The following is a 51,287-nucleotide window of genomic DNA, read 5'->3' as shown; positions in this document are numbered from 1 at the left end:
CTCATGATGAACCCTGTTCCATGGCTCCAGATGACAAACATGATCTCATATCAGGGACTTGTTCGCACCTTCCCTAGCTCATTGGGTAGTATCTCATGAACGGTACGCCCCAAAATCGCTTGTTGAGGTTTAAGTAAGTCAGGATGCTCTTTGCAAACCAAAAAACGAAAGTTTCGGTCAATAACAAATACCATATCAGGCAGTGTTGCCAGTATTGAGGTTTTTCTTGCCATGCCTTTTAAAAACCGCTCTTGAAGTCGAGCGTGATATTCTTTGGCAATTTCATACTCAACCATGTCTGCAAATTCGCGCAGTTCTTGCTGCTCTTTTACTGAAAAGTCTCTGGCCACGGAGTCAATGAGACATAGACTGCCGATGGGTTGCCCACTTGTCTCTCGCAGCGGTGCACCCGCATAAAAACGAATATGCGGCGCGTGGGTTACTAAAGGATTTGACGAAAAGCGCTCATCTTTTGTTGCATCTGAAACAATTAAAATATCCTCATGCAATATCGCATGGCCACAAAATGAGATATCACGGCCTGTTTCACAAGCGTCAAGACCCACTTTAGATTTAAACCATTGCCGGTCACTATCCACCAAAGAGATAAGGCATATTGGCACTTTAAATACAGACGCTGCTAATCTTGTAATGCGGTCAAAGCGCTTCTCTGCTGGCGTATCCAGCAAATTAGTTCGCTGTAATGCAAGTAAACGAGCAGTTTCATCAACAGGGAGTTCAGGTGCTTTCAAAACGTTACTCCAATAATTTGCTGCTTAATCGATTATTATCAATTGTACTGCAAGAATACACTGTACCACTACATGAGCCTTCTTCTCGCTGATTTTCTCCAGTGTCTCACGCTGACAATGCAACGCATCGAGTGTGACAACGGCTCCTTTTAGCTCAAGAATGTCCAGCATATCTTTGACGGTTTCGATTTCCCCCTTCTTGTTAGGGGTTGCTTTCTGGCTTAACACCAGCCCATTTTCGGTATCGTAAGCCGTGACCAACTGAAGCGCATCCTTGGCATTTCCCCGAAAGGAGCCGCGTAACACCTTGCCATCAAAGGCAATGATGGGTTTGCCCTGATGAGTGCGCTGTTCATTGACCCAGCACAGCAACGCTTCAAGCAAGGTATCGATGACAATGCAGCGCAGAATGCGGGCAACCGTGTGACGCCGCGGGATGCCGTTGGCAAAGGGGCGATGCTGACGGAGCCAATCGATCTTTGAATCGCCATAGGTTTCGATGTCATTCCAGCCCTCGGCACCACTCATGATGGCACTGATGACAAGGAACATGACATCAACCAGGTTATGTTTACGATTGATCTCAGAGCGAGTTTCTTCGACAAGGGTAAGGTGTTCAATCAACGTCATAGCGCGTGCCTCCTGCATGGAGACGCGATTAGATCACAGACGATCTGCCTGTTCAAATTTCATTAACAAAGTGCGATCCCGCCCTGGGATGCGCTAGGGGAAGCCGTTTGCATCTGTTTAGGAAAAAACGGGCCCCGCTATCGGCGGGGCCCGGTTTTGATTTAGGCCATCAGCTTTTGCATGGCGCGGTTGAGGTCGACCGCGGTTTGATGCAACTGGTCGCTGGCACCCTGGGTGCGGTGGGCGTTCTCTTCGTTCTCGGTGGCGATGGTTTTGATATCCACCAGGTTGCGGGCGATATCTTCCACCACCAGCGTCTGCTCCTCGGCGGCGGTGGCGATCTGCTGGTTCATGCCGTGGATCTGGCTGATGGAGCTCGTGATGCTCTGCAACTTGCGACCCGCGACCGTCACCTGTTCGATACTCTGCTGGCTGAGTTGCTGGCTACTACCAATCGCCTGTACCGCATCCTGGGTGCCACGCTGTACCTTGGCGATGATCTGGTTGATCTCCGCCGTAGAGTCCGCCGTGCGCTTGGCCAGGGTACGAACCTCGTCCGCGACCACGGCGAAGCCGCGTCCCTGCTCACCGGCCCGCGCCGCTTCAATCGCCGCATTCAAGGCCAGCAGGTTGGTCTGCTCGGCAATGGAACGGATCACCTCCAGCACGGTACTGATGCGGCGGCTATCTTCATCCAGTTGTTTTATAACGCCAGCCGTGTTGTCAATTTCTTTACCCATCTGGGCAATGCCGCCTATGGTGTCCTGCATCACTTGCTCTCCTTCGTGAGCCGTATGGTCCGCCTGATCCGTCGCCTGGGCGGCCGATGCGGCATTCTCGGCGACATTCTGCGCCGTCGCCGACATCTCGTGCATCGCGGTAGCCACCATATCGGTGCGGGAGAATTGATCCCGGGTGCCCTTGGTCATCAACCCGGAGATTTCCTTGAGTTCATGGCTGGCACTATCCAGCTGCTCGCCACTCAACTTGAGCTGGGAAAAGGTCGCCCCCAAGAAATCGCGCAGGGTATTGGCGGCCTTGGCCAGGGCACCCAGTTCATCCTGCCGTTGCAGCGCAAAGGGTCGATCAAACTTGCCATGGCTCAACTGGATAATGAAGTCGGTGAGCGCCTTGATCGGCACCAGCAGTTGGCGATTCACCAACCAGAGACTGAGCCCCCCCACCAGTAATGACGCCACAATCAGGAATACCACGCCGAGAATGGCTTGGCTGTGGGTCTCCTCACTAATGGCTTGGGCCTGACGATTGCCTTCTTCATGCAGATGCTTGACCAGAGCCTCCATCTGCTCGCTGGTTGCCCGATCGATACCCTTCACCGCCTGATCCCCCACAGTCGGGTCGCCCTGAGCGGCAACAAACTTCTCTTTGCCCTGACGATAGGCCTGCCCGAGTTTCTGATGTTCATCACTCAGGCTCCGCACCTGGGCAACCAACTCCTGACCCTGCCACTGCCCGGCCAACTGGCTCAGTTGCGCCAGTGTCTGGTTGACCGCACGCTCCTGCTCTTCAAACTGGGTCCAATACTTGGTCAGAGCCTCCGGATCCTTGCCGCGCAGCAGGACATTTTTCCACTCCTGAACCTGGCTCTTGAACTCCAGATTGGCCCGATCAACCAGCGTCGACTCTTGCAGCGTGCTGTTAACCAGGGATTGATAATCTTCGACCCCTTGCGCCAGCAGACGGAAACAGAACAACGAGATGATGACGAGGAGAAGAATACTTCCGCCCAACAACGCCAGTAACTGTGCTCTCAACGAACCTTGTATGGACATACTTTCCCCTTCATGACCTGAATCTGTACCTATATAGCGACCCATGGAGCCTGACACCGTAATGGTGTCGTCACATGAGCGGCGTTTTTCAAGATAGTTGTCGCGCAAAGCTGTTTTAAGCAGCCTCTTTTTGCTCCGGCTCGGGTTTCTCGGGCCGCTCCGGATTTAGCATCACGGCACCGATAGGTGTCCAGTCTCGCGTCTTGCCACTCCACCTCGCTGGGTGTTGTGCTCGGGCGGCCTGGTACACAGCATCCCGTTTCGCCAGCAGGGCTTTATCGTCACCCCGATGCCGCTCGTTGGGTGTGACGAAGCGGATACGGCTATGCCGGTGCTCTTCGTTATACCAGGCCATAAAGTCGCGCACCCACTCCCTGGCCGCTTCCAGACTGGCAAAGCCGTCTGATGGCCACTGCGGACAGTACTTCAGCGTCCTGAACAATGACTCCGAGTACGGATTATCGTTGCTGACCCGAGGCCGTCCCCGCGAGGGCGTGACACCCAGGTCATGCATCTTGGTCAGCAGCGTGACTGACTTCATTGGCGCGCCGTTGTCCGAGTGCAAGACCAGCGGCTGCTTCCAGCACTGCTCGCGGATGATGCTCCGTTGCAGCAACGCCGCCGCCCGTTCACCGCACTCTTGCTCATGCACTTCCCAGCTCACCCCTTTGCGGCTGTAGATGTCCTCTATCAGATAGAGGTAGTAATACTGGCCGCGCACGAGTGACGGCAAGTAGGTGATATCCCAGGACCACACTTGATTGGGCCCAGTCGCGGTATGGCTGGTTGGTACCGGCACATGACGCGGTGGCTGGCTCCGGCCACGCCTGTGCTGCTGGTCAGCCGCCCGCAAGATGCGATAGAAGCTCGACTCACTGGCCAAGTAGCGCCTCTGGTCGGCCAGCCGTGGCACAATTTGACTCGGCGGCAACGAGGTGATACGTTTCGCCCCTTTTACCTGGGCCGGGGTCAGCTTTTCGGCTGAGTAAAGTGCCGTCTTGTTGATCTCCGACACCAGCACTGCGTATTCGGAGTTACGCAGTTCGAAGAAATTACCGGCCAGCGGGGCTATCAGCATGGGTTCACGCTTGGCCAGGTACATATCGGGGCATTCGGTGGCCTGGGCACTAAGGGATGCCAGCAGCAACAGCGGGGGCACGATGCGGTATACCTTGAGCAACCGTTTTGTTTTGCTCGCACCGCAGACGCTACACAACACCCCATCGACGCTTTCCACATAGCCATGACAATGCATCACTGCACACCAGACCTGCACCATCACGCGTTGGCCTCGCGCAGTCTCGCTAGAGACTCATCTGCACTATTAGTCATACCATTGTCGATGCTCTGCATCGCCATCACTAACTGCCTCATCAGGGCTTTTTGCTCGCTAGCATGCTGATGTAGTGCCCGCTCATGTGCGTGATACTCCGCAGTCATGATGAACAGCTTCGAAACTCCATTTTTCGTGACATATACATCTCCGCTGAATATCTCCTGTGTACCCATAAATTACTTTAACGATTTCGTTCATGGCTGTCTGACGCTGGGTGTCGGGCGGGGAAGGAGTGCCAGATATCATCTAAAGAGGGAGTGATATCGAAAGTGGCTTGGCCATTTCGTATACGCGACGGCTTTGATGATTGCAGCTTACGCTGCATGGGGCCACATCCAAGAAAATGACATTAGTGTATCTCTATTGTTGTCCATAACTACCTGTCGTTACCACATTTCCGTTCAACTCATAGTCCGCAAAAAACAAAAATGACCCAGCCCATGAGGCCAATAGTGTCTGTTGATCTCGCATCAGCTAGTTCCCTTCTAGCAAGCTCCGGATGAGTTCGACACAAGTCATATGTTGCGACCTACCGCTCTGCTAGCACGGATGCATCCGAAATCAACTCAGCCAAGCTGTGTGCGTGGCTGGCAGCTGGGTTTGGTGGTAAAATATTAGGGTGTTGGGAGATCCCAACTATACACGACTATACACACCAAAAAAATCAATGTAAGTCATTGATTATTCGGCACTATTAGGTAGTGTCTTCCTGATTTGCAATCAGATACGAAGAGTCCGCCATGTTTAAACCAGAATTGCTCTCCCCCGCAGGTTCCCTCAAGAACATGCGTTACGCCTACGCCTATGGCGCCGATGCCGTCTATGCTGGCCAACCCCGTTACAGCCTGCGGGTGCGTAACAACGAATTCGATCACGAGAACCTGCAACTGGGTATCAACGAAGCTCATGCCCTCGGCAAGCAGTTCTACGTGGTGGCCAACATCCAGCCCCACAACTCCAAACTCAAGACCTTCATCCGCGACATGCGTCCGGTGGTGGAGATGAAGCCAGATGCGCTGATCATGTCCGACCCCGGTCTCATCATGATGATGCGCGAAGCTTTCCCTGATATGCCTATTCACCTGTCGGTGCAGGCCAACGCGGTCAACTGGGCCACGGTGAAGTTCTGGCATCAGATGGGCCTGACCCGGGTCATTCTCTCCCGCGAACTGTCGCTGGACGAGATCGAGGAGATCCGCATGCAGGTGCCGGAGATGGAGCTGGAAGTGTTCGTCCACGGGGCGCTGTGCATGGCCTACTCCGGCCGCTGCCTGCTCTCCGGCTACATCAACAAGCGTGACCCCAACCAGGGCACCTGCACCAACTCCTGCCGCTGGGAGTACAAGGTGCACGAAGGCAAGGAAGATGACGTGGGCCAGATCGTCCACCGTCAGGAGCCCATCGCCATCCGCCCGGACAACACCCTGGGCCTGGGCAAACCGACCGATGCGCTGGTGCTGCTGGAAGAGTCCAACCGCCCGGGCGAGTACATGAGCGCGTTCGAAGACGAACACGGCACCTACATCATGAACTCCAAGGATCTGCGCGCGGTCGAGCACGTCGAGCGACTGACCAGGATGGGCGTGCACTCGCTGAAAATCGAAGGCCGCACCAAGTCCTTCTACTACTGCGCCCGCACCGCCCAGGTCTATCGCAAGGCGATCGACGATGCGGTAGCCGGCCGGCCGTTTGACCGCAGCCTGATGGGCACCCTCGAAAATCTGGCCCACCGCGGCTATACCGAGGGCTTCCTGCGCCGTCACAACCACAGCGAATACCAGAACTACGACTACGGTTACTCGGTCTCCGACACCCAGCAGTTCGTTGGCGAGATCACCGGTCGCAACGGCGACATGGTGGAAGTCGAGGTGAAGAACAAGTTCCTGGTGGGCAACAGCCTCGAACTGATGACCCCGCAGGGCAACCTCAGCTTCAATCTGGAGCAGATGCAAAACCGCAAGGGCGAGCTCATCGACACCGCGCCGGGCAACGGCCACGTGGTCTATGTGCCGGTACCGAAGGAAGTGGACGTTGACTACGGCATCCTGCTGCGCAACCTCGGTGAGCGCCAGGATACCCGTCAGCCGCACTCGGCCGCCTGAGATGGCACTGCTCATCACCGACAAGTGCATCAACTGTGACATGTGCGATCCCGAGTGTCCGAACCAGGCCATTAGCCTGGGCGAGGAGATCTACGAGATCGACCCCAGTCGCTGTACCGAGTGCGTCGGTCACTACGAGAAGCCGACCTGCATCAGCGTCTGCCCCATCGACTGCATCATCTGGGATCCCGCTCACGTGGAGACCGAAGATCAACTGATGGAGAAATTTGTGCGGATGCACCGACAGTAACCTCGGCATCAGCATCAGCATCTGCTCTACATGGACGGCATCCTCCGGGATCCCGTCCATATAGTGGAGACCGAAGACCAGCTGATGGAAAAGTTTGTGCGGATGCACAGGTAATCAGCAGATCGCGATGACATCATAAAAAAAGCCCCGCTATGCGGGGCTTTTTGACGTTTGGCGCTCACGTCACCTAGACATACTCCATAAAGACCCGGGAGGTGAGCTTGGTGATGAGCTCGTAGGGGATGGTGCCGATCTGGTCGGCCACCCGCTCTACCGGCAGCCCTTCACCCCACAGCACCGCCTCGTCGCCGGCCTTGTCGGTGGCGCCGGGGCCGAGATCCACCGTGGTCATGTCCATGGAGACCCTACCCACCAGTGGCACGATGCGGCCGTTGACCAGCACAGGCGTGCCGTTGGGGGCCATGCGTGGATAGCCGTCCCCATAGCCGATGGCAATCACCCCAAGTCGGGTATCGCGATCCGACACCCAGTTGGCGCCATAGCCCACCGGCTCGCCCGCCTTGTGATCCCGCACCGCGATCAGTTGTGTCTTGAGGGTCATCACCGGCTGCAGGTCGTAATCGGCCGCCACCGTATTGGGGAAGGGGGAGACGCCGTAGAGGATGACGCCGGGGCGGATCCAGTCGCAGTGGGAATCCGGCCAGGCCAGGATGCCCGCCGAGTTGGCTATGGCCCGCTCGCCCAAAAGCGGCGCGGTCAGCTGGCTGAACAAGTCGATCTGTTCACGGGTGGTGGGCTGCTCCAGCTCATCGGAGCGGCTGAAGTGGGTCATGATGTTGAACGGTTGAACCACGTTCTTGCACCTGGCAAGGCGCTCGATAAAGGCGGGCATCTCGTCGGCCCGCACGCCGAGGCGGTGCATGCCAGTGTCGAGCTTGAGCCAGGCCACCACGGGGGCAGGCAGATCCGCCTGCTCCAGCGCTTCGAGCTGCTCCCAGGTGTGCACCGCAGTCTGCAGGTTGTTGGCCGCCAGCACCGGCAGGTCGGCCGCGCTGAAGAAACCCTCCAGCAGCACGATGGGCTTGACCACGGCGCAGGAGCGCAGCATCAGCGCCTCTTCGATGCGGGCCACCGCATAGGCATCCGCATCCACCAGGGTGCGGGCGACCGGCAGCAGCCCATGGCCATAGGCGTTGGCCTTGACCACGGCAATGATCTTGCATTGGGGGGCGTGGCGTTTCACCACGGCGAGGTTGTGGCGCAGGGCCGCGGTATTGATTTGGGCGATAGCCGCTTTCATCTGTTTTCCCTTACGAGGGCATGATAACGCGCGAACGCGCCAGGCACCGGGGGGTGTCAGCCCTTAATTGTCATCGTCTAAGGCCGGACCGGCAGAATTGTCGAACCGGGAAAACTGTTTCTGGAACTCTCTTTGCCATCATCAGGGTGCCGCACGCAAAGCGTGCACACCCGATGATCAGTAGTCATCATCAAACGCCGGACCCGCGTAGTTGTCAAAGCGCGAGAACTGCCCCTGGAAGGTGAGGCGCACTCTTCCTATAGGGCCGTTACGCTGCTTGCCGATGATGATCTCGGCGATCCCCTTGTCGGGACTGTCGTCGTGATAGACCTCGTCGCGGTAGATAAACATGATCAAGTCCGCATCCTGCTCGATGGAGCCGGATTCACGAAGGTCGGAGTTGACCGGCCGCTTGTCGGCCCGCTGCTCCAGGCTTCGGTTCAGCTGGGAGAGTGCCACCACCGGGCACTGCAACTCTTTCGCCAAGGCCTTGAGGGAGCGGGATATCTCGCCGATCTCCAGGGTCCGGTTGTCAGACAGCGCCGGCACCCGCATCAGTTGCAGGTAGTCGATCATGATCATCGAGAGACCGCCGTGCTCACGGGCGATACGACGGGCACGAGAACGCACGTCGGTCGGGGTGAGGCCGGAGGCGTCATCGATGTACATCTTGCCCTTCTCGAGCAGCAATCCCATGGTGGAGGAGAGCCGCGCCCAATCCTCGTCGTCGAGCTGACCGGTCCGCACCTTGGTCTGGTCGATGCGCCCCACCGAGGCGAGCATACGCATGATGATCTGCTCGGAGGGCATCTCGAGGGAGAAGATCAGTACCGGCTTGTCGGCGGTGAGCGCCGCATGCTCACACAGGTTCATGGCAAACGTCGTCTTGCCCATGGAGGGACGGGCCGCGACGATCACCAGATCCGAGCGCTGCAGGCCGGCGGTCATCTTGTCGAGATCACCGTAACCGCTCGATACCCCGGTCACGCCGTTGTGGGGCGTCTTGAACAGCTCTTCAATCTTGTCGACGGTCTGCTCGAGAATAAGCTTGAGCGGCTGGGGCCCCTCGTTGGCGCTGCTGCGCTGCTCGGCAATCTTGAATACCTTGCTCTCGGCCAGGTCCAGCAGATCGCCGGAGGTGCGCCCCTGCGGCTCATAGCCTGCTTCGACTATCTCGTTGGCGACCGAGATCATCTCCCGCACGACCGCCCGCTCACGCACGATCTCGGCGTAGGCACTGATGTTGGCGGCACTCGGGGTGTTCTTGGCGATCTCCACCAGATAGGCGAAGCCACCGGCCTCTTCCAGCTGTTCGGAGCGCTCCAGCTCCTCCTGCAAGGTGATGAGATCGATGGGGTTGCCCGCGTTGGAGAGGCGGGTCATGGCCTGGAAGATCAGGCGGTGCGGGCGGCTGTAGAAGTCCTTGTCGATCACCCGTTCGGCAACCCGATCCCAGGCCTCGTTGTCCAGCATAAGGCCGCCCAGTACGGACTGTTCGGCCTCAAAAGAGTGGGGAGGTACTTTCAGCTGTTGTGTCTTGGCGTCTTTTTTCGCCGTCACTTGCTCTGCCATACACATAAAAACCGCAGCGGGAAGGGGACGGGAATTTTACAAAAGAAACCCCGTCATCGCGAGTGCAAATGCACGCTATTCACTTCTGTCAGCCACAACCGCCCTCCTGATGGTTGCTGGCGCCGCCTGTCGATGAAATCCGTCTCGCATTCATACCATCATGAAGGGCCAGACCAGGGTCTGATCCTGCGGTTTGGCTCTCGCCTTGTTGCGCAGTTTGCGCTCCTTGCGGCTCGGTCGTCGACTTTTCATGGCCTGTCTCCTCGCAACGCCCCCGATCGGGGGCAATCTGTTCATGAATAATTCATGCCAATCATGTTAATCATAGTCGCAAGCTGCAATACAACGAGGGACAGGCAGCCTGCCATGCGCCTCGCTGAGCTTGCCAAAGCAGAGCATGCCCCACCCACTGATGAGAGTGAAAAGAGTCAAAATGAAAAAGATGCTGACCCTGTTTGCCGTGATCCTGGCCATTGGCCTGGGGGCACCCATTGCCGAGGCCAAGAAATTTGGCGGCGGCAAATCCTTTGGCAAGAGCTATAAAACGGCTCCGGCCCAACCGGCCGCCAAACCCGTCGACACCAAGAACCCCACCGTGGGCGCCCAGGCACCCAAGAAGGGCGGCATGATGGGCGGCCTGCTCGGCGGCCTGCTGGCCGGTGGTCTGTTCGCCTACCTGCTGGGCAGCGGCGCCTTCGAAGGTCTGCAAGGGATGGACTTCCTGCTGATCGCCCTGCTGGCACTTGGGGCCGTGTTCCTGATCCGCACCCTGCGCAAGGGCAAGATGGCGGCGCCACAGCAGCAGACGGCCTATGCCGGCTATCAACCGCCCCAGAGCGCGGCGCCCCAGCAGTTCGAGCAGAACCACAGCGCCCCGCAGGCCACCGGTTTTGCCGACAGCGACGTGCCGTTCCGCCTGCCGCCAGGTTTTGACATGAACGGTTTCCTGGCCGGGGCTCGCGATCACTACCGCACCCTGCAGGAAGCCTGGAACAAAAACGATCTGGAAAAGGTACGCGAGTACGTGAGTCCTGAGCTGTTCGAACAGCTCAAGGCCGAGCGGGCCGAGCTCACCGGTGAGCAGCATACCGAAGTGATGTATGTGGACACCCAGCTGGTGCGCGCCGACTACGGCAGCGACTGGGCCCAGGTCAGCGTGCGCTTCAGCGGCCGCTACATGGATCGCCAGGAGCAGGTCGAGGAGGACATCAAGGAGGTGTGGCACCTCGAGCGCAACCTCGCCAAGGACAATGCTCCCTGGCATATCGTCGGCATCGAGCAGCTGTAAACGCGCTTTCTCTGCGATGATAATCAAAGGCGGCCTGCGGGCCGTCTTTGCTTTTTGGCATTTCCAGCCCCCTCCACCCGCCCATGCTGCCCCTTGTACCGGCTATGAGATTGAGGTGTGATTGTGTAGTATGACCGACCTTTTTTTGTTCAATTGACTCTTCATCGAGGCGTGGCCCATGGCTCTTCCCTTTCTGCGTCGCAGCAACATGCCTCGTCTCCTGGCCAGCCTGCTGTGCTGCGCCACCCTGATCCTCATCTCCCTCGTCACCCTCTACTGGCAGACCTGGTCGATGACGCGCCAGCAGGCCCAGACCGCCGCCGAACGCGCCATGACCCAGATCGACAGCGCGCTGCACCACTCGACCCTGGCGGCCAAGGCGGCGCTGCCACTGGCCAGCCGTCCCTGCCGCGAGGTAGCCCGCGAGCTGCGGGTGCTGGTCGCCACCTCCCCCTATGTGCGCTCGGTCAACCTCTCCCGCAACGGTCGCCTCTACTGCTCCTCCATCTTCGACGAGATCGATCTCAAAGACCGGCTGCAGAACAGCCAGCACGAGCTGCTCAGGCTGGAGGCGGTCACCCAGCTCGGACGTAAACCGTCGCTGCTGTTCTACCACCTGAGCGAAGGGGATCATGCGGTGGTGGTCGCCATCAACCCCTATCATCTGAGCAAGCCGTTGCAGTGGCACCTCGCCGGCCCCCACAGCTGGGTGCAAATCGGTGAGCAGTGGCTCGACCTGCAGGGCAAGGTCCACGATGGCCAGCCGCCCAGGCTGCAGGGCTTCAACTACCGGCTCGACTCGACCACGTTCGGCTACAGCCTCAACCAGGGGTTCCCGCTGAGTGCCGTGCTGGCCATGACCCTGCAAAAGCAGGGCAGCATGGTGCTGCTGATCCTGGCCCTCGGGGGGCTGGCCGGCCTCGCCACCTACCGCTGGTGGAGCCATATCTCGACCCCGACCCAGGAGCTCAGGCGCGCCATCATCAAGCAGGAGTTCGTGCCCTATCTGCAACCCATCGTCGTCAGCCAGAGTGGCCAGTTGCACGGCTGCGAGGTGTTGATGCGCTGGCAGCACCACCGCCAGGGGCTGATCCGGCCGGATCTCTTCATTCCGCTGGCGGAGGAGAGCGGCCTCATCATCCTGATGACCCAGACCCTGATGCAGCAGGTGCGGCTGCAGTTTGCCCCCTATGCGGCGGCGCTGCCGCCCCGCTTCCACTTCAGCTTCAACATCTGTGCCCGCCACTGCCAGCAGCTGAGTCTGCTGGATGACTGCCGCAGCTTTATCGCCGCCTTCACCGCCAACCCGATCACCCTGGTGCTGGAGCTGACCGAGCGCGAGCTCATCACCCCCAACCACCTCACCGAGCGGCTGTTTGAGGAGTTGCGGCAGATGGGGGTCAGGATCGGGCTGGACGACTTTGGTACCGGCCACTCCAGCCTCACCTATCTGCAACAGTTTCACGTGGACTATCTGAAGATCGATCAGAGCTTCGTCGCCATGATCGGCACCAACGCCCTCTCCCGTCATATTCTTGACAGCACCATCAGCCTGGCGACCCGACTGGGGCTGCAAACCATCGCCGAAGGGGTCGAGACCCAGGAGCAGGCCGACTTTCTGGTCGAGCGGCAGGTCGATTACCTGCAGGGCTACCTGTATGGCCGCCCGCTCACCCCACAGCAATTTCTGCAGCAACTGAGCCCCACGCCTGCGCCTTGAAGCGCCCCTGACCTCAATGGGGTTGCATTGACACCCATGCTGGCGGAAAATCCCCGCCGCGCCTTCCCCTGCTCTGCCAAATAGAGCAAACGTTTATTTGCTTTATTAATGTGCAGTAGCTCAAAGGAATCAGCTCTGTTTATTTCCAATTATTACTTTTTGCCTAGAATCGCCACACTCCTGTCATGCAGGAACGATATACAGGACTATAACAACAAGAGGAATATTACCGATGAAGAAGACGCTACTGGCCGTCACCGTCTCTATTACCCTGTTCGGGCTGACCGCCTGCAATTCAGAAAACAGCAGCAAGGAACATATTCCGCTGGATCTGACCATTGCCCACATCAATGATACCCACGCCCACCTCGACCCGACCGAAAATGCGCTGGCGATCCAGCCCACCGGCCAGGAGCTGTTCAAGTTCAACGCCAAGCTGGGCGGCTATCCGCGCCTGAAGTTCAAGCTGGACGAGCTGCGCAGCCAGGCTGCCAACGAGGGCCGCAACTTCATGGTGCTCAACGGTGGTGACGCCTTCCAGGGCACCCTCTATTTCACCCAGTTCAAGGGTGAAGAGGAGTCCCGGCTGCTCTCCGACATGGGTATCGATGCCATGGTGCTCGGCAACCACGAATTCGATCTGGGCAACCAGGCTATTAAAGACTTTGTCTCACGGGTGAATTTCCCGGTATTGGCTTCCAATATGGTGAAATCCAGTAGCGCCACCCTGAAGGACAGTGAAAATATTCACGAATATGTCATTAAGGAAGTCAATGGCGAGAGCGTGGGTATTTTCGGGCTGGTGCTGGAAAATATGCATGACATCTCCTCACCGGATACCGACACCAAATTCCTGCCGATGATTGAGACCGCCCAGAAAATGGTTGATACCCTCAAATCCAAGGGCGCCAACAAGATCATCATGGTCACCCATATCGGCCTGCAAAATGACCAGGCGGTCGCCAAGGCCGTCAACGGCATCGACCTGATCGTCGGCGGTCACTCCCAGACTTTCCTCGGCGACATCACCGAGCTCAACAGCATCGGCTACACCGCCCACAACCAGAACCCGGCCGACGACAATACCTACGCCCAGATCGTCAGCAACCCGGACGGCGGCAAGACCTGTATCGTGCAGGCCGGTGAATGGGCCAAGGGCTACGGCCTGGTCAACGTCTCCCTCAGCAAGGAAGGCCAGCTCACCAAGTGTGAGGGCCGCAACACCCTGATGACCGGCGACGACTTCACCAAGGAAGTGGCCAAGAAGAAAGTGCCGCTCAGCGGCACCGAGCAGACCAACGTGGTCGACTTCATCAACAAGTCCCCGGTCATCGAGATCGTGCCGGAAAACACCGCCATGCGCGATGTGATCGACACCGAGTACAAGCCGGCCGTGGCCGAGCTCGAAGCCAAGATCATCGCCGACGTGCCGACCAAGCTGACCCACGTGCGCGTGCCGACCACCCCGGACGGCGCCGGCCTCATCGATCCCCTGGTGGCCGAGTCGCTCTACTGGAAGCTCAACAAGCTCAACACCAAGGTCGACTTCACCATCCAGAACGCCGGTGGCGTGCGTGCCGACGTGAACGCGGGCCCGCTCTCGGTCGGTTACGTGATGGGTACCCTGCTGCCGTTTGGCAACAAGATCGCCGCCTTCAACCTCAAGGGCAAGGACGTTCGGGCTACCCTGGAGTACGCCGTTGACTACTCCATCGGTCTGGAGACCGGGATCGCCGCCTCCAGCGGTGCCTTCCCCTACGTCGGCCATCTGAGCTACACCTACGACGGCAAGCTGGCCAAGGGCTCCCGCATCACCAAGCTGGAACTGCTGGACGCCAACGGCCAGTGGCAGCCGCTGGATGACGAGAAGGTGTACCGGGTCGGTGCCAACACCTACATCGCTTCCGGCAAGGATGGCTACAACGGCCTGCTCAAGCGTGAAGAGCTGCCCAACAAGGGTGACTACGTCGACTCCGGCGTCGGTGAGAACGAGATGTTCATGGAGTACGCCGAGTCCCAGGGCACCCTCAACCCGCTGCCCTACGCGACCGTGACCTACTACAAGCCCTGATCCGGCTCACAAGCTGTTGCAACGGCGCCTGAGGGCGCCGTTTTTATGGCATACTCCCCGCCAATCGATGCCGAGGAGACCCTTTGATGGCGAAGTACGACAAGATTTCCCCCGAGACCCAGCAGGAGGCGATGAAAATTGCCCGTGCCAACCAGAAGCCGGGGCAGACCAAGGAGCAGACCCAGCTGATCGCGCAGGGGATCCAGAAAGGCATAGACGAATACAAGAAACAGATGAAGGTGCGGGCCCGCGAGGCCAGCCGTCAGAAAAAACTGCAGGCCAAGGCCAAACAGTCCCACGCAGCGCCGCAGGATGAGGAACCGGACGACATCGTCGAGCTGGTCGAGGTTTCCCGCCAGCATCCGCTGCCCTGGCTGCTGCTGGCCGTCAGCTGGCTGGGCTTTGCCGCCTGGTTCTGGCTGCGCTGAAGCCCCGGCCGACAAACCTTTGCCCGGGATCTGCTTCACAGCCCGGGCCCTTGTGGCTGGTCATCCCCGCCCCGGGCTGATTAAATCCCGCCACTGCTGCTCACGCCTTTTTTCAGGATACCCGTTATGAATCCGGCTCCACTCTACCTGCTGGCACCCCTGGTGCTGTTTATCGTGACCCTGCTGCTCTATCGCATCTCGCCGCTGCGCGCCGTTGCGGCCGGCAGCGCCCGCTGGTTTATTCTGCCGGCCTTCACCCTCTTCATTCTGCTCATCATCATCAATGGTGCGGCAGACCCCAGCCTGCGTAACCCGGCCTTTCACTGGCTGATGCCGGGGCTCGGCTTCGCCCTCAGCCTGTTCCCGGCCCTGCCCAAGGCGCTGGTGCCGCGCCTCGCCATCAAGGAGGGAGCCTTCGCCGCCCTCGGCCTGATGTTGATGAGCCTGGCCATGGTCTACTGACCGGCTCGCCACTGATGCGAACATGACTCAAGGGGCACTCTGTGACGGGGGCCCCTTGTACAAACAATGGCCTGCAGGCATCTTGGGAGGAGGATAGCCAGCAAGGAGGCCAGATGGACAATCCGCCCGATTTCATGGCGCAGTGGGATTATCGGGATCCCGCCGCCAGCGCCCTGCGTTTTCATGCCCTGTTGCCCGAGGCGCGCGCCGCCGCCGATCTGCAGTACGAACTGGAACTGCTCACCCAGATAGCCCGCACCCATTCGCTACAACGCCAGTTTGCACAGGCGCACCAGCTGCTCGACGAGATAGAACCCCGCCTCACCGACGCCACCCCGCGAGCCCGCCTGCGCGCCCTGCTGGAGCGTGGCCGCACCTTCAACTCCGCCGGCGACAAGGCCAGCGCCAAGACGCTGTTTGAGCAGGCCTGGCAGCTGGGGCTCAAGCACAAGGAGCTTTATCTCGCCATCGACGCCGCCCACATGATCGCCATCGCCGCCCCGCTGGAAGAGCAGAGCCGCTGGCATCAGCTGGCGATGGAGCTGGCCGAGCGCAGTACCGATCAAAAGGTGCGCGGCTGGCTCGCCACCCTCTACAACAACCAGGGCTGGACCCTGTTCGAGCTGGGTCGTTTCGATGAGGCCAGGGGCTTCCAGCAAAAATGTCTGGCCTGGCATGAGCAGCACAACAACCAAGCCAAGGCGTTTATCGCCCGCTGGAGTCTGGCCCGCCTGCTGCGGGCCCAGGGTCAGCACGAACAGGCGCTGGCCGACCTGATGCAGCTAAAGGCCGATATGGCGGCCGCCGGGGTGGCGGAGGATGGCTATCTGTTCGAGGAGCTGGGGGAGAATGCGCTGGTACTGGATGAGCCGGCGGCGGCCGAATACTTCTCCCGCGCCTGGTTCCTGCTCTCGCAGGATCGCTGGCTCAAGGCCAACGAGGCCGAGCGGCTGGCCCGCCTCAAGCTCCTCGCCAAGCTCTAGCGAGCGACCGCCACAAACGCAGCGGGGCGGCCAATCGGCCGCCCCGCACATTTTATTCCCCGGGAGGGTGAACCCCCTCCCGACACCGACCTCACGCCAGACTCGCCTCTTCCCAGCCCTGTTTCTTGCGATAGATGGTGGAAGGGCTTATCTCCAGCAACGCCGCCGCCTTGGGGATGTTGCCGTCACAGCTGGCGATGGCCTGCTCTATGGTCTCTTTCTCCACCAGCCAGAGCGGGCGGATCGGGGCATTGGTCGCCACCACGGCACCGCTGCCGGTCGCTGCCGCAGCGGGGATCGCCGCCAGCAGACTGGCACGGCTGCCGTTGAGCGGGGGCGGCAAGATGTCGGGGCTCACCAGCTCGCGATCGTTGAGCACCACTATGTTGCGCACCACGTTCTGCAGCTCGCGCACGTTGCCGGGCCAGGGGTAATCGAGCAGCACCCGCGCCGCCTCGGCATCGAAATCCTTGAAGCGCTTGTTCTCTTCCTTGGCATAGCTCTGCAGCAGGGTTCGCGCCAGCAGCAGTATATCCTCGCCCCGCTCGCGCAGCGGCGGCAGGCTGAGGGGGATGACGTGCAACCGGTAGTAGAGATCCTCGCGAAAACGCCCCGCCTTCACCTCCAGCAGGGGATCCCGGTTGGTGGCGCAGACGAAGCGCACGTCCACCGTCTCCAGCTTGCCGCTGCCGACCCGCTGCAGGGTGCCAGTCTGGATGAAGCGCAGCAGCTTGCTCTGCAGGTCCAGATCCATCTCGCAGATCTCGTCCAGAAACAGGGTGCCGCCATCCGCCAGGCTGGCCGCCCCCTTGCGATCCCCCTGCGCACCGGTGAACGACCCCTTCACGTGGCCAAAGATCTCGCTCTCCATCAGGTCGTGGGGAATGGCGGCGCAGTTGAGGGCGATGAAGGGCTGCTCGCGACGTGGGCTGCACTGGTGGATGGCCTCGGCGCACACCTCCTTGCCGGTGCCGCTCTCGCCGGTGATGAACACGGTCGCCTTGCTCGGCGCCGCGCTCTCGATGATGCGATAGACCGCCTGCATCGGCATGGAGGCACCGATGAAGCCGGCAAACGAGCTGCGCTCGAAGTTCTCCCGGTACTGGGCCACCAGCGAGCTGAGCTGCTGGTGCTTGAGGGCATTGCGCGCGGTGGCGCACAGCCGCTTGCCGTCGAACGGTTTGGTCAGAAAGTCGAAGGCGCCGAGCCGCATCGCCTCCACCGCCACGTCCACCGAGCCGTGGGCGGTGATCACCACCACCGAGCAGGGCAGCTGCTGTTCGGTGATCTGCTGCAGGATGTCCATGCCGGACATGTCGGGCAGCTCGAGATCCAGCAGCACCACCGGCGGCGGGCTGCTCAGCAGCTGCGCCAATGCCTGCTGGCCGCAATCGGCCCGCAGCACCTCGTAGCCATCCTGGGCCAGATACTGTTCATAGACCACCGCCAGACTGCGGGTATCTTCCACCAACAGGACTCGAGGTTTGCTTTCCGCCACGGGAGCCATCCTTGCAATTGATTTTGTTGTCTATTTCGGGTGTCGTTCGCCATGTTAGCACAGTTGGCGATACTCTCTTTTATCCCGCCATTCGGGCGGAGTTACAAGTAAAAACGGCTCCCTAAGGAGCCGTTTTTTCAACGTTTTCCGCTTACTTCTTGGCGTTGTCGCCATCGGCAGCCGGCTTCTCGATAGCCAGCAGCTCAACGTCGAATACCAGCACGGCATTGGCCGGGATGGAACCCGCACCGTGTTCGCCATAGGCCAGCTTGGACGGCAGGAAGAACTTGAACTTGGAACCGACCGGCATCAGCTGCACGCCTTCGGTCCAGCCCGGGATCACCTGGTTGAGCGGGAAGGTGGCCGGCTCGCCGCGATCGACGGAGCTGTCGAACTTGGTACCGTCAGTCAGGGTACCGGTGTAGTGGACCTTGACGATGTCGGTGGCCTTCGGCTTGGCGCCGGTACCCATCTTCTCGACCTGGTATTGCAGGCCGGATTCGGTGCTCTTCACGCCCTCTTTCTTGGCGTTGGCAGCCAGGTACTCTTCACCCTTCTTCTGGTTTTCCACGGCATCCTTGTCAGCCTTGGCCTTGGTCAACTCGTTGATCTTGGCGTCGTACTGCTGCAGAACCTTCTGGATCTCCTCGTCGGTCATCTTGGCTTCTTTGCCCAGACCGTCGGTCACACCCTTGAGGATGACGCTGTTGTCCAGCTTGATGCCGAGTTCCTGCTGACGTTCCAGGGTATTGGCGATATAACGACCCATGGAGAGGCCAATTGCATAGCCGGATTGCTCTTCAAAGCTCTTGGCTTCAGCCTTGGGGGCCTCTGCCGGCTTGCTGGCTTCTGCCTTGACCTCTGCGGTATTCGCAGCAGTCTTCTCGTCTTTTTGGCAAGCAGTCAGACTCACGGCAACTGCCGCGGCCAACAGGGACACCTTCAGAAAATTGTTCATCAGTTTCTCCAAAACTCTAAATACCGCTCTCGGTTCCTTCGTGAAATGAGAGGTTTATCGTGATAAGCGCCTTATACTAACGCCGTGATCGCAGGTAACGAAAGCATGAGACAGGAAAAATGATAAAAAGTGCCATTTATCTCGTCGCGATTTGCCTGATGCTGACAGGCTGCGAACAGAGCTCATCGCCGGACCGACAACTGACCCTCGCCAACCAGGGGCTGCTGAGCGCCGATCTGGCCAGCGACGGCAAGCAGGCCATCGTCTCCAGCCTGAGCCAGGGCACTGTGGTGTGGGACCTGGAACAGGGCAAGGAGCGCTGGCGCTGGCGCCAGTCCGACAATCCGGACAACTTCATCATCATCACCCGTTTCTCGGCGGACGACAGCCACGCCGTGACGGCCACCCCCGACAGTTTCGGGATCTGGCGCCTGCAGGATGGCCAGTCGCAAGGCTACTATTCGCTTCCTGAATCCAGGCTGAGGGACATCGCCCTGTCGGCCGACGGTCGCCAGGTGCTGATCGGCCGAGAAGACGGCAAGGCGGAAGTGGTGGATACCCGCACCGGCCGCCGGCTGCAGTTTCTCGGCCACACCGAGCAGGTCAACACGGTGGATCTCTCCCCCAACGGCCGCTACGCCCTCACCGGCGGCAACGACTACAGTGCCTACCTGTGGGACACCCGCTCAGGCCAGGTGGTGTGGCGCTTCAACCATGCCGGCCGGGTGGTGCTGGCCCGGCTCGACCCGAGCGGACGGCTCGCCTTCACCGCCGACAGCCGCCAGGCCAGCATCTGGGATCTGACAACCGGCAAGGAGCTGAGCCGGCTGCAGTTCGATCACCGCTTCGAGGTCTACACCGCGGCGCGTTTTGCCAACGACGGCAAGTGGCTCATCACCGGCGCCCCCTCCCGCCAGCTCTCCCTGTGGCAGGTGAGCGACGGCAGCCTGCTGCAGAGCTGGCGCGTCTCGCCCCATCCCAGGGTGAAACCGCCGAGCGCAGTGGTCTACGGCGTGGCTTTGCGCGACAATAGCCACCTTGTCAGCGCCAGCTCCAGCGGCCTGGCCGAAATCTGGACTATCAAGTAAGGACCAAAAGGCCCATGAGTCAGCAATTAAACGATCGCCTCGAAACCCTGGAAAGCCGCCTCGCCTTCGCCGAATACACGGTGGAGCAGCTCAACGACGAGGTCACCACCCAGGGCCGCGAGCTGGATCGACTCAAGCATCAGATCCAGCTGCTGGTGGACAAGCTGCAGAGCGTGCAGCCAAGCCAGATCGCCAGCATGGCCGAAGAGACCCCGCCACCGCACTACTGATGAGTGCCAGCCATAAAAAAACCCGCGTAAGCGCGGGTTTTTTTATCATCGGCAATGCCGTGATCAGTGCTGATGGCCCTTGCCACCGCAACCGCCGCCACCGCAGCAGCCACCGTGGCCGTGGTCGTCGCCGTGGTCATGACCGTGATCGTGGCCATGATGACCACCACCGCAGCAACCGCCGTGCTCATGACCGTGGTCGTGATCATGGTCGTGGCCATGATCGTGACCGCAACCACCGGCACCGTGAACGTGGCCGTGGGCCAGCTCTTCGGCAGTGGCGGCGCGCACGTCCTTGATCTCGACCTTGAAGCCCAGGGTCACGCCAGCCAGCGGATGGTTGCCATCCACCTTGACGAACTCTTCGGACACTTCGATCACGGTCACCGGGCGGTGGCCATCGTCGGTCTCGGCCACAAAAGTATCCCCTTCAGACACTTCCATGCCGTCGAACAGCTCGCCGGGCACTTCCTGCACCAGGTTCTCGTCGTACTGGCCATAAGCCTGCTCCGGCGTCAGGGTGACGTCGAACGCCTCGCCCACGCTGCGGCCTTCCAGCTCGGCTTCGAGGCCGGAGACCAGATAACGGGTACCGTGCAGATACACCAGAGGCTCTTTACCGACAGTGGTGTCGATGACTTCACCGTGTTCGTCGGTGACCGTGTATTCCAGCGTAACCACGCTCAGGGGAGCTACTTTCATGTCAGGGATCCTGCGGATAGAAAAAAACGGGCCCAGAATACCTCAAAAAGGCAGACAAGCATATGGTCGGTCCGGCTTCAGCATGATGAAAAAGTCATCAACAGCCACCAGCCCGACCGGCGTGCCATCACCTTGAGGCCGGCACTCACTCGGGACGAAACACGCCGATTACCTGTTCCGTCTCCCGGGTCACCTTGTCCACCTCGGCCTGGGTCTGTACCTGGGTATCCCCGCACTCGACACAGGTCACCTTCTCGACTCCATGCTCCATATACAGCATCATGGTGTCCATTTTGCCGCACGCCGGGCAGACCGCACCGGCAATGAAGCGCTTTTTACGTCTGGTTTCCATTTTCGTTACCTCCAGGCAGCATCATATCAGGGTTTTTACATGCATCACGCCATCGAATATCAGCATTTTTCCACTTCGCATCTGCAAGTCGGTGCCCGCAAGCGCGTGCCGGTGGGCCAGCTGCTGCGGATCACCCGGGGCGCGGCGCTGCTGCGACTCGGCGCCCATGAGTGGCTGATGCCGACGGGAAGCCACTTCTGGCTCTGTGCCGATGCCCTGGCCGCATTCACCCCGCTGGCGGGCTGCCAGCATGATCTGCTGACCTGCTCGGTACGTGTGGAGCAGCCCGAGCGGGCGGGCTGGCTGCAGCCCACCCCGCTGCTGACGGCGCTGCTCGACGGCCTGGCCCAGTGGCAGCGCCCCCGCGACTGGCAAGGGGCCTACGGCCACCGCTTGCAGGTAATTCTCGATGAGCTGCCGGCCTGCCCCATTGCCTCCCAGCCAGACAATGCCCTGCAGGCCGCCTGGCAGGCGTTGGCAAACGGTCAGGAGGGCAGCGATGCGGCATGGCAACAATGTCTGGCGCAGCGTGGCCTCAGCGACCCGGCGCTGGCGGGCGATGCGCTGCGCGCCCAGTGGCAGCTGCTGCAGGCGGTGCGGCTGCTCAAGAGCGGCAGCCAACGCGCCCAGGTGTTGAGCAAGCTGGGTTATGGAGATGAAGCCGCGCTCACCCACGCCTGCCAGCAGTGGCTCGGCACCCCGCTGGAGGCGTTGCAGGCGCGCTGAACACCCCGCCCATGAGGGCCCCAGGCAGTGCGCACAGGCGCGGATTGCGGCAATAAATGGATGAAATGAGTCCAGTTTTGCGGCCAATGGTCGTTAATAACCACAAGGCCATTTCTTCTATAATCCTTTATGCTAGGGGCCTGAATTGACTGATACCGTTTTGACTCACAGGACATCTGCCATGAAAAGCAAGGCCAACCAATCCCAGGGCATGTTGCTGTTTCATCTCTCGGCCAAGCAATCCTTCGCCATCGGCACCCTCAAGGTGAAAGAGATAGTGCCCTACACCCAGCTGACGGCCATGCCGCACTCGCACCCGACCGTGCTCGGCGCCGCCAGCATGCGTGGCACCACCATCCCGGTGATCGACATGGCCATGGCGGTTGGTTATCGCCCGATCAGCAAGGAAGAGATGCCGCACTGCTTCATCATCATCACCGACTGCCGCCGCACCCTGGTGGGCTTTCTGGTGCGCGGCATCGACAAGATCACCGAGTGCAACTGGCGCGACATCGAGCCGCCGCCCGCCACCCTCGGCCACAACGTGTTCGTCACCGGCGTGACCCGGGTCAATGACCAGCTGATCCAGTTGCTGGACGTGGAGCTGATCCTCTCCCGGGTCTATCCGGACGATCCCAGCCACCTCTACCCGGTGCTGACCGACGTGCAGCGAGAGCGGATCAAGCCGATGCGGATCCTGCTGGTGGATGACTCCTCGGTCGCCCGTCGCCAGCTGATGGCGGCGCTGGACTACATCAACATCCCCTATGAGGTGTGCACCAACGGCAAGGATGCGCTGACCCTGATGCAGACCCGCGCCAGCCAGAAGACCCCCATCGACATCCTGGTGAGCGACATCGAGATGCCGGGGCTCGACGGCTATGAGCTGGCCTTCGAGGTGCAGAGCGACGCCAAACTGGCGGGCGCCTACATCATCCTGCACACCTCGCTCTCCAGCGAGATCAGCGTAGAGCGGGCCCATCAGGTGGGTGCTCACGAGGCGCTGACCAAGTTTGAAGCCAACGAACTGATCCAGGCCATGCTGCGCGGTGCCGAGCACCACGACAGCCTGCCGGCCTGATCCCGACGGCGAGAAGCCCGGCTTCTCGCCGTTGCCTTTTCTGTCCCTGTCACCCCGCGGACCCAGCATGCTGATCGAAAGCCACTTCCACGCCCCCTGGTGGGCGCGCAATCCCCATCTGCAAACCATTTTGCCCAAGTGGCTGCGCCGGCAACCGGCCCGCTTCGTGGCGGAGCGCTTCGAGCTGGCGGATGGCGACTTCGTCGATCTCGCCTGGAGCGGCGAGATCAGCCGGGATGAGCGACCGCTCATCGTGCTGTTTCACGGGCTGGAGGGGAGCATTCACTCCCACTATGCCAAGGGACTGTTCGCCCACCTGCAACGGCAGGGCAACGAGGCGGTGCTGATGCACTTTCGCGGCTGCAGCGGCGAGCCGAACCGGCTGCTGCAGGCCTATCACTCCGGCGCCATCGAGGATGCCCAGGCGCTGATCGCCGAGCTGGGCCGCCGCTTTCCCGGCAAACCGCTCGTCGCCATCGGCTATTCGCTGGGGGGCAACATGCTGGTCAATCTGCTGGCGCGCGCCTGCCCGAGCGAGCTGACGGCGGCGGTGGTGATCTCGGCGCCGCTGCGGCTGGACAGCTGCGCCGATCGGGTCAATCAGGGCTTCTCGAGGGTCTATCAGAGCTATCTGCTGCGCACCATGCGCCACAACCTGCAGCAGAAGATCCAGCGGCAGGCGGCGGCCGGTGCCCGCTGGCAACCGCAGCAGGTGCGCGCCATCGCTACCCTGCGCGACTTCGATGAGCAGGTCACGGCGCCACTGCACGATTTTGACAGTGCCGATCACTACTATCAGCGCTGCTCGGGCTTGGGGATGCTGGCGCAGATCCCCATACCCACCCTGGTGATCCACGCCGCCGACGATCCCTTCATGACCGAGGCGGTGATCCCGCAGGCGGAGCAGCTCTCCCCCATGGTGCGCTACGAGCTGAGCCGCCAGGGCGGCCACGTGGGCTTTCTGCACGGTACCCCCTGGCGGCCGCGATTCTGGCTGGAAGAGCGGATCAGCCAGTGGCTGCGGGAGCAGACTCAGGGGGCGAGCCGGTAGCCGTTGCGGCCAGCCTCCTTGACCTGATAAAGCGCCTCGTCGGCACGCACCAGCATGTCGGCGATGCCATCCTGCCCCCCGTGCCACAGGGCGATGCCCTGACTCACGGTGACCCGATCCGACACCTCCGACTGTGCATGGAGGATGTGTCGCCCAGCCAGCGCGGCGGCAATGCGCCTGGCGATGGCGCTGGCGGCCAGCGCATCGGCACCGGGCAGCAACAGCACGAACTCCTCCCCGCCATAGCGGGCCACCACGTCGGCCGGCTGGCGAATGGCCTCGCGCAGGCAGTCGGCCACCGCGATCAGGCAGTTGTCCCCCTGCAGATGGCCGTAGTGATCGTTGAAGCGTTTGAAGAAGTCCACGTCCAGCAGCAGGATGGCAAACTCGCCGTGCTGCTCTCTCGCCTCCTGCAGGATCTGCTCGCCGACGTTGTCGAAGTGGCGCCGGTTGGCCAGCCCGGTCAGCGGGTCCCGCTTGGCCATGGCATCGAGCTGGCGGGCCAGGGTCAGGTTCTCGTGCTCACGGGACACCGCCAGTTCGAACCAACCGTTGAGCATGCGCCTGCCCGTCTCCAGCATGATGATGAGACAGCCCACCGCCATCCAGTGCACCGCCGGAAACGGCACCTTGACCAGCAGCGCCTCCAGCAGCAGAAACAGCAGCGGCGGGGTGCTGAAGCAGTAGAACAGCCGCACCTCGCAATAGAGCGCCACCAGCGCCGTCATCAGCAACATGCTGATGAGATCGAACGCCAGGCTGAAACCGCCTCTCAGCTCCACCAGGGCGATGGCGTAGCCGAGCAGCGCCCAGCCAGTCCCCCACAGCAGGGCGCCGGCACGCAGGCAGGGTTGCCAGATGGCGGGGGGCTGGCGGGAGAGCCAGTGCCAGAACAGCGGAAACGACAGGCAGGCCAGCGTCATCAGCACCAGCTGCACCTCGTAGCTCCAGGGCAGTACCCGGACCACCACCAGATGGGCGTCCTGATAGACATAGAAGCGCGCCAGCAGGAACAGGATCGCCAGCTGGTTGACGGCCCAGAACCAGCGCAACCCCTTGCTCAGGGCGTGACGGCGAGACTCATACAGATGGTGCTCGAGGTGGCTGGAGAGACGACGTTGTTCGTCAGATAGCATGTTCATACCTGCTTGCTGCCATATAAATCCCTTGCGCTTGCTGCCGACAGATAGACAATACCCGCTCTCTGGTAACGGAAGATGAAACCATGATTATCCCCTGGCAAGAGCTGGATGCAGACACCCTCAACAACCTGCTCGAGCACTTCGTGCTGCAAGAGGGCACCGAGTACGGCGAACATGATGTCAGTCTGGCCGACAAGGTCGCCGATGTCAGGACACAGCTGCAGCAGGGGCTGGCCGTGATCGTTTACAGCGAGCTGCACGAAAGCGTGAACATAGTGCCCAAGGCGACCCTCGACCGGGCTCAGGTGGACGATATACCGGAATAGCCGGCCCATTGCCATCCCGATCTGGGTCTTGCCAGCCAGGCAGACATGTTGGCGGCACGAACCCGACAGTTCCCGCCGGGCTGGCGGCTCCTTTTCAGAAAATAAAAATGGCCCTCCGCACTGGCGGAGGGCCATTTTTATTTTGAACAGCGTGATAGGGCCGGATGTTATGCATTGATTGGTGCCCGCGGCAATATGCTGCAGGGAAATAGGCCATATCAATACCGGTTTAATTAATAGTGGCGGCCATGCAGAGAACCTGGCCATAGCGGCAATATAAAATTAATAAAGTGAATCAGCTCACAATATTAAATAAATATGACAACGACGCTCACCAACAATAGTGACATAAATAGTCTTGTTCAGCGTGAAGAGATGCCGCACTGCCATTGCACTGAAACATGGCGGCAGCGTGGCATGGTCTTTTTATTTCATTACCGATTCGCCCCGCCCAATGGCGTAGTAATGAAAACCATGGTCTTTCATCCGGCCCGGATCAAACAGGTTGCGGCCATCGACGATCAGCGGATAACGCAACGCCTGCTTGATGGCGGCAAAATTGGGCGCCTTGAAGTGGTTCCATTCGGTGCAGACCACCAGGGCATCCGCACCAAACAGCGCCGCCTCCTTGGTGCCCATCAACCGCAGCTTGTCACAGTTGCCATAGATCTGCTGGGCCTCCTGCATCGCCTCGGGATCGTAGGCCTGCACGGTCGCCCCGGCCTGCCACAGCGCCTCCATCAAGGCCCGGCTCGGCGCCTCGCGCATGTCGTCGGTGTTGGGCTTGAACGCCAGCCCCCACAGGGCGATGGTCTTGCCGGCCAGGCTCTCCCCTTCGGCGCAGAAGAACGCTGACAACAGCTGAAACAGCCGTGATTTTTGCAATTCATTGACTCGCTCCACCGCCCGGATCAGCGGCGTGTCGTACTCCAGCTCCTGGGCCGTGGCCAGCAAGGCTTTGACATCCTTGGGAAAACAGGAGCCGCCATAGCCGCACCCCGGGTAGATGAACTGATAGCCGATGCGCTGATCCGAGCCTATCCCCTGGCGCACCATCTCGATGTCGGCGCCGACCCGCTCGGCCAGCCCGGCCATCTCGTTGATGAAGCTTATCTTGGTGGCCAGCATGCAGTTGGCGGCGTACTTGGTCAGCTCGGCGCTGCGCACATCCATGAACAGGATGCGGTCGTGATTGCGGTTGAACGGCTCGTAGAGCTCGCGCATCAGCTGGCGGGAGGCCTCGTTGGCGGTGCCCACCACGATGCGATCCGGCCGCAGGCAATCCTGGATGGCGGAGCCCTCTTTCAGAAATTCGGGGTTGGAGACCACATCGAAGGCGAACGACTGATCCCGCTGCTGCAGGATGGCGTTGACCCTGGCGGTCACCTTGTCGGCGGTGCCCACCGGCACGGTCGACTTGTTGACGATGATGACGGGCCGATCGCGATACTGGGCGATGGTCTCGGCCACCGTCAACACGTGGCTCAGATCGGCGGAACCATCTTCCCCCGGTGGCGTGCCTACCGCCAGAAACTGCACATCGCCGTGTTTGACGGCCAGCACGGCGTCCGTGGTGAACACCAGGGCGCCGCTCTTGATGTTGCGCTGCAGCAGGGATTCGAGACCGGGTTCATAGATGGGCACCTGGCCATCCGTCAGGGCTGCCACCTTCTGTTCATCGACATCGACACAGATAACCTGATGACCGACGTCGGCCAGTACGGTGGCCTGAACCAGGCCCACGTAGCCACTTCCAAATACAGTAATGTTCATATTGATACAACCAAAATGTCAGAGAAAATGTAATTTGGAAAAACAAGAGTTGGGGGGGTTATAAATATTTATCACATTACCTAAGATGACCGCACCAGTTAATTGTTACCAGCTGTTTCTGGACCATTGCAGGCCCGCTTTTATATACGTTATGTTGAGTGCAATTTTTGGGGCTGCCCGCTTTTACGGGCACTGATTAATATTCTTCGTTGGATCTCTTATGCAAGATTTTCTGCCATTTTCGAGGCCCGCCATCGGTGATGCCGAGATAAGTGCTGTCTGTGACGTATTGAAATCGGGCTGGATCACCACGGGCCCGAAGAATCATGAACTGGAACAGCAATTCTGCGACACATTCGGCTGTCAGCACGCGGTCGCGCTCTGCTCCGCCACCGCCGGCATGCACGTCACCCTGCTGGCGCTGGGCATAGGCCCGGGAGATGAGGTGATCACCCCCTCCCAGACCTGGGTCTCCACCATCAACATCATCACCCTGCTGGGGGCCGAACCGGTCTTCGTCGACGTGGACCCGGATACCCTGATGACCAGCGCCGATCTGATCGCGCCGCTCATCACCGCCAACACCAAAGCCATCATCCCGGTCCACTACGCCGGCGCCCCGGTCGATCTGGATCCGATCCTGGCGCTGGCCGGCCAGCACGGCATAACGGTCATCGAGGATGCCGCCCACGCGGTCGGCACCCGCTATCGGGAACGCTGGATCGGCGCCAGCGGCACCGCCATCTTCTCCTTCCACGCCATCAAGAACCTGACCTGCGCCGAAGGGGGCATGCTGGTAACCGACGACAAGGCACTGGCGGACAAGGTACGGATGCTCAAATTCCACGGCCTGGGGGTGGATGCCTTTGATCGCATGAGCCTGGGCCGCAAGCCGCAGGCGGAGGTGATCACCCCGGGCTTCAAATACAACCTGGCCGACATCAACGCCGCCATCGCCCTGGTGCAGCTGGCGCGCCTGCCCGAGCTCAACGCCAAGCGGGCCGAACTGGTGGCCCGCTACCAGGAGCGGCTGGCCGGTCTGCCGCTGGCGCCGCTCGCCGTGCCGGGCTACCCCCACCTGCACGCCTGGCACCTGTTCATGGTGCGGGTCGACCCGGATCGCTGCGGGCTCGACCGGGATCAGCTGATGCAGGCACTGCAGGAGCGCGGCATCGGTACCGGTCTGCACTTTCGGGCAGCCCACACCCAGAAATACTACCGCGAACGCTACCCGACCCTCAGCCTGCCTCATACCGAGTGGAACTCGTCACGCCTGTGCACCTTGCCACTCTTCCCGGACATGACGCTGGCCGACGTCGATCGCGTGGTCGCGGCCCTTATCGACATATTGGAGTAACGCAACGTGAACAACACTGACATCAAGCTGGTTTCGGTGGTCATCCCCGTCTACAACGAGGAGGCCAGCCTGCCCGCGCTGCTGAGCCGGGTCACCGCCGCCTGCGATCAGCTGTCACAGGATTACGAGGTGATCCTGATCGATGACGGCAGCCACGACGGCTCCACCGAGCTCATCCGAGACGCCGCCGCCGTTGAGGGCAGCAAGCTGGTCGGGGTGCTGCTCAACCGCAACTACGGTCAGCACGCCGCCATCATGGCCGGCTTCGAGACCGCCAAGGGGGATCTGGTGATCACCCTGGATGCGGATCTGCAGAACCCGCCGGAGGAGATCCCTCGCCTGGTGGAAGCCGCCATGCAGGGCTACGACGTGGTGGGCACCATGCGCCGCAACCGCCAGGACTCCTGGTTTCGCAAAACCGCCTCCAAACTCATCAACAAGTCGGTGCAAAAGGCCACCGGTGTGCACATGAGCGACTATGGCTGCATGCTGCGCGCCTACCGCCGTCACATCATCGACGCCATGCTCTGCTGCCAGGAGCGCAGCACCTTCATCCCCATCCTGGCCAACAGCTTCGCCCGCCGCACCATCGAGCTGGAAGTGGGCCACGCCGAGCGGGCCCACGGCGAGTCCAAATACGGGCTGATGCACCTCATCAACCTGATGTATGACCTGGTCACCTGCATGACCACCACCCCGCTGCGGCTGCTCAGCATCGTCGGCAGCGTGGTGGCGGGCATCGGCTTTACCTTCTCCATCCTGCTGATCCTGATGCGCCTCATTCTGGGCGCCGACTGGGCCGCCGATGGCGTCTTCACCCTCTTTGCCATTCTCTTCACCTTTGTCGGCGTGCAGCTGCTGGGCATGGGGCTGCTGGGAGAATACATAGGCCGCATGTACACCGACGTGCGCGCCCGTCCCCGCTACTTCATCCACCAGATCGTGCGCAGCGCCACCACCCCTTCGCAACAGGAAGCTGAACAATGAAAGTCGTCGTCTTTGCTTATCACGATATCGGTTGCACCGGCATCGAGGCCCTGCTCGAGGCAGGCTACGAGATCCAGGCCGTCTTCACCCACGCCGACGATCCGGGCGAGAACCGCTTCTTCGGCTCGGTCGCCCAGCTCTGCGCCGAGCACAACCTGCCGGTCTACTCCCCCGAGGACGTGAACCACCCGCTCTGGATTGAGCGCATTCGCGAGCTGGCGCCCCAGGCCCTCTTCTCCTTCTACTACCGCAACATGCTCAAGCAGGCGATCCTCGACATCCCGACCGTCGGCGCCTTCAACCTGCACGGCTCCCTGTTGCCCGCCTACCGCGGCCGCGCGCCCATCAACTGGTGCCTGGTCAACGGCGAGAGCGAGACCGGCATCACCCTGCACCAGATGACCGCCAAGCCCGATGCCGGCGCCATCGTCGCCCAGCAGGCGGTGACCATTGCCGACGACGATACCGCGCTGACCCTGCACGGCAAGGTGCGCCTCGCCGCCCGTGCGCTGCTGGAGCAGGAGCTGCCCAAGCTGCGCGCCGGCGACATCCGCCTCACCCCGCAGGATGAGAGCAAGGCCAGCTACTATGGCCGCCGCACCGCGGCCGATGGCGAACTGCACTGGCACCGCCCGGCCCGCGAACTGCACAACCTGGTGCGCGCCGTCACCCAGCCCTACCCGGGCGCCTTCAGCTTCGCCGGCGATCGCAAGCTGACGGTGTGGAAGAGCCACTGGCTGGCCCAGCAGAGCGACAAGCAGCCGGGCACCATCCTCAGCCAGGAGCCGCTGCGCATCGCCTGCGGTGAAGGGGTGCTGGAGATCGTGGCCGGTCAGGCCGAAGGCGGACTCTATGTGCGCGGCGCCCAGCTGGCCCGCGAACTGGGGCTGGTGGAAGGGATGAAGATCGGCGCCAAGGCGAGCAATGCCCTGCGCAAGGCGCGGCTGACCCGGGTGCTGATCCTCGGCGTCAACGGCTTCATCGGCAACCACCTGACCGAGCGCCTGCTCCAGGATGGCGGCTATGAGGTGTATGGCCTCGACATTGGCTCCAGCGCGGTGGACCGTTTCATCGGTCACCCCAACTTCCACTTCGTGGAAGGAGACATCAGCATCCACACCGAGTGGATCGAGTATCACATCAAGAAGTGCGACGTGATCCTGCCGCTGGTGGCCATCGCCACCCCCATCGAGTACACCCGCAACCCGCTGCGCGTGTTCGAGCTCGACTTCGAGGAGAACCTCAAGATCGTCCGCTACTGCGTGAAGTACCACAAGCGCATCATCTTCCCTTCCACCTCCGAGGTGTACGGGATGTGCGACGATCACAGCTTCGATGAAGACAGCTCCCGCCTCATCGTCGGCCCCATCAACAAGCAGCGCTGGATCTACTCGGTCTCCAAGCAGTTGCTGGATCGGGTGATCTGGGCCTACGGCAAGAAAGAGGGGCTCAACTTCACACTGTTCCGCCCCTTCAACTGGATGGGGCCGCGTCTGGACAGCCTGGACTCCGCCCGCATCGGCAGCTCCCGCGCCATCACCCAGCTGATCCTCAACCTGGTGGACGGCACCCCGATCCAGCTGGTGGACGGCGGCGCCCAGAAGCGCTGCTTCACCGACATTGAGGACGGCATCGAGGCCCTGTTCCGCATCATCGAGAACAAGGAGAACCGCTGCGACGGCCAGATCATCAACATCGGCAACCCGGACAACGAGGCCAGCATCCAGCAGATGGCCGAGATCCTGCTCGCCAAGTTCGAGGCTCACCCGCTGCGCGACCACTTCCCGCCGTTTGCCGGCTTCAAGCTGGTGGAGAGCAAATCCTTCTACGGTGACGGCTATCAGGACGTCTCCCACCGTCGGCCGAGCATCGCCAATGCCCGCCGCCTGCTGGGCTGGGAACCGACCATCGAGATGGAAGAGACCATCGGCAACACCCTGGACTTCTTCCTGCAAGGGGCGGTCACGACGGGAGTCGAGCATGACTGAGGTAGGTCTGCGGATCGACGTCGATACCTTCAGGGGGACCCGTGACGGGGTGCCCCGCCTGCTGCAACTGCTCGACAAGCATCAGGTCAAGGGGAGCTTCTTCTTCTCGGTCGGACCGGACAACATGGGGCGCCACTTGTGGCGCCTGCTAAAACCCCGCTTTCTGCTCAAGATGCTGCGCTCCAACGCAGCATCCCTCTATGGGCTGGACATCCTGCTGGCCGGCACCGCCTGGCCCGGCAAGTCCATCGGCAAGCAGCTCGGCTCCCTGATGCGCGACACCGACAGCGCCCGTCACGAGGTGGGGCTGCACGCCTGGGATCACCACGGCTGGCAGGCCAACACCGGCCGCTGGGACGAAGCCGAGCTGGCTCGTCAGACCCGGCTCGGGGTGGATGCGCTCAACCAGATCCTGGGGCGCGAAGTGGACTGCTCCGCCGCCGCCGGCTGGCGGGCCGACCCGCTCACCACCCAGGCCAAGGAGCAGTTCGGCTTTCGCTACAACAGCGACTGTCGCGGCAGCGGACTGTTTCGGCCCCTGCTGCAGGATGACCGCCCCGGCACCCCGCAGATCCCGGTCAACCTGCCCACCTTCGACGAAGTGGTGGGCCATCAGGTAACGCTCGACGGTTTCAACCGTTTCCTGCTGGATCAGCTGGCGACCCCGCCGGCGCAGGGCCCCCACGTCTACACCATCCACGCCGAAGTGGAAGGGATCGTGATGGCAGAGCAGTTCGATGCCCTGCTCGGCGAAGCCAGGGCGCGCGGCATCCGCTTCGTGCCGCTCGGGGATCTGTTACCATCCGACCCGACCACGCTGCCGACCGGCCGGCTGGTCCGCGGCACCCTGCCCGGACGGGAGGGCTGGCTCGGCTGCAAGGCCGAAGCCTGAGATGAATGACGCCACCTCGGGTGGCAGGACTAACCATCGCGCTAATCACACCATGCAACAGAGGATGTCATGACGTTGACCAAGTGGGCCCTGCCCCTGTTCTTTCTCTTCTTTTACCTGCTGCCGCTCGACCAGCGGCCGCTCTGGAGCCCGGACGAAAACCGCTACGCCGAGATCAGCCGGGAGATGGTGAGCACCGGAGACTGGGTCGTGCCCCATTTCCTGGGCTTGCGCTACTTCGAGAAACCCATCGCTGGCTACTGGTTCAACAGCATCAGCCAGCAGCTGTTCGGTGACACCAACTTCGCCGTGCGCTTCGCCTCGGCCGCCGCCACCGGCCTCAGCGCCCTGCTGATCTGCTGGTTTGCCCTGCAGCTGTGGCAGTGCCGGCGCAAGGCCTTCCTGACCGGGCTCATCTATCTGTCGCTGCTGATCGTCTACGGCATCGGCACCTACAGCGTGCTGGACGCCATGGTGACCCTCTGGCTCAACGCCGCCATGGTGAGCTTCTACATCATCCGCAAGGAGGGCTCCCTTGGCAGCCGGGTCGGTGGCTATCTGCTGTTCGGCCTCGCCTGCGGCATGGGTTTTCTCACCAAGGGCTTCATCGCCCTGGCAGTGCCCGTGGTGGTCATCGTGCCCTACGTCATCTATCAGCGCCGCCTGCTCGAGCTGGTGCGCTTCGGGCCGCTGGCCATCCTGAGCGCGGTCCTGCTGGCCGCCCCCTGGGCCATCGCCGTGCACCTGCGCGAACCGGACTACTGGCACTACTTCTTCTGGATTGAACACATCCAGCGCTTCGCCGCCGACAACGCCCAGCACAAGGCACCGCTCTGGTACTACCTGCCCATGGGGCTGCTCGGCACCCTGCCCTGGCTCGGCCTGCTGCCCGGCGCCCTGCGCAAGGGCTGGCAGGAGCGCAAGATAAGTCCGGAAACCCTCTACCTGCTGGCCTGGGTGATCCTGCCCCTGCTGTTTTTCAGCATTGCCAAGGGCAAGCTGCTCACCTACATCCTGCCCTGCTTCGCCCCGCTGGCCATGCTGATGGCCGCCAGCGCCGTCGACCTGCTCAAGGAGGGGAAAGAGCGGGCCTTGCGGGTCAATGCCTGGCTGAACGGCCTGTTCGGCCTCATCTGCCTGGTGGTGCTGGCCGTGCTGGCGTTCTCCCCCAGCCACGCCGTCTATGGCGAGGAGGATCACGGTGCGCTGGCGGCGGCCATGGTCATCTTCGCCGGCTGGAGTCTGCTCGGCTTCATCCAGTTGAAAGAGGTCAGCCGCCGCTGGACCCTGAGCGCGCTCTGCCCCATGGTGCTGGCCATCGGTCTGCCCTGGGCGCTGCCGCAATCGCTGATCGACTCCAAGCTGCCGGAGCGCTTCATCGAAGCCAATCAGGCCGTGCTGATGAAGTCAGGCACCCTGCTGGCCAACGACGTCGGACTGGCCTCCTCCCTCGCCTGGGGCACCCAGCGCAGCGAGATCAACCTGTTCGACAGCAAGGGCGAGGTGCATTATGGCCTCGGCTACCCGGATGCTGCGGGACGCTATGTGGCCCGCGCCGACTTCCCGGCCTGGCTGGAACAAGCGCGCAAGAATGGGCAGGTAGCCCTGCTGATGAAGACCGATCGCGACGGCAACACCGGGCCCGTGCCCCCCGCCGACGAAACCATCGTCAGTCACCGACTGACCCTGCTCATCTACCACGGGGCCCAGTGATGGACATCCTGCTGCTGTTGCTGGTGTGCCTGCTGACCTGCAGCGGCCAGATGCTGCAAAAGCAGGCGGTCGTCAGCTGGCAGCGCCGGCCCTGCAACCACTGGCAGAAGCTGCGCTCACCCTGGCTCATCGCCAGCGTGGCGGCACTAGGCTGCGGCATGCTGCTCTGGATCTACCTGCTGCAGCGGCTGCCGCTCAGCATGGCCTACCCCATGCTCAGCATCAATCTGGTGCTGGTGCTGGTGGGTTCCAGACTGTTCTTTCACGAGCAGATCAGCTACCACAACTGGCTGGGGGTGGGAGCCATCATAGTGGGCGCCCTGCTGCTGGGAGGTTTGCTATGAAAGATGGTCATCCGCAGGCGGGCCAACGACCGGCCAGCCCTGCAAGATCGGCGCTGAAGGGGTATCTCTACGTGCTCGGCAGCATCTTGCTGGTGACGGCGGCCCAGCTCGGCATGAAGTGGGGGGTGATCCAGCTGCCGACCTGGCAGATGGATCTTGCCGTGATGCTGGCCCATCCGCTGCCGCTGCTGGTGATCCTGGCCGGGGTGGGCTGCTACGCCCTGTCGCTGCTCTGCTGGCTGGCGGCGCTGCACTCCACCCCGCTCAACATCGCCTACCCCCTGCTCAGCACCAGCTATGCGCTGGTCTACCTGCTGGCGGTCAACATCCCGCTCTTCGCCGAGCCGCTGGAACCCGGCAAGGCGCTCGGGGTGCTGTTCATCCTGCTGGGAGCCGTACTGGTGGGGATCAAACCTGCGGCCGGCACCAAGCAGGCCGACTAGTTTTTCTCTTATTGATCGCAAGGGCTGCCACGGCAGCCCTTTTTTGCGTCTGCCGCCGATGCAGGCACGCTGGCACGCCCGCGAAGCAGTTGCGCGGTGGTACTGTCAGGTCGCACACTTGACCGCACTCGGAACATGCCTTTATAACGGAACTCCCAAGGAAGAGAGAATTCTATGTCGGCAAAGCATCCCATCATTGCGGTTACCGGTTCGTCCGGGGCCGGCACCTCCACCTCCACCAACGCCTTTCGCTCCATGTTTCATCAGCTCGGTTATCAGGCGGCCGTGGTGGAAGGGGACAGTTTTCATCGCTACACCCGCCCGGAAATGGACGTGGCGATCCGCAAGGCGCGCGAACAGGGGCGCCACATCAGCTATTTCGGCCCCGAGGCCAACGACTTCGGCCTGCTGGAGAGCTTCTTTCAGGAGTACGGCCAGAACGGCAGCGGCCAGTATCGCCGCTACCTGCATAGCTTCGACGAGGCGGTGCCCTTCAACCAGATGCCAGGCACCTTCACCCCCTGGCAGAACCTGCCGAGCGACACCGACCTGCTGTTCTATGAGGGGCTGCACGGCGGCGTGGTCACCGATGAGCACAACGTGGCCCGCCACGTGGACTTCCTCATCGGGGTGGTGCCCATCGTCAACCTGGAGTGGATCCAGAAGCTCATTCGCGATACCTCGGAGCGCGGCCATTCGCGCGAGGCGGTCACCGACTCCATCGTTCGCTCCATGGACGACTATATCAACTTCATCACCCCCCAGTTCTCCCGCACCCACATCAACTTCCAGCGGGTGCCGACGGTGGATACCTCCAACCCCTTCAGCGCCAAGGTGATCCCGAGTCTGGACGAGAGTATGCTGGTGATACGGTTTCGCGGCATCAAGCAGGTGGATTTCCCCTACCTGCTGTCGATGATCGACGGATCCTTCATGTCACGGATGAATACCATAGTGGTGCCGGGCGGCAAGATGGGCTTCGCGATGGAGCTGATCCTGCGCCCGTTGATCCAGCAACTGATTGAAACCGGCAAGATCACCTGAGCCAAGGAGCTGATGATGCGGTTAGCGTTTATCTCTGTGGGATTGGCCGCCCTGCTGGGTGGCTGCAGCAGCGGCCCGGCCGCGCCGACCCTGGAAGCGGGCACCATGGTGGTGCGCCCGGCGGCCAGCTGGCCTTTCGGGGCGACGCCGCGCTATGCGCTGGCCGAGCAGTTCCAGTATGCCGGCGACAGCGCCGAAGGCTGGCTGGAGCCGGTGCAACAGGCGGTCAATCAGGAGCTGGGGCGCAAGGGGTGGCAGAGCGTCCCCCTCGACGAGGCCGATGTCTGGGTCGCCATCGGGGTGGCCGGCAGCAAGGATCTGAGCGATGGCGAGATCTTCGCCCGCCTCGGCATGACCCCGGGGCTGCAGGCCAAGGCCGATGCCCGCAAGGGCACCCTGGCCATCGTGCTGCTCGACCGGCGCACCCAGCAGGCGGTGTGGAGCAGCGCCATCTCCCTGGCCAGCGACGTGGCCATCGCCGAAGGGGAGCGTCAGCAACTGAGCCAGCAACTGGCCGCCAAGATGCTCAACGCCCTGCCGCACTGACCCCCAATAATGCAAAACGGCCTGCATTGAGCAGGCCGTTGTCATCACACCATGACGATCACTTGCGCTGGCAAGTCAGCAGGGTTACCCCTTTCTGGCTGAGGATGGCCTGCTTCTCCTGATTCCAGAAGGTGGTCACACCGTCGGAATACTTGGCACCTGACTCCGCCTCGACCCGGCCCAGCTTGTGATAGACCCCGGCATAGGGGAACTGCACCATGTCGGCCTGGGCATCATAGGTCACGGCCAGCAACTCCTCACCGCACTGATACTGGCTGTACTGGTACTGAGTCGGTTGCGGCATGCTGCAGGCTGCCAGCCCCAGCAGGGGGAGTAACGCTATCATCTTTTTCATTGCACTTTCCTTATGTCATGGTGTTATTCGATCGGAAGAGCCACTGCTATCAGGCTTCAAGAATTTGATAACTATGGGTAATTTCTACCGCTTTTTCCAACATCAGGGAAACTGAACAATATTTTTCCATCGACAGATCCACCGCGCGGGCCACCTGCTTTTCAGCCAGCCCCTTGCCGGTCACCACGAAGTGGAGGTGGATCTTCTCGAATACCCGCGGCACCGAGTCAGCCCGCTCACCGGCCAGCTCCACATGGCAGGCGGTCACGGATTGACGCGCCTTCTCCAGAATGGAGACCACATCGATCGAGCTGCAACCGCCCACCGCCAGCAGGATCATCTCCATCGGGCTGGCACCTTCGCCGGGGTTGGCTCCGTCCAGGATCACCTTGTGACCGGACTCACTCTCGCCCACAAACTGCATGCCTTCCACCCAGCTGACCTTGGCTTTCATTTCACATTTCCTCTTGATGACGACAGATCTGACTGACATAGCATACCGCAGACGACGCGACAGCGGCACATATCCGCCATTTTCACGAACTTCCTGACTAACTAGATCAAAATCAACATCTGATGCCCCCATCTTCCCTACAATGGCGAACGGAACGCAGCAGGGGTTGCAAGGGGAGCTGGCAAAAGCCCTCAAAGCCTTGTCAGCACAGACAAAGGCTCTTATCCTACTGCGACTAATACAAGGAATGGCAAGGTTGGCAGCTTGCCCGGACGCACGAGTCCATAAAAAGACACTACAGAGGAATTCTCATGGTCATTGGCAAACCGCAAAGCGATCCCACCCTGGAATGGTTCTTGTCGCACTGCCACATTCATAAGTATCCCGCCAAGAGCACCCTGATCCACGCGGGTGAGAAAGCGGAAACCCTCTACTACATCGTCAAGGGCACTGTGGCCGTCTTGATCAAGGACGATGAAGGCAAGGAGATGATCCTCTCCTATCTGAACCAGGGCGACTTCCTGGGCGAGATGGGGATGTTCGAGGAGAGCGAAAACCCGGAGCGTTCCGCCTGGGTGCGTGCCAAAGGTTCCTGTGAAGTGGCCGAGATCTCCTACAAGAAGTTCCGCCAGCTGATCCAGGTCAACCCGGAAATCCTGATGCGCCTCTCCGGCCAGATGGCGGCCCGCCTGCAGCACACCAGCCAGAAAGTCGGCAACCTCGCCTTCCTGGACGTGACCGGCCGGATCGCCCAGACCCTGCTGAACCTGGCCAAGCAGCCGGATGCCATGACCCACCCGGATGGCATGCAGATCAAGATCACCCGTCAGGAGATAGGCCAGATCGTCGGTTGCTCCCGTGAAACCGTCGGCCGGATCCTCAAGATGCTCGAAGAGCAGGAGCTGATCTCCGCCCACGGCAAGACCATAGTGGTGTTCGGCACTCGCTGATCCTCGCGACTGGCGGCCCCGCACTGGGTCGCCGGATAAAAAAGGCTGCCACGGCAGCCTTTTCTGATCGTCTCCCCTATAATCCCGAACGCCCCTGCCGTCATGGCCTTCGCCAAGAGAAATCCTATGCACCTGCAATGCCCTATCTGTCGCAGCCCGCTGCAACTTCATGAAGCCTCCCGCGGGGTCTACTGCGCCAACAAGCACCATTTCGATCCCGCGCCGGAAGGCTATCTGGATCTCATCCCCGGCAAGAAGAACCCCAAGGACAGCGACAGCCGCGCCCTGATGCGCGCCAAACGCCACTTCCTCGAGCAGGGCCACCAGTTGCCGCTGGTCGAGGCGATGGCCAGCCTGCTTGCCCCCCTCGACCCGCGCGAGCTGATCCACCTGGGCTGCGGCGAGGGTTACTACTGCCGGACCCTGGCCGAGCGCCTGCCGGGCTGGCAATTTGCCGGCGTCGACATCGCCAAGAACACCATCTTTGCCGCCAACAAGGCGCAGCCGGGCGCTCAGTTCATCATCGCCGATCCGGCCCGCGCGCCGATCCTGCCGGGCACGGCCCAGCTGCTGCTGGTCAACGATCTCAAGGTCAAGACCGAGCAGCTGGTCAGCTGGCTGGCACCGGGCGGCTACCTGCTCTACCTGCAACCTGGCCCCCGCCACCAGTGGCAGCTGAGGGTCAGCCTCAACCCGGTCAGCATGGAGCACCCGCTGAGCTGGCCGAGCCTGGCCGGCCTCAACCCCATGAGTCAGCTGCGCTGCCAGTTCAGCATGCAGATGGACCAGGGGCTGCGCAGCTTCATCCTGGAGACCAGCCGCCTCGGCTGGCGCGCCAGCGGTGAGCAGCGCCACGCCTTCAGCCACCAGGGACCGGACGAGCTGGAGCAGGATCTGCTGCTGAGCCTGTGGCAAAAGCCGCTGTGAGCGCATTCATCCCATGAAAAAAGGCCCTGACGGGCCTTTTTTATTGCGCGGATATGCCGTTACAGCTTGATCCAGGCATCGCTCCAGGCCGTGCCCTTGCCGGGCTCATAGGCCCAGGCCGCGCCGGCACACCAGCCGGTGTAGGGATGGGGCTTGCACTGGTAGTTGCCGCCCAGGTTGCTCACCTTGTCACCGGCCTTGTAGGCGGTGCCCTCCTTGTAGGGCGGGTTGCCATCCGGCGGCGTGGTACCGCCACTGCCCTTGATCAGGATCTCGTGGGTGGCGCTGCGGCTCAGCCCCTTGTCGTCGGTCACCTTGAGCACGAAGCCGTAGCGGGTGTCGTTGGTCGGGGTCGGCGGCAGGATGGCGCTCAGGGTGGACTGGCTCAGATCCGAGGCGCTGGCCCCGGCAGGCAGGGTCCAGGCGTAACTGAGGGGTTTGCCTTCCGGATCGCTCGAGCCCTGGCCGGAGAGCAGCACGGTGGCGCCGCCCAGCGCCTCGCTCGGGCCGCTGATGCTGGCCACCGGCGGCAGGTTGGTGCCACCGCCGTTGTCCTCGATCACCACCTCGGGGAAGAAGTGCTGCACGCAGCGGCTGTAGTCACGCTCCTTGAAGGCGCTGAAGCGGGTCTGGTAGCCGACCAGCTTGCAGGCGTAGCTCTTGCCACCGTTGGGGTTGCCCGGCACATAGCTCCAGTCGTTCTCCCAGTAGATGGGCAGGGCGCCGGCGCCGGCCTCGTCAAAGACCTTCATGTTCTTGCAACCGAGCACCTCGTCGGCAGGCACCGGCACCCCCAGATACTGGGCCTGGGCCTGGTAGTAGGTGATCCGGTTCTGGGACTGGGCATGCTCGGCCGCACCGCCGCACTCCACCCCGCCGTTGATGATCTGGGTGGTCACCCCGAAGCCCGGCACCAGGCCGTTCTGCCGGTCGTGGGCGTTGGGCTGCCAGGTGCCGTCAATCACGTGCAGCATGGAGGGCTTGGGCGGCTGCGGATAGACGAAGAAGAACACGGCGCTGGCCAGGTTGAGCCAGGTGTCCGCCACTTTCTCCGGGTTGTCCAGCAGGGTGCGCACAGTGCCGAACATGGCCTCGGAGAAGGGGCCGTAGTTGTAGTTGTACGACAGCTGCTTGGCGCCACGACCGAAGTAGCTCTTGAACTCGCCGTTGTCGAACTTGCCGCACGGCCACTGCTGACCCTGCCACACATCCGGCCGGCACTCGGCGTTGTAGCCGCCGCGCATCTGCTCGGTCCAGCCCATCTCCCGCACCCACACCAGGCCCTGACGCCACTCGGGCTCGGGTCGCCAGCTCTCGTGACCGCCGGTCTCCTGGGCGAAGTGTGCGAACATGGTGGCCAGCGACTTGCGGCAGATGGCCTCGGCGTTGCGCCCGTCGCTGTAATCACCGCAGAAGGCCGGGAACTTGGCCACCGCCTGCAGGAAGCCGCGATAGGTGTACTCCGGCGCCCGCAGCGGGAACAGGAAGTTGAACTGTGACTCGCTGATCAGCCCCTCCACCCGTTTGACGTTGGCGGGGTTGAGCGGCAGGCCGGGGGCCACCGCCTCGACCACGGCGTTGTCGCGGGTGGCGATGGAGGCCTTGACCGCCGTCATGGCCGGGAAGTCGGTGAGCGCATGCTCCCTGGCATCCAGCTCGCTCTGGCTCAGGTAGACGGTGCTGCCGTCAGCGGCGCCGCTGCCTCCCTGCGCGGGCGGGGCTATGCCCTCCCCGTCACCGGGTGGCGTCGCTTCACCCGCCCCCAGCAGGGCCCACGGAGAATCCCACTCGTTGGCGACCTGCACGCCCGGGCTCTGGCCCGGATTGGCATACCATTTGGCCTCGTAGATCTGGCCGTTGAAACTGACCTGGCTGCCGCCGCCATAGCCCTGATTGATGTCATAGGCGCTGGCGGCCCACAGCTGACCGCTCAGACAGAGCCCGGCCAGCAGGGTGGCCACAGAGGACTTTCTTGTCATCATATTTACCTCTTGCTTGATGAAAGGCGGGGCTTGGCCCCCGCCAGTGGCACCTCGCATTGCGCGAGGAGAAAGGAGAAAAACACTCAGCGCGCCGCCAGCGGCATGCCGTTGACCGTGTAGCCGAGCCCGACCGGGGCCGGGACAAGCTGGGCCTCGGTCTGTGACTGGTTGCGGCACAGCACGCTGGCGCTGCGCGGCTCGCTTGCGGTCGGCACGTTGACGTGGAACTTGTTCATCACGCTCGCGCTCAGCCGGTGGTTGGCCAGCTTGAAGCGCAGCAGGCCGTCGCGGGTCTCCACCTGCAGCTGGCAGTCACTGTTGCCGAGCCGCTCGCCGTCATCGCCATAGGCAAAGCCGTAGGCGCCGTGCAGGGCCGGATAGAGGTAGCTCGGCAGCTGCCCCTGCGGGTCGTAGTAGCCGACCAGGGTGGTCACCGGCACGCCGAAGGCAGCTGGCTTGCGATCTGCCGCCAGATCCGTCGGCGCTCCCTCGTTCCAGCGGCTGCCGTCGGAGCGATAGCTCTTCTTGAAGCCGCGCGAGACAGTGATCTGCTGGCCGTTGATGAAGAGGGTGCTGTTGTAGCCGGCGTTGTGGTCGATGCTGACGATGCGGCCGCGATTGACCGCCGAGGCGGCCGGCAGCTGGATGTTGCGGGTCCAGTTGCCATCCCACATGGCCACCTTGACCAGATCGTACTCGGCCAGCAGGGCGGCCAGTTTGACTTCTCCCAGATCGCTCACCGGCGCGGTGATCTGCTCGGCGAGATCGACCCGGTGGCGGTAGGGCTCCATCCTGGCCTGGCTTTCGTTCCACTTGCTAAAGCCAGTGGGGGACGCTGCGTCGAACACCGCCTTGCTCTCGAGGAAGCGCTGGATGATGGCGGCCGAGTTGGGGGTGTAGAGGGTGAAGCGATTGAAGCCGGAGAGCGGCTCGCCGCCGGCCATGGCGTCGAAGCCAAACTTGCGGCCGTCAAACGGGGCCTGGCACTGGCCGTCGAGGCAGGCGCTCTGGCCGCTGCGGCTCGCAAAGAAGTTGGGGATGAAGCGGTTCTTGTCGCCATCCCAGCCCCAGGTGGCATTGATCTGATCGGCGCTGCGGTGCACCGAACCGGCAAAGCCGCCCACGTAGTGGCCGAGACCGTAGTTGTGGCCCACCTCGTGGCTGAACTCGTTGCCAAGGGAAGCGTCAAGGGTGACGATGCCGCCCCCGCCGGATCCGCCGTGCACCTGCACCCCGTTGGCGTACTTGCCACGGCTGTTGTGGGCCGCCAGCTGGGCCACCACGTAGGGGTGGCTGCTCTCCCCCTCCCCGGCTGTGCTGTTGATGCCGTAGTTGGCATTGTCGATGCCAAGGGAGATGAGCTCCTTGCCGATGCGCTGGCGCATGGTGCCGCTGTGCCAGCCCCCCTCGCTCGGATCAAAGTCGGTGAGCAGGGTGCCATCTGGCAGCATCACTTCCGGCAACGACAGCGGCGCATACTGGCTGACGACGAGGCGGCTGGCGGGAATGGTCTGGAAATACTCCCGCTGGGCTTCTTTATCTTTGGCAAAGGCGAACTGGTCGCGCGGGCTGGTCAGCATGCCGATGTCGATGGTGTGAATGAGCAGCTCCCCCGGCGCCCCCACCTTGAGGTCGTTCAGCTCGCCGCTCAGATCCCCCTGGCTCAGTCGCAGGGTGAGGCCGGGCATGATCCACTCGGCCGGCAGCACGGCGCTCCAGGCATCGCTGGAATAGGTAATGCCGTTGTTTTCCAGCTCGCCATCGCGGATCCACTGGCCGCGGGAGATTGTTACCTGGCGGCCACTGAAATAGACGGTGGAGTTGTAGCCGGCATTGGAGGTAAGGCGCACCATCTTGCCCTCCAGGCTCGCGTCGCGCGGCAGGTGGATGTCGCGCACCCAACGGCCGTCGGCGGTCTGGATGGTGACCAGGGCATGGGGCTGCAACTTGCCGAGCAGGAAGGTGCCGCTCGGATCGCTCAGCCTGGCCAGCTCGCTGCTGCTGTTGATGAGGGTGCTGGTGCCGGGACCCGGAGTGAAGTCGACCCCCTCCTCCGGCGTTCCTTCCAGGTAGTAGGCGGTCTTGGGCAGGCGGGAGGGCGGATCCAGCGTGAGGCTGCCGAGCAGCTTGCCGGCGCCGTCGCGGGCCTCGAGCGCCAGCGGCGCCTGGTTGCCGGCCTGCAGCGGGCGCACCAGCAGCAGGCTCTTGCGCAGGGCGGTGAGGCGGGGCTGGTTGTCCCCCTCCCGCGGGTGGGCGGGCAGGATCTGGCTCTGGGCAAACTGGATGCCGGCCAGCAGCGACCCCTGCAGATCGTTCTGCGGACGGGTGGCGTCAAAAACCAGCGGGGTGGGTGGCTGAACGGCGGCCAGCAGCGGGCCGCTTGCCAGGGCTACGCCGATCAGGCAGGCAAGACGTGTGGTGCATGTGGTCATGGTGGTGCTCTTTGTTGTTATGGGGAAAAAAGGGGGCATGCCTGGCATGCCCCGGTGGATTTTATGGTGAGGTTATTTGCAGCTGGCGGCGCCGATGTCCTGCCAGACGTCGTGCTTGCCAGGCTCGTTGCCGCGGGTCCAGTACTGTGCCTTCCACTGGCGGCCGTTGTGGGTGGTCACGTCACCGGCGTTGTAGGCGACGCTGGCATCCCAGCCCAGCTGCACCTGGCTTATCAGCTTCCACTGATCGGCGGTGCGGCTCGGTTCATTGCCCTGGGTCCAGTACTTGGCCTGCCACACCAGCTGGTTGTGGCTCACCTTCTCGCCACCGTTGTAGGTGGTTGAGGCCTTCCAGGCCGGCCAGTTGGCGGCATCCGGATCGGTGGCGTTGCAGTCGCCGCCACCGCTGACCGGGGTCACGGTGAGGCGGGTCTTGCCCTGGGCATCCAGGGCGCCGTCGGTCACGGTAACGGTGAGGTCATAACCGGTCTCCACGGTGACGCTGGGGCCGGTCACCACCAGGGTCTTGCTGTTCTGACCGCTGGCGGTAACCCCGGCCGGCACGTTCCACTGATAGCTCAGGGTATCGCCGTTGGGGTCGGTGGCGCTGGCAGTGATGCTCACCTGCTTGCCTGCCTGCACCGAGACCTTGTCCTGCACCGTCACCACAGGCGGCAGGTTGGGTTGCGGCGCCTTGTTGGTCACCACCACCTGATCCTTGGCGCTAAGGTTGTGGTCATCGGTCACGGTCAGCTCGAACACCAGATTGACGTCCTGGCTCACCGCATCGACGCTCACCTTGGCCTTGGCCTGGGTGGCATCGCTCAGGGTCGCCTTGGGACCGGAGATCTGGGCCCAGCTGTAGCTCAGCACAGCCCCTTCAGGATCGCGGGAGGAGGAACCGTCCAGCACCAGCTGGGCCGGCCCGGTCACCGCGAGATCGGTGCCGGCGTTGGCCACCGGCGGCTTGTTGACCGGCGGTGTGCTATCGCCGTGGCCCAGCCCCTCGTGCATGGCGTTGAGAATGTCGCCGTTGTCGGCGTCGATTTCCCAGGCGAACATGCCGCCGAGCTGGTTGGCCAGCACGTACTGCCCCTTGGCCTTGACCGAACGCTCGTCATCGAAGGTGATGAGCTCGCCGGTGGCAGCCTTGAACACGGACGGTGCTTCGGCCACTTCGTCATAGCTGTACTGCCAGTCGCCAGCCATCTTGCCCTTGGCGATGCCGCGGTAGTCGATGACCCCCTTCTCCCAGATCCCTTCCGCTTCGGTCCCCGCAATCGGGCCGGTGGCGGTGCCGGTGAAGGGGTTGTTGCCCTGATACCCGCTGACGCCGGTCCAGCCGCGACCATACATGGCGGCCCCCACCACCACCTTGCCCGGCTCGACGCCCTGACCCAGCAGCGCCTTGACCCCCTTGTCGGTGGTGTACTTGGTGTTGGGATCCCAGCTCGACTCGTAGAGCGCGGTCTGGTGACCCAGCCCGGTGTTGGTCCAGGCGCCGTTGAAGTCGTAGCTCATCAGGAAGATGTGATTCATGTATTGCTGGGCGGCGCGATAGTCCACCTTGGCAATCTTGTCACCGCCGGCGCTGATGGCGGAAGTGAGCTCATAGGTGCGGCCCGTCTCTGCACTCAGCTCGTCGAGCATGGCGCGCAGCTCCTTCATCAGCAGCACGTAGGTCTCGCCGTCGGAGGGGCTGCCGAGGTTGGGGTTGGCCCCGAGGCCACCCGGGAATTCCCAGTCGATGTCCACCCCGTCGAAGAATTTCCAGGTCTGCAGATACTCCTTCACCGAGGCGACGAAGGTGTCGCGCTTGGTCTTGTCACCGAAGAAGAAGAAGGGGTCGGAGAGGGTCCAGCCACCGATGGAGGGGAGGATCTTCAGGTCCGGATAGGCCTTCTTGAGCGCCATCAGGTTGCCGAAGTTGCCCTTGTAGGGTTCGTCATAGGCGGTGAGGTTGCCCTGCCCCATCTGGATGGCAGCCCAGGGATCGTGGATGGAGACCTTGAAGTCCTCGCGGCCGGCACAGGAGCGCTGCAGCGCCTCGAAGCTGCCGGAGATCTCTTTCAGGCTGTCGTTGATGCCGTTGCCACCGCAGATCGGGGTGAAGCCGTAGAGGATGTGGGTCAGGTTCTGGGCCGGGATCTTGTCCACGGTGAACTTGCGACCATAGACCCCCCACTCCACGTAGTAGGCCCCCATCACCTTGCCGGTCTTGTTGACGTAGGGCTTGTTGTTCTCCTTGAGCGGCGCCTTGAGCGGCAGCAGGTGGCTGCCGTCGGTGTCGGCCACCAGGATCTCTTTCTTGTCGGAGAGGGTGCAGCCGTCGGCGTTGCACAGCGCCACCTGCATCTGGTAGCGGCCCCCCTTGGTGACCTTGAAGTTGGCGGTGCCGGAGGCGGACGCGGCACCGGACCACACCTCCTTGCCGTCGAGCAGTACCTTGGCGGTCTGACCGACATCACCGGACCAGAGGTTCCAGCTCACGCTGACCGGCGCGCCATCGGCGTGCACCTTGACCAGCTTGTTGTAGGAGGTGGCGGCTTGATCCACTTCGACGATGGCGAACTTGGTTTCGCCCCAGCCGATGGTGGGTTTGCCGGGGGCGGCAGCGAAGGCGGAGGAGGCACACAGACCCCCGACCAACAACGCCAGTACGGAGGGTTTTGGACTTAACATAGTTGAATATCCTTATTTCGTTCTTGGAATAGATAACGAAAAAGGCAACGCAACCTGACAGGTAACGCAGACAACATCGCACCATGGCTTGGCCCATGGACGAAACAACCTGTGGTGGCCCCGCTATCTTAGGTACTGCTGACCCTTAGACCGGAAGCTTTGCGTCCCGGACTTTCATCCGGTTTGCCTTTTGCACAACTTGATTTGCGACAAAAATAATCGCGACCTGACTATAAGGGAGTCAAAGGAGGGAGGGCAAACCCCCGAGCGGTTATTAATAAACCACTTTTTATCGAAAATAAGCCTCAAACGAGAAGAAAAGGCACTTTTTTGTGTCAGAAAGTGCCGATCTTGCCGGCTGGGGGCCGTCGATTAAAATTCGGACGAATTCCCGGTTTCGTGATCATCATCAAGTTTGGCCGGCCGCAAGATGCTGTTCATCAGCGCTCGCAGCTTGAGCGGTTTGACCGGTTTGCTGATGTAGCCGTAGCCGTGTTCGCGGATCTGCGCCTGCAGCTCGCTCTTGCGATCCGCACTGATGATGATGCCGCCGATGTCGTTGCCGTGGGCCAGGCGCAGCATGTGCAGCGCCTGCAGCCCGGTCTTGCCGTCGTCCAGATGGTAATCGGAGAGCACCAGCTGCGGCAGGAAGCCGCCGGCGATGAGATCCTCCGCCTGGGCCAGGCTCTGGGCACAGACCACCTCGCAGCCCCAGCGCCCCAGCAGGGAGTGCATGGCGATCAGGATGTCGCTCTCGTTGTCGATGCAGAGCACCCGGATCCCCTCCAGCTGGCTGTCGCGCTGGGTGGGTGCCGCCACCTGCGTCGTTGCGACAGGACGGGTCGCCAGATTGAGGGTGATGGCAAACACCGAGCCCGCCCCCGGCCAGCTGCGCAGGGTCAGGTTGTGGCCGAGCACCAGGGCAATGCCGCGGGCGATGGCAAGGCCGAGCCCTAGCCCCTGCTCCCGCGCGGTGCGGGAATGATCGAGGCGGGAGAACTCGTCGAAGATCGCCTCCTGCTTGTCGGCCGGAATGCCGGGGCCGTTGTCCCACACCTCGATGCGCACCTTGTCGCCGAGCCGGCGGCAGCCGAGCAGCACCCGCCCGCCCGGGTTGTAGCGAAAGGCGTTGGTGAGGAAGTTTTGCAGCACCCGCCGCAGCAGGCGCACATCGCTGTAGACCGCCACACCGCTCTCCACCACCGAGAACTGGATCCCCCCCGCCTGCGCCAGCACGCCGAACTCCGCCTTGAGGTTGTCGAACACGTCGCGCAGGGCGAAATCCAGTTTCTTGGCCTTGAACTTGCCCGCTTCGAGCCGCGATATGTCGAGCAGATCGGTGATGAGATCCTCGGTCGCTCCCAGCGCGTCGTCGATGTGGCGGGCGATGCGGGCCGGCTCGTCCGCCGGTGGCAGCATCTCCAGCAGGGAGGAGGTAAACAGCTTGGCGGCGTTGAGCGGCTGGGTCAGATCGTGGCTCACCGCCGCCAGGAAGCGGCTCTTGGAGTGGTTGGCCCGCTCCACCTGCTGGTTCACCAGCAGCAGCTGGCGATTGAGCTCGGAGAGCTCGTGGGTGCGCTCGGCCACCCGCACCTCCAGGTGTTCGTTGGCCTCCCGCAGCACCCGCTCGGCGTCGCGAAACGGGGTGATGTCGGTAAAGGTCATCACGAAGCCGCCCGCCGGCATGGGGTTGCCCTGCATCTCGATCACCCGGCCATCGGGGCGCTCCCGCGCCGAGATATGCTGGCTGCCGCGCTGCATGAAGGCGACCCGCCGCACCACATGGGCCTCGACATCGCCTGGGCCGCACAGCCCCTGCTCGGCGTTGTAGCGGATGATCTCCTCGATGGGGCGGCCCACCTGAATGAGGCCGGGCGGATAGTGGAACAGCTCGATGTAGCGCCGGTTCCAGGCCACCAGCTTGAGATCCCGGTCCACCACCGAGATCCCCTGCCCCATGTGTTCGATGGCCCCCTGCAGCAGGCCACGGTTGAAGCGAAACACGTCGGAGGCCTCGTCCACTATGGTGGCGATCTCTTCGAGCTGCATGTTGCGCCCCTGCAGGGCCGAGGCCAGCACCAGGCGGGCAGACGAGGTGCCGAACACCCCGGCCAGCAGCCGCTCGGTGTGGGCAATCAGCTCGGCGGAGGCCTGCATCTGGGGCGCCAAGGTGCCGCCCCGCTCGCCGGCGAAGCGGCCGAAGGCACGCTTGACCCGGCTCGAGCCGACGAAGCGGGCTGCCAGCATCTCCAGCTCCTTGACCGAGACCCGCGCCTGATAGAGCGCCGTGGTGTCGCGGCTCGGCTTGCCGACGAAGTTGGCCGCCTGCAGCCGCTCGCTCACCGCCGCCTGCGACAGCAGGGAGCCCGCCACATAGCCGATGAGGTTGAGCAACAGGCTCAGGAAGATGCACCAGGCCCCCAGGCTGAGATCGCGAAACGCTGGCCAGTCCGGTGGTGCCAGCAGGGCGGCCAGCGGCGAGCCGGCCAGCAGGCCGCTCTCCGCCAGCAGGGTGGCGAACCAGAGGCTGACCCCGAGGGCGAGACCGAGGTAGACCCCCTTGCGGTTGCCGTGCCGCCAGTAGAGGCCAAGCAGCAGCGCCGGCGCGAACTGGGCCACGGCGCCAAACGACAGGTAGCCGATGCGCGACAGGCTGGTGAGATCCCCGAGCCAGAGGTAGAGCCCCCAGGCTGCCAGCAGGATCAGCAGGATGGCGCCGCGGCGCACCTGCAGCAGCAGGCGCACCAGCCGCTCGTCCCGCCCCTGCTGCCAGAAGCGGCGCAGCAGCACCGGCAGTACCAGATCGTTGCTGACCATGATGGCCAGCGCGATGGTGCAGACGATCACCATGCCGGTGGCCGCCGAGGTGCCGCCAAGAAACGCCAGCAGCGCCATGCCGTCGAAACCGAGCGACATGGGCAGGCTGATCACATAGGTATCCGAGGCCATGCCGGCCCCCACCCACTGCTTGCCCGCCAGCGCCAGCGGCCAGATGAACAGCCCCATCACGAACAGGTAGAGCGGAAACAGCCAGCGCGCCCAGTGCAGATCCTGGCCCTGGTTGTTCTCCACCACGGTCACGTGAAACTGGCGCGGCAGGCAGATGACGGCGCACATGGCGACCAAGGTATAGATGGCGAGCTCCAGCAGGCTGCCCGGCGTCACCGCCACCACCGCATCGAGAAAGTCGCTGGCCACCAGGGTGCGGGCCTGGCTCGGCTTGCTGAGGATAAGCCAGAGCGCAAAGCCCCCCACCGCCATGAAGGCGAGCAGCTTGACCACGGATTCGAAGGCGATGGCCACCACCATGCCGCGGTGGTGCTCGGTGGCGTCCAGATGGCGGGTGCCGAACAGGATGCTGAACAGCGCCAGCAGCAGGGCCACGCCGAGGGCCAGCCCGGCGGTATTGCCGGTGGGGCCGGCGGGTACAGAGTTGGCCATCAGCAGATCCAGCCCGGTGACGATGGCTTTCAGTTGCAACACCAGGTACGGCAGTATCCCCATGATGGCGATCAGCGCGATCACCATGGCGAGGCGCTGGGACTTGCCGTAACGGGCGGCGATGAAGTCGGCGATGGAGGTGATGTGCTCGCGCTTGGCCACCAGGATGAGGCGGGCCAGCAAGCGCCAGCCGAACAGGAACACCAGCATGGGGCCCAGATAGATGGGCACAGGTGACCAGGGCGACTCGCTGGCCTGGCCCACCGTGCCGAAGAAGGTCCAGGAGGTGCAATAGACCGCCAGCGACAGGCTGTAGAGCAGGGGCTGCCCCTTTAAACGGCGACGTTTGTTCTTGTCCGCCACGTAGGCGATCAAAAACAGCAACCCCAGATAGGAGAGCGACAATCCGATCAGCAACCATCCCTGGTGCATCTGTAACCTCTTGTCCGTGTTGAAGATTCAAGCGCAGCAGCAGCCAGTCTAGAGAGCCGCCCGAAAAATGTCATCTTCTTATTGCAGCAAGAATTTATCGTTTTTCAATAAAAAACGCTTGAATAAATATCGAAAAACGATAAACATCTGACTGTGTTTATTGATAAACAATAATTCGGTGCTGCGCGTGGCCCACCCTTTCACTCCAAGAGGTAAGCGATGAAACACAACAAGCTCGAACGCATGAGCAACCTGATCGAATGGATCCTGCTGTTCGCCCTGCTGGCCACCCCGATCATGACGGTCATGGGAGTCTGGTCCCAGCTGCTCGGCGGCAGCGACTATCTGCAGCAGGAGCTGATCGACGCACTGGCGGTGCAAGACAGTTCGGTGCTCAACCATGTCCCCCTGACCATGGCACAGCCGGCGCTGGCCAGCACGGCCCCCTCGATTGCCGACTACCCCCTCAACCTGGGCACCCGTCTGCTGGGCACCCTGGTGATGCTGCTGCCGGATCTGGTGTTCATGCTGATGCTGTGGCAACTGCTCCAGCTGTTTCGCGGCTATCGGCAGGCCATGCTGTTCACCTTCAGCCAGATCCGCCGCTACCAGTTGATCGGCCTGCTGCTCTGTGTCAGTTTCGTCACCAAAATCATCACGACCCCGCTGCTGGACCTAGTGCTCACCCTGCCGGGCCCCGAGCTGCACGGCCAGATAAAAATAGGTTCATCGGACTTCCAGTT

Annotated in this window: 42 protein-coding genes, 3 pseudogenes and 1 riboswitch (1 of these 46 running past the window's edge); of the genes and pseudogenes, 27 read left to right on the top strand and 18 right to left on the bottom strand. The window is 62.1% G+C overall.

Annotated features, from left to right (window positions below; genetic code table 11):
* Positions 1–50 precede the first annotated feature (50 nt).
* From PG881_RS13820 to PG881_RS13805, 4 genes and pseudogenes are all read right to left on the bottom strand, one after another.
* Positions 51–689 (bottom strand): GAF domain-containing protein, encoded by a 639-nt coding sequence (locus PG881_RS13820; RefSeq protein WP_270800689.1) that lies wholly within the window; start codon positions 687–689, stop codon positions 51–53.
* Between the two features lie 123 nt (positions 690–812).
* Positions 813–1,382, bottom strand: a pseudogene (locus PG881_RS13815) (ISAs1-like element ISAs1 family transposase); the annotation flags it as partial.
* Positions 1,383–1,543: 161 nt separating this feature from the next.
* Entirely contained in the window at positions 1,544–3,175 is a 1,632-nt protein-coding gene (locus tag PG881_RS13810) for a methyl-accepting chemotaxis protein (RefSeq protein WP_270800680.1), read from the bottom strand.
* A 115-nt stretch (positions 3,176–3,290) separates the two neighbouring features.
* Positions 3,291–4,112 (bottom strand): annotated as a pseudogene (locus tag PG881_RS13805) (IS3-like element ISAs20 family transposase); the annotation flags it as partial.
* 1,139 nt (positions 4,113–5,251) lie between these two features.
* Between PG881_RS13805 and trhP the strand changes: the two are divergent.
* The 3 genes and pseudogenes from trhP to PG881_RS23995 form a co-directional block, all read left to right on the top strand.
* Positions 5,252–6,613: a prephenate-dependent tRNA uridine(34) hydroxylase TrhP gene (trhP, locus tag PG881_RS13800; RefSeq protein ID WP_016349728.1), complete on the top strand. Its 1,362-nt coding sequence runs from the start codon at positions 5,252–5,254 to the stop codon at positions 6,611–6,613.
* 1 nt (position 6,614) lies between these two features.
* Positions 6,615–6,863 (top strand): YfhL family 4Fe-4S dicluster ferredoxin, encoded by a 249-nt coding sequence (locus PG881_RS13795; RefSeq protein WP_005334896.1) that lies wholly within the window; start codon positions 6,615–6,617, stop codon positions 6,861–6,863.
* A 30-nt stretch (positions 6,864–6,893) separates the two neighbouring features.
* Positions 6,894–6,977: pseudogene (locus PG881_RS23995) on the top strand (YfhL family 4Fe-4S dicluster ferredoxin); the annotation flags it as partial.
* 73 nt (positions 6,978–7,050) lie between these two features.
* Here the strand turns inward: PG881_RS23995 and alr are convergent.
* Together alr and dnaB are read right to left on the bottom strand one after the other, a co-directional pair.
* Entirely contained in the window at positions 7,051–8,124 is a 1,074-nt protein-coding gene (gene alr, locus PG881_RS13790) for an alanine racemase (RefSeq protein ID WP_270800678.1), read from the bottom strand.
* A 177-nt stretch (positions 8,125–8,301) separates the two neighbouring features.
* Complete coding sequence (gene dnaB / locus PG881_RS13785; RefSeq protein WP_011704946.1) at positions 8,302–9,696, bottom strand: replicative DNA helicase; 1,395 nt, start codon at positions 9,694–9,696, stop codon at positions 8,302–8,304.
* 433 nt (positions 9,697–10,129) lie between these two features.
* Here dnaB and PG881_RS13780 point away from each other — a divergent pair, with 433 nt between their 5' ends.
* The 6 genes from PG881_RS13780 (at position 10,130) to PG881_RS13755 (ending at position 16,648) form a co-directional block, all read left to right on the top strand.
* Positions 10,130–10,984 carry a Tim44 domain-containing protein gene (locus PG881_RS13780; protein ID WP_011704944.1) on the top strand — a complete coding sequence of 285 codons (855 nt, stop codon included), beginning with the start codon at positions 10,130–10,132 and terminating at the stop codon, positions 10,982–10,984.
* A 178-nt stretch (positions 10,985–11,162) separates the two neighbouring features.
* Positions 11,163–12,704, top strand: coding sequence for a cyclic diguanylate phosphodiesterase (locus PG881_RS13775; protein ID WP_270800675.1), 1,542 nt, complete (start codon positions 11,163–11,165; stop codon positions 12,702–12,704).
* A gap of 232 nt (positions 12,705–12,936) precedes the next feature.
* Entirely contained in the window at positions 12,937–14,775 is a 1,839-nt protein-coding gene (locus PG881_RS13770; RefSeq protein ID WP_011704942.1) for a bifunctional metallophosphatase/5'-nucleotidase, read from the top strand.
* Positions 14,776–14,861: 86 nt separating this feature from the next.
* On the top strand, positions 14,862–15,203 hold the full coding sequence (locus PG881_RS13765; protein ID WP_252411018.1) for a DUF2956 domain-containing protein: 342 nt from the start codon (positions 14,862–14,864) through the stop codon (positions 15,201–15,203).
* Positions 15,204–15,329: 126 nt separating this feature from the next.
* Entirely contained in the window at positions 15,330–15,665 is a 336-nt protein-coding gene (locus PG881_RS13760; RefSeq protein WP_005303968.1) for a hypothetical protein, read from the top strand.
* A gap of 113 nt (positions 15,666–15,778) precedes the next feature.
* Positions 15,779–16,648, top strand: coding sequence for a tetratricopeptide repeat protein (locus PG881_RS13755; RefSeq protein ID WP_270800672.1), 870 nt, complete (start codon positions 15,779–15,781; stop codon positions 16,646–16,648).
* A 91-nt stretch (positions 16,649–16,739) separates the two neighbouring features.
* On the opposite strand, the gene PG881_RS13750 is transcribed toward PG881_RS13755, so the two are convergent.
* A complete protein-coding gene (locus tag PG881_RS13750; RefSeq protein WP_029303793.1) occupies positions 16,740–18,146 on the bottom strand; it encodes a sigma-54-dependent transcriptional regulator in 1,407 nt (468 codons plus the stop codon).
* A gap of 151 nt (positions 18,147–18,297) precedes the next feature.
* Positions 18,298–19,104, bottom strand: a complete 807-nt coding sequence (gene fkpA / locus PG881_RS13745) for an FKBP-type peptidyl-prolyl cis-trans isomerase (RefSeq protein WP_011704938.1) — start codon at positions 19,102–19,104, stop codon at positions 18,298–18,300.
* Positions 19,105–19,223: 119 nt separating this feature from the next.
* On the opposite strand from fkpA, the gene PG881_RS13740 reads away from it, so the two are divergent.
* Together PG881_RS13740 and PG881_RS13735 are read left to right on the top strand one after the other, a co-directional pair.
* Positions 19,224–20,192, top strand: coding sequence for a WD40 repeat domain-containing protein (locus PG881_RS13740; RefSeq protein ID WP_077095340.1), 969 nt, complete (start codon positions 19,224–19,226; stop codon positions 20,190–20,192).
* Between the two features lie 14 nt (positions 20,193–20,206).
* Entirely contained in the window at positions 20,207–20,422 is a 216-nt protein-coding gene (locus tag PG881_RS13735) for a SlyX family protein (protein WP_011704936.1), read from the top strand.
* 63 nt (positions 20,423–20,485) lie between these two features.
* Here PG881_RS13735 and PG881_RS13730 read toward each other — a convergent pair whose 3' ends face one another.
* Positions 20,486–21,124, bottom strand: a complete 639-nt coding sequence (locus PG881_RS13730; RefSeq protein ID WP_011704935.1) for an FKBP-type peptidyl-prolyl cis-trans isomerase — start codon at positions 21,122–21,124, stop codon at positions 20,486–20,488.
* A 145-nt stretch (positions 21,125–21,269) separates the two neighbouring features.
* Positions 21,270–21,476, bottom strand: coding sequence for a YheV family putative zinc ribbon protein (locus PG881_RS13725; protein WP_011704934.1), 207 nt, complete (start codon positions 21,474–21,476; stop codon positions 21,270–21,272).
* Positions 21,477–21,515: 39 nt separating this feature from the next.
* Between PG881_RS13725 and PG881_RS13720 the strand changes: the two genes are divergently transcribed.
* The 3 genes from PG881_RS13720 (at position 21,516) to PG881_RS13710 (ending at position 24,334) form a co-directional block, all read left to right on the top strand.
* Positions 21,516–22,202 carry a hypothetical protein gene (locus PG881_RS13720; protein WP_270800669.1) on the top strand — a complete coding sequence of 229 codons (687 nt, stop codon included), beginning with the start codon at positions 21,516–21,518 and terminating at the stop codon, positions 22,200–22,202.
* 181 nt (positions 22,203–22,383) lie between these two features.
* The gene (locus PG881_RS13715) at positions 22,384–23,283 is read left to right on the top strand and encodes a chemotaxis protein (RefSeq protein ID WP_011704932.1); all 900 of its coding nucleotides are present in this window, start codon (positions 22,384–22,386) and stop codon (positions 23,281–23,283) included.
* Between the two features lie 67 nt (positions 23,284–23,350).
* Positions 23,351–24,334: a hydrolase gene (locus PG881_RS13710; protein ID WP_270800667.1), complete on the top strand. Its 984-nt coding sequence runs from the start codon at positions 23,351–23,353 to the stop codon at positions 24,332–24,334.
* Here the strand turns inward: PG881_RS13710 and PG881_RS13705 are convergent.
* Complete coding sequence (locus tag PG881_RS13705; RefSeq protein ID WP_270800665.1) at positions 24,316–25,476, bottom strand: sensor domain-containing diguanylate cyclase; 1,161 nt, start codon at positions 25,474–25,476, stop codon at positions 24,316–24,318. The two genes, PG881_RS13710 and PG881_RS13705, sit on opposite strands and share 19 nt — an antisense overlap.
* 83 nt (positions 25,477–25,559) lie before the next feature.
* On the opposite strand from PG881_RS13705, the gene PG881_RS13700 reads away from it, so the two are divergent.
* A complete protein-coding gene (locus PG881_RS13700; RefSeq protein WP_011704929.1) occupies positions 25,560–25,802 on the top strand; it encodes a YheU family protein in 243 nt (80 codons plus the stop codon).
* A gap of 426 nt (positions 25,803–26,228) precedes the next feature.
* Here the strand turns inward: PG881_RS13700 and PG881_RS13695 are convergent, their stop codons facing one another.
* On the bottom strand, positions 26,229–27,575 hold the full coding sequence (locus tag PG881_RS13695; RefSeq protein ID WP_270800660.1) for a UDP-glucose dehydrogenase family protein: 1,347 nt from the start codon (positions 27,573–27,575) through the stop codon (positions 26,229–26,231).
* Between the two features lie 220 nt (positions 27,576–27,795).
* On the opposite strand from PG881_RS13695, the gene arnB reads away from it, so the two are divergent.
* From arnB to PG881_RS13650, 9 genes are all read left to right on the top strand, one after another.
* On the top strand, positions 27,796–28,932 hold the full coding sequence (arnB, locus tag PG881_RS13690; protein ID WP_270800658.1) for a UDP-4-amino-4-deoxy-L-arabinose aminotransferase: 1,137 nt from the start codon (positions 27,796–27,798) through the stop codon (positions 28,930–28,932).
* A gap of 6 nt (positions 28,933–28,938) precedes the next feature.
* Complete coding sequence (arnC, locus tag PG881_RS13685; protein ID WP_024944375.1) at positions 28,939–29,919, top strand: undecaprenyl-phosphate 4-deoxy-4-formamido-L-arabinose transferase; 981 nt, start codon at positions 28,939–28,941, stop codon at positions 29,917–29,919.
* Positions 29,916–31,907, top strand: coding sequence for a bifunctional UDP-4-amino-4-deoxy-L-arabinose formyltransferase/UDP-glucuronic acid oxidase ArnA (arnA, locus tag PG881_RS13680; RefSeq protein WP_270800654.1), 1,992 nt, complete (start codon positions 29,916–29,918; stop codon positions 31,905–31,907). The genes arnC and arnA overlap by 4 nt, the downstream gene beginning before the upstream one ends.
* Positions 31,900–32,799 carry a 4-deoxy-4-formamido-L-arabinose-phosphoundecaprenol deformylase gene (arnD, locus tag PG881_RS13675; protein ID WP_270800650.1) on the top strand — a complete coding sequence of 300 codons (900 nt, stop codon included), beginning with the start codon at positions 31,900–31,902 and terminating at the stop codon, positions 32,797–32,799. Before arnA ends, arnD begins: the two co-directional genes overlap by 8 nt.
* A 69-nt stretch (positions 32,800–32,868) precedes the next feature.
* Entirely contained in the window at positions 32,869–34,512 is a 1,644-nt protein-coding gene (gene arnT / locus PG881_RS13670; RefSeq protein ID WP_270800648.1) for a lipid IV(A) 4-amino-4-deoxy-L-arabinosyltransferase, read from the top strand.
* The gene (locus PG881_RS13665) at positions 34,512–34,856 is read left to right on the top strand and encodes an EamA family transporter (RefSeq protein ID WP_024944371.1); all 345 of its coding nucleotides are present in this window, start codon (positions 34,512–34,514) and stop codon (positions 34,854–34,856) included. Before arnT ends, PG881_RS13665 begins: the two co-directional genes overlap by 1 nt.
* The gene (gene arnF, locus PG881_RS13660; protein ID WP_139703640.1) at positions 34,853–35,299 is read left to right on the top strand and encodes a 4-amino-4-deoxy-L-arabinose-phosphoundecaprenol flippase subunit ArnF; all 447 of its coding nucleotides are present in this window, start codon (positions 34,853–34,855) and stop codon (positions 35,297–35,299) included. The genes PG881_RS13665 and arnF overlap by 4 nt, the downstream gene beginning before the upstream one ends.
* A 174-nt stretch (positions 35,300–35,473) precedes the next feature.
* Positions 35,474–36,343: a phosphoribulokinase gene (locus tag PG881_RS13655; RefSeq protein ID WP_011704920.1), complete on the top strand. Its 870-nt coding sequence runs from the start codon at positions 35,474–35,476 to the stop codon at positions 36,341–36,343.
* 15 nt (positions 36,344–36,358) lie between these two features.
* Positions 36,359–36,889, top strand: a complete 531-nt coding sequence (locus PG881_RS13650) for a DUF4136 domain-containing protein (protein WP_011704919.1) — start codon at positions 36,359–36,361, stop codon at positions 36,887–36,889.
* Positions 36,890–36,947: 58 nt separating this feature from the next.
* Here PG881_RS13650 and PG881_RS13645 read toward each other — a convergent pair whose 3' ends face one another.
* Positions 36,948–37,244: an MliC family protein gene (locus PG881_RS13645; RefSeq protein ID WP_011704918.1), complete on the bottom strand. Its 297-nt coding sequence runs from the start codon at positions 37,242–37,244 to the stop codon at positions 36,948–36,950.
* 49 nt (positions 37,245–37,293) lie between these two features.
* Entirely contained in the window at positions 37,294–37,698 is a 405-nt protein-coding gene (locus PG881_RS13640) for an OsmC family protein (protein WP_016349708.1), read from the bottom strand.
* Positions 37,699–38,009: 311 nt separating this feature from the next.
* Between PG881_RS13640 and crp the strand changes: the two genes are divergently transcribed.
* Positions 38,010–38,648: a cAMP-activated global transcriptional regulator CRP gene (gene crp, locus PG881_RS13635; RefSeq protein ID WP_011704916.1), complete on the top strand. Its 639-nt coding sequence runs from the start codon at positions 38,010–38,012 to the stop codon at positions 38,646–38,648.
* 126 nt (positions 38,649–38,774) lie between these two features.
* Positions 38,775–39,575 carry a putative RNA methyltransferase gene (locus PG881_RS13630; RefSeq protein ID WP_270800643.1) on the top strand — a complete coding sequence of 267 codons (801 nt, stop codon included), beginning with the start codon at positions 38,775–38,777 and terminating at the stop codon, positions 39,573–39,575.
* 59 nt (positions 39,576–39,634) lie between these two features.
* Here PG881_RS13630 and PG881_RS13625 read toward each other — a convergent pair whose 3' ends face one another.
* The 4 genes from PG881_RS13625 to PG881_RS13610 form a co-directional block, all read right to left on the bottom strand.
* Positions 39,635–41,557 (bottom strand): glycoside hydrolase family 19 protein, encoded by a 1,923-nt coding sequence (locus PG881_RS13625; protein WP_333563424.1) that lies wholly within the window; start codon positions 41,555–41,557, stop codon positions 39,635–39,637.
* Positions 41,558–41,640: 83 nt separating this feature from the next.
* The gene (locus PG881_RS13620; protein WP_270800641.1) at positions 41,641–43,989 is read right to left on the bottom strand and encodes a M66 family metalloprotease; all 2,349 of its coding nucleotides are present in this window, start codon (positions 43,987–43,989) and stop codon (positions 41,641–41,643) included.
* Positions 43,990–44,061: 72 nt separating this feature from the next.
* On the bottom strand, positions 44,062–46,671 hold the full coding sequence (locus tag PG881_RS13615) for a glycosyl hydrolase family 18 protein (RefSeq protein WP_270800639.1): 2,610 nt from the start codon (positions 46,669–46,671) through the stop codon (positions 44,062–44,064).
* 110 nt (positions 46,672–46,781) lie between these two features.
* A riboswitch (cyclic di-GMP riboswitch) is annotated at positions 46,782–46,869 on the bottom strand.
* 174 nt (positions 46,870–47,043) lie between these two features.
* Positions 47,044–50,544: a hybrid sensor histidine kinase/response regulator gene (locus PG881_RS13610; protein ID WP_270800637.1), complete on the bottom strand. Its 3,501-nt coding sequence runs from the start codon at positions 50,542–50,544 to the stop codon at positions 47,044–47,046.
* Positions 50,545–50,763: 219 nt separating this feature from the next.
* Between PG881_RS13610 and PG881_RS13605 the strand changes: the two genes are divergently transcribed.
* Positions 50,764–51,287 carry the 5' portion of a DUF2975 domain-containing protein gene (locus PG881_RS13605; protein WP_270800635.1) on the top strand. The gene runs 88 nt beyond the window's last position, so 524 of the gene's 612 nt are visible here — the first part of the coding sequence; the start codon lies at positions 50,764–50,766; its stop codon lies off the right edge, out of view.

The sequence above is a fragment of the Aeromonas sp. QDB54 genome (assembly GCF_027707385.1).
Classification (GTDB): domain Bacteria; phylum Pseudomonadota; class Gammaproteobacteria; order Enterobacterales; family Aeromonadaceae; genus Aeromonas; species Aeromonas hydrophila.
This window is presented reverse-complemented; position numbering and strand designations above follow the sequence as displayed.

What these genes read in the sequence shown, in the direction of transcription:
- PG881_RS13700 (WP_011704929.1), top strand. Translation starts at nt 25,560, where the DNA reads ATGATTATCCCCTGGCAAGAGCTGGATGCAGACACCCTCAACAACCTG.
- PG881_RS13620 (WP_270800641.1), bottom strand. Translation starts at nt 43,989, where the DNA reads ATGACCACATGCACCACACGTCTTGCCTGCCTGATCGGCGTAGCCCTG.
- arnT (WP_270800648.1), top strand. Translation starts at nt 32,869, where the DNA reads ATGACGTTGACCAAGTGGGCCCTGCCCCTGTTCTTTCTCTTCTTTTAC.
- PG881_RS13720 (WP_270800669.1), top strand. Translation starts at nt 21,516, where the DNA reads ATGCATCACGCCATCGAATATCAGCATTTTTCCACTTCGCATCTGCAA.
- PG881_RS13725 (WP_011704934.1), bottom strand. Translation starts at nt 21,476, where the DNA reads ATGGAAACCAGACGTAAAAAGCGCTTCATTGCCGGTGCGGTCTGCCCG.
- PG881_RS13630 (WP_270800643.1), top strand. Translation starts at nt 38,775, where the DNA reads ATGCACCTGCAATGCCCTATCTGTCGCAGCCCGCTGCAACTTCATGAA.
- PG881_RS13770 (WP_011704942.1), top strand. Translation starts at nt 12,937, where the DNA reads ATGAAGAAGACGCTACTGGCCGTCACCGTCTCTATTACCCTGTTCGGG.
- PG881_RS13655 (WP_011704920.1), top strand. Translation starts at nt 35,474, where the DNA reads ATGTCGGCAAAGCATCCCATCATTGCGGTTACCGGTTCGTCCGGGGCC.
- PG881_RS13650 (WP_011704919.1), top strand. Translation starts at nt 36,359, where the DNA reads ATGCGGTTAGCGTTTATCTCTGTGGGATTGGCCGCCCTGCTGGGTGGC.
- arnA (WP_270800654.1), top strand. Translation starts at nt 29,916, where the DNA reads ATGAAAGTCGTCGTCTTTGCTTATCACGATATCGGTTGCACCGGCATC.
- PG881_RS13810 (WP_270800680.1), bottom strand. Translation starts at nt 3,175, where the DNA reads ATGTCCATACAAGGTTCGTTGAGAGCACAGTTACTGGCGTTGTTGGGC.
- PG881_RS13760 (WP_005303968.1), top strand. Translation starts at nt 15,330, where the DNA reads ATGAATCCGGCTCCACTCTACCTGCTGGCACCCCTGGTGCTGTTTATC.
- PG881_RS13610 (WP_270800637.1), bottom strand. Translation starts at nt 50,544, where the DNA reads ATGCACCAGGGATGGTTGCTGATCGGATTGTCGCTCTCCTATCTGGGG.
- arnF (WP_139703640.1), top strand. Translation starts at nt 34,853, where the DNA reads ATGAAAGATGGTCATCCGCAGGCGGGCCAACGACCGGCCAGCCCTGCA.
- PG881_RS13765 (WP_252411018.1), top strand. Translation starts at nt 14,862, where the DNA reads ATGGCGAAGTACGACAAGATTTCCCCCGAGACCCAGCAGGAGGCGATG.
- PG881_RS13615 (WP_270800639.1), bottom strand. Translation starts at nt 46,671, where the DNA reads ATGTTAAGTCCAAAACCCTCCGTACTGGCGTTGTTGGTCGGGGGTCTG.
- PG881_RS13740 (WP_077095340.1), top strand. Translation starts at nt 19,224, where the DNA reads ATGATAAAAAGTGCCATTTATCTCGTCGCGATTTGCCTGATGCTGACA.
- PG881_RS13625 (WP_333563424.1), bottom strand. Translation starts at nt 41,557, where the DNA reads ATGATGACAAGAAAGTCCTCTGTGGCCACCCTGCTGGCCGGGCTCTGT.
- crp (WP_011704916.1), top strand. Translation starts at nt 38,010, where the DNA reads ATGGTCATTGGCAAACCGCAAAGCGATCCCACCCTGGAATGGTTCTTG.
- PG881_RS13640 (WP_016349708.1), bottom strand. Translation starts at nt 37,698, where the DNA reads ATGAAAGCCAAGGTCAGCTGGGTGGAAGGCATGCAGTTTGTGGGCGAG.
- PG881_RS13710 (WP_270800667.1), top strand. Translation starts at nt 23,351, where the DNA reads ATGCTGATCGAAAGCCACTTCCACGCCCCCTGGTGGGCGCGCAATCCC.
- arnD (WP_270800650.1), top strand. Translation starts at nt 31,900, where the DNA reads ATGACTGAGGTAGGTCTGCGGATCGACGTCGATACCTTCAGGGGGACC.
- fkpA (WP_011704938.1), bottom strand. Translation starts at nt 19,104, where the DNA reads ATGAACAATTTTCTGAAGGTGTCCCTGTTGGCCGCGGCAGTTGCCGTG.
- PG881_RS13755 (WP_270800672.1), top strand. Translation starts at nt 15,779, where the DNA reads ATGGACAATCCGCCCGATTTCATGGCGCAGTGGGATTATCGGGATCCC.
- PG881_RS13735 (WP_011704936.1), top strand. Translation starts at nt 20,207, where the DNA reads ATGAGTCAGCAATTAAACGATCGCCTCGAAACCCTGGAAAGCCGCCTC.
- arnB (WP_270800658.1), top strand. Translation starts at nt 27,796, where the DNA reads ATGCAAGATTTTCTGCCATTTTCGAGGCCCGCCATCGGTGATGCCGAG.
- PG881_RS13780 (WP_011704944.1), top strand. Translation starts at nt 10,130, where the DNA reads ATGAAAAAGATGCTGACCCTGTTTGCCGTGATCCTGGCCATTGGCCTG.
- PG881_RS13730 (WP_011704935.1), bottom strand. Translation starts at nt 21,124, where the DNA reads ATGAAAGTAGCTCCCCTGAGCGTGGTTACGCTGGAATACACGGTCACC.
- trhP (WP_016349728.1), top strand. Translation starts at nt 5,252, where the DNA reads ATGTTTAAACCAGAATTGCTCTCCCCCGCAGGTTCCCTCAAGAACATG.
- PG881_RS13695 (WP_270800660.1), bottom strand. Translation starts at nt 27,575, where the DNA reads ATGAACATTACTGTATTTGGAAGTGGCTACGTGGGCCTGGTTCAGGCC.
- PG881_RS13775 (WP_270800675.1), top strand. Translation starts at nt 11,163, where the DNA reads ATGGCTCTTCCCTTTCTGCGTCGCAGCAACATGCCTCGTCTCCTGGCC.
- PG881_RS13645 (WP_011704918.1), bottom strand. Translation starts at nt 37,244, where the DNA reads ATGAAAAAGATGATAGCGTTACTCCCCCTGCTGGGGCTGGCAGCCTGC.
- PG881_RS13705 (WP_270800665.1), bottom strand. Translation starts at nt 25,476, where the DNA reads ATGAACATGCTATCTGACGAACAACGTCGTCTCTCCAGCCACCTCGAG.
- PG881_RS13665 (WP_024944371.1), top strand. Translation starts at nt 34,512, where the DNA reads ATGGACATCCTGCTGCTGTTGCTGGTGTGCCTGCTGACCTGCAGCGGC.
- alr (WP_270800678.1), bottom strand. Translation starts at nt 8,124, where the DNA reads ATGAAAGCGGCTATCGCCCAAATCAATACCGCGGCCCTGCGCCACAAC.
- dnaB (WP_011704946.1), bottom strand. Translation starts at nt 9,696, where the DNA reads ATGGCAGAGCAAGTGACGGCGAAAAAAGACGCCAAGACACAACAGCTG.
- PG881_RS13795 (WP_005334896.1), top strand. Translation starts at nt 6,615, where the DNA reads ATGGCACTGCTCATCACCGACAAGTGCATCAACTGTGACATGTGCGAT.
- PG881_RS13715 (WP_011704932.1), top strand. Translation starts at nt 22,384, where the DNA reads ATGAAAAGCAAGGCCAACCAATCCCAGGGCATGTTGCTGTTTCATCTC.